The 55,625-nt window shown below is 40.0% G+C and carries 51 protein-coding genes and 1 riboswitch (1 of these 52 only partly in view); of the genes, 18 read left to right on the plus strand and 33 right to left on the minus strand.

Annotated features, from left to right (window positions below):
• Positions 1 to 386: the end of an SDR family oxidoreductase gene (locus WAA15_RS22060; RefSeq protein ID WP_337045012.1), read on the plus strand. The gene continues 421 nt to the left of window position 1, outside the view; only the last 386 of its 807 coding nucleotides appear in the window; its start codon lies off the left edge, out of view; the stop codon is at positions 384 to 386.
• A gap of 84 nt (positions 387 to 470) precedes the next feature.
• Entirely contained in the window at positions 471 to 3,122 is a 2,652-nt protein-coding gene (locus tag WAA15_RS22065; RefSeq protein WP_337045013.1) for an MGH1-like glycoside hydrolase domain-containing protein, read from the plus strand.
• 56 nt (positions 3,123 to 3,178) lie between these two features.
• Here the strand turns inward: WAA15_RS22065 and WAA15_RS22070 are convergent, their stop codons facing one another.
• The 3 genes from WAA15_RS22070 to rplU form a co-directional block, all read right to left on the minus strand.
• Positions 3,179 to 3,775 carry a NifU family protein gene (locus WAA15_RS22070; RefSeq protein ID WP_337045014.1) on the minus strand — a complete coding sequence of 199 codons (597 nt, stop codon included), beginning with the start codon at positions 3,773 to 3,775 and terminating at the stop codon, positions 3,179 to 3,181.
• Positions 3,776 to 3,897: 122 nt separating this feature from the next.
• Positions 3,898 to 4,155, minus strand: a complete 258-nt coding sequence (gene rpmA, locus WAA15_RS22075) for a 50S ribosomal protein L27 (RefSeq protein ID WP_337045015.1) — start codon at positions 4,153 to 4,155, stop codon at positions 3,898 to 3,900.
• A gap of 67 nt (positions 4,156 to 4,222) precedes the next feature.
• Complete coding sequence (gene rplU / locus WAA15_RS22080) at positions 4,223 to 4,534, minus strand: 50S ribosomal protein L21 (protein ID WP_337045016.1); 312 nt, start codon at positions 4,532 to 4,534, stop codon at positions 4,223 to 4,225.
• Positions 4,535 to 4,712: 178 nt separating this feature from the next.
• Here rplU and WAA15_RS22085 point away from each other — a divergent pair, with 178 nt between their 5' ends.
• Complete coding sequence (locus WAA15_RS22085; RefSeq protein ID WP_337045017.1) at positions 4,713 to 5,150, plus strand: CBS domain-containing protein; 438 nt, start codon at positions 4,713 to 4,715, stop codon at positions 5,148 to 5,150.
• A 71-nt stretch (positions 5,151 to 5,221) separates the two neighbouring features.
• Entirely contained in the window at positions 5,222 to 5,671 is a 450-nt protein-coding gene (locus WAA15_RS22090) for a DUF2721 domain-containing protein (RefSeq protein WP_337045018.1), read from the plus strand.
• Positions 5,672 to 5,710: 39 nt separating this feature from the next.
• On the opposite strand, the gene WAA15_RS22095 is transcribed toward WAA15_RS22090, so the two are convergent.
• From WAA15_RS22095 to WAA15_RS22110, 4 genes are read right to left on the minus strand one after another with little or no spacing between them, the layout of a single operon-like run.
• Positions 5,711 to 6,367, minus strand: a complete 657-nt coding sequence (locus WAA15_RS22095) for a lysoplasmalogenase (protein ID WP_337045019.1) — start codon at positions 6,365 to 6,367, stop codon at positions 5,711 to 5,713.
• 11 nt (positions 6,368 to 6,378) lie between these two features.
• Positions 6,379 to 7,524, minus strand: coding sequence for a M28 family metallopeptidase (locus WAA15_RS22100; RefSeq protein ID WP_337045020.1), 1,146 nt, complete (start codon positions 7,522 to 7,524; stop codon positions 6,379 to 6,381).
• A 29-nt stretch (positions 7,525 to 7,553) separates the two neighbouring features.
• Positions 7,554 to 8,420, minus strand: coding sequence for a hypothetical protein (locus WAA15_RS22105; RefSeq protein WP_337045021.1), 867 nt, complete (start codon positions 8,418 to 8,420; stop codon positions 7,554 to 7,556).
• A 26-nt stretch (positions 8,421 to 8,446) separates the two neighbouring features.
• A complete protein-coding gene (locus tag WAA15_RS22110) occupies positions 8,447 to 8,986 on the minus strand; it encodes a 5' nucleotidase, NT5C type (protein WP_337045022.1) in 540 nt (179 codons plus the stop codon).
• A 144-nt stretch (positions 8,987 to 9,130) separates the two neighbouring features.
• Positions 9,131 to 9,328: riboswitch (cobalamin riboswitch) on the plus strand.
• 87 nt (positions 9,329 to 9,415) lie between these two features.
• Between WAA15_RS22110 and WAA15_RS22115 the strand changes: the two genes are divergently transcribed.
• Both WAA15_RS22115 and WAA15_RS22120 read left to right on the plus strand, forming a co-directional pair.
• Entirely contained in the window at positions 9,416 to 11,317 is a 1,902-nt protein-coding gene (locus WAA15_RS22115; protein WP_337045023.1) for a TonB-dependent receptor plug domain-containing protein, read from the plus strand.
• Between the two features lie 4 nt (positions 11,318 to 11,321).
• Positions 11,322 to 12,404 (plus strand): DUF5074 domain-containing protein, encoded by a 1,083-nt coding sequence (locus tag WAA15_RS22120; RefSeq protein WP_337045024.1) that lies wholly within the window; start codon positions 11,322 to 11,324, stop codon positions 12,402 to 12,404.
• Between the two features lie 44 nt (positions 12,405 to 12,448).
• Here WAA15_RS22120 and WAA15_RS22125 read toward each other — a convergent pair whose 3' ends face one another.
• On the minus strand, positions 12,449 to 12,922 hold the full coding sequence (locus WAA15_RS22125) for a DUF3299 domain-containing protein (protein ID WP_337045025.1): 474 nt from the start codon (positions 12,920 to 12,922) through the stop codon (positions 12,449 to 12,451).
• 137 nt (positions 12,923 to 13,059) lie between these two features.
• On the opposite strand from WAA15_RS22125, the gene WAA15_RS22130 reads away from it, so the two are divergent.
• Both WAA15_RS22130 and WAA15_RS22135 read left to right on the plus strand, forming a co-directional pair.
• Positions 13,060 to 13,410 (plus strand): hypothetical protein, encoded by a 351-nt coding sequence (locus WAA15_RS22130; RefSeq protein WP_337045026.1) that lies wholly within the window; start codon positions 13,060 to 13,062, stop codon positions 13,408 to 13,410.
• 1 nt (position 13,411) lies between these two features.
• The gene (locus WAA15_RS22135) at positions 13,412 to 13,864 is read left to right on the plus strand and encodes a hypothetical protein (protein ID WP_337045027.1); all 453 of its coding nucleotides are present in this window, start codon (positions 13,412 to 13,414) and stop codon (positions 13,862 to 13,864) included.
• A 10-nt stretch (positions 13,865 to 13,874) separates the two neighbouring features.
• Here WAA15_RS22135 and WAA15_RS22140 read toward each other — a convergent pair whose 3' ends face one another.
• The 16 genes from WAA15_RS22140 to WAA15_RS22215 all read right to left on the minus strand — a co-directional run bounded on the left by WAA15_RS22140 (position 13,875) and on the right by WAA15_RS22215 (position 35,488).
• Positions 13,875 to 15,470: a hypothetical protein gene (locus tag WAA15_RS22140; protein ID WP_337045028.1), complete on the minus strand. Its 1,596-nt coding sequence runs from the start codon at positions 15,468 to 15,470 to the stop codon at positions 13,875 to 13,877.
• 114 nt (positions 15,471 to 15,584) lie between these two features.
• A complete protein-coding gene (locus tag WAA15_RS22145) occupies positions 15,585 to 17,813 on the minus strand; it encodes a Got1/Sft2-like family vesicle transport protein (RefSeq protein WP_337045029.1) in 2,229 nt (742 codons plus the stop codon).
• Entirely contained in the window at positions 17,810 to 19,033 is a 1,224-nt protein-coding gene (locus WAA15_RS22150; RefSeq protein WP_337045030.1) for a BatA domain-containing protein, read from the minus strand. Before WAA15_RS22150 ends, WAA15_RS22145 begins: the two co-directional genes overlap by 4 nt.
• Positions 19,034 to 19,035: 2 nt before the next feature.
• Complete coding sequence (locus WAA15_RS22155; protein WP_337045031.1) at positions 19,036 to 19,896, minus strand: DUF58 domain-containing protein; 861 nt, start codon at positions 19,894 to 19,896, stop codon at positions 19,036 to 19,038.
• A gap of 5 nt (positions 19,897 to 19,901) precedes the next feature.
• Positions 19,902 to 20,879 carry an AAA family ATPase gene (locus WAA15_RS22160; protein WP_337045032.1) on the minus strand — a complete coding sequence of 326 codons (978 nt, stop codon included), beginning with the start codon at positions 20,877 to 20,879 and terminating at the stop codon, positions 19,902 to 19,904.
• A 3-nt stretch (positions 20,880 to 20,882) separates the two neighbouring features.
• The gene (locus WAA15_RS22165) at positions 20,883 to 21,497 is read right to left on the minus strand and encodes a DUF4159 domain-containing protein (protein ID WP_337045033.1); all 615 of its coding nucleotides are present in this window, start codon (positions 21,495 to 21,497) and stop codon (positions 20,883 to 20,885) included.
• A gap of 99 nt (positions 21,498 to 21,596) precedes the next feature.
• Positions 21,597 to 22,934 (minus strand): TldD/PmbA family protein, encoded by a 1,338-nt coding sequence (locus WAA15_RS22170; RefSeq protein WP_337045034.1) that lies wholly within the window; start codon positions 22,932 to 22,934, stop codon positions 21,597 to 21,599.
• 106 nt (positions 22,935 to 23,040) lie between these two features.
• On the minus strand, positions 23,041 to 24,681 hold the full coding sequence (locus WAA15_RS22175) for a TldD/PmbA family protein (protein WP_337045035.1): 1,641 nt from the start codon (positions 24,679 to 24,681) through the stop codon (positions 23,041 to 23,043).
• A 270-nt stretch (positions 24,682 to 24,951) separates the two neighbouring features.
• The gene (locus WAA15_RS22180; protein WP_337045036.1) at positions 24,952 to 26,268 is read right to left on the minus strand and encodes a TldD/PmbA family protein; all 1,317 of its coding nucleotides are present in this window, start codon (positions 26,266 to 26,268) and stop codon (positions 24,952 to 24,954) included.
• A 27-nt stretch (positions 26,269 to 26,295) separates the two neighbouring features.
• The gene (locus WAA15_RS22185) at positions 26,296 to 27,942 is read right to left on the minus strand and encodes a TldD/PmbA family protein (RefSeq protein WP_337045037.1); all 1,647 of its coding nucleotides are present in this window, start codon (positions 27,940 to 27,942) and stop codon (positions 26,296 to 26,298) included.
• 474 nt (positions 27,943 to 28,416) lie between these two features.
• Positions 28,417 to 29,022, minus strand: coding sequence for a DpnII family type II restriction endonuclease (locus tag WAA15_RS22190; RefSeq protein WP_337045064.1), 606 nt, complete (start codon positions 29,020 to 29,022; stop codon positions 28,417 to 28,419).
• A complete protein-coding gene (locus tag WAA15_RS22195) occupies positions 29,019 to 29,342 on the minus strand; it encodes a DpnII family type II restriction endonuclease (protein WP_337045038.1) in 324 nt (107 codons plus the stop codon). The genes WAA15_RS22190 and WAA15_RS22195 overlap by 4 nt, the downstream gene beginning before the upstream one ends.
• Positions 29,320 to 30,252, minus strand: a complete 933-nt coding sequence (locus tag WAA15_RS22200; RefSeq protein WP_337045039.1) for a DNA adenine methylase — start codon at positions 30,250 to 30,252, stop codon at positions 29,320 to 29,322. Before WAA15_RS22200 ends, WAA15_RS22195 begins: the two co-directional genes overlap by 23 nt.
• 198 nt (positions 30,253 to 30,450) lie before the next feature.
• Entirely contained in the window at positions 30,451 to 33,324 is a 2,874-nt protein-coding gene (gene gcvP, locus WAA15_RS22205) for an aminomethyl-transferring glycine dehydrogenase (RefSeq protein ID WP_337045040.1), read from the minus strand.
• A 281-nt stretch (positions 33,325 to 33,605) separates the two neighbouring features.
• Positions 33,606 to 34,460, minus strand: coding sequence for a sugar phosphate isomerase/epimerase family protein (locus WAA15_RS22210; protein ID WP_337045041.1), 855 nt, complete (start codon positions 34,458 to 34,460; stop codon positions 33,606 to 33,608).
• 122 nt (positions 34,461 to 34,582) lie between these two features.
• Positions 34,583 to 35,488: a sugar phosphate isomerase/epimerase family protein gene (locus WAA15_RS22215; protein WP_337045042.1), complete on the minus strand. Its 906-nt coding sequence runs from the start codon at positions 35,486 to 35,488 to the stop codon at positions 34,583 to 34,585.
• A 449-nt stretch (positions 35,489 to 35,937) separates the two neighbouring features.
• Between WAA15_RS22215 and WAA15_RS22220 the strand changes: the two genes are divergently transcribed.
• The 4 genes from WAA15_RS22220 (at position 35,938) to WAA15_RS22235 (ending at position 39,017) form a co-directional block, all read left to right on the plus strand.
• Positions 35,938 to 36,843 carry an NAD(P)/FAD-dependent oxidoreductase gene (locus WAA15_RS22220; protein WP_337045043.1) on the plus strand — a complete coding sequence of 302 codons (906 nt, stop codon included), beginning with the start codon at positions 35,938 to 35,940 and terminating at the stop codon, positions 36,841 to 36,843.
• 173 nt (positions 36,844 to 37,016) lie between these two features.
• A complete protein-coding gene (locus WAA15_RS22225) occupies positions 37,017 to 37,631 on the plus strand; it encodes an NAD(P)H-dependent oxidoreductase (protein ID WP_337045044.1) in 615 nt (204 codons plus the stop codon).
• Positions 37,628 to 38,395, plus strand: coding sequence for a type 1 glutamine amidotransferase domain-containing protein (locus tag WAA15_RS22230; RefSeq protein ID WP_337045045.1), 768 nt, complete (start codon positions 37,628 to 37,630; stop codon positions 38,393 to 38,395). Before WAA15_RS22225 ends, WAA15_RS22230 begins: the two co-directional genes overlap by 4 nt.
• A 52-nt stretch (positions 38,396 to 38,447) precedes the next feature.
• Complete coding sequence (locus tag WAA15_RS22235) at positions 38,448 to 39,017, plus strand: Crp/Fnr family transcriptional regulator (protein WP_337045046.1); 570 nt, start codon at positions 38,448 to 38,450, stop codon at positions 39,015 to 39,017.
• A 1,002-nt stretch (positions 39,018 to 40,019) separates the two neighbouring features.
• On the opposite strand, the gene WAA15_RS22240 is transcribed toward WAA15_RS22235, so the two are convergent.
• Entirely contained in the window at positions 40,020 to 40,931 is a 912-nt protein-coding gene (locus WAA15_RS22240; RefSeq protein WP_337045047.1) for a lytic transglycosylase domain-containing protein, read from the minus strand.
• A 339-nt stretch (positions 40,932 to 41,270) separates the two neighbouring features.
• On the opposite strand from WAA15_RS22240, the gene WAA15_RS22245 reads away from it, so the two are divergent.
• Complete coding sequence (locus WAA15_RS22245) at positions 41,271 to 41,885, plus strand: hypothetical protein (protein ID WP_337045048.1); 615 nt, start codon at positions 41,271 to 41,273, stop codon at positions 41,883 to 41,885.
• Positions 41,886 to 41,984: 99 nt separating this feature from the next.
• Here WAA15_RS22245 and WAA15_RS22250 read toward each other — a convergent pair whose 3' ends face one another.
• On the minus strand, positions 41,985 to 42,119 hold the full coding sequence (locus WAA15_RS22250) for a hypothetical protein (RefSeq protein ID WP_337045049.1): 135 nt from the start codon (positions 42,117 to 42,119) through the stop codon (positions 41,985 to 41,987).
• A gap of 11 nt (positions 42,120 to 42,130) precedes the next feature.
• Here WAA15_RS22250 and WAA15_RS22255 point away from each other — a divergent pair, with 11 nt between their 5' ends.
• Positions 42,131 to 43,369: a BamA/TamA family outer membrane protein gene (locus WAA15_RS22255; RefSeq protein ID WP_337045050.1), complete on the plus strand. Its 1,239-nt coding sequence runs from the start codon at positions 42,131 to 42,133 to the stop codon at positions 43,367 to 43,369.
• A gap of 17 nt (positions 43,370 to 43,386) precedes the next feature.
• Here the strand turns inward: WAA15_RS22255 and WAA15_RS22260 are convergent, their stop codons facing one another.
• The 3 genes from WAA15_RS22260 to WAA15_RS22270 are packed head-to-tail and all read right to left on the minus strand — an operon-like array spanning position 43,387 to position 45,823.
• Positions 43,387 to 44,535: an FAD-dependent oxidoreductase gene (locus WAA15_RS22260; RefSeq protein ID WP_337045051.1), complete on the minus strand. Its 1,149-nt coding sequence runs from the start codon at positions 44,533 to 44,535 to the stop codon at positions 43,387 to 43,389.
• Positions 44,536 to 44,562: 27 nt separating this feature from the next.
• Complete coding sequence (locus WAA15_RS22265) at positions 44,563 to 45,312, minus strand: helix-turn-helix domain-containing protein (protein ID WP_337045052.1); 750 nt, start codon at positions 45,310 to 45,312, stop codon at positions 44,563 to 44,565.
• A 46-nt stretch (positions 45,313 to 45,358) separates the two neighbouring features.
• Positions 45,359 to 45,823, minus strand: a complete 465-nt coding sequence (locus tag WAA15_RS22270; protein WP_337045053.1) for a hypothetical protein — start codon at positions 45,821 to 45,823, stop codon at positions 45,359 to 45,361.
• Positions 45,824 to 46,037: 214 nt separating this feature from the next.
• Here WAA15_RS22270 and WAA15_RS22275 point away from each other — a divergent pair, with 214 nt between their 5' ends.
• Together WAA15_RS22275 and WAA15_RS22280 are read left to right on the plus strand one after the other, a co-directional pair.
• Positions 46,038 to 46,850, plus strand: coding sequence for a hypothetical protein (locus tag WAA15_RS22275; protein ID WP_337045054.1), 813 nt, complete (start codon positions 46,038 to 46,040; stop codon positions 46,848 to 46,850).
• Between the two features lie 236 nt (positions 46,851 to 47,086).
• A complete protein-coding gene (locus WAA15_RS22280; RefSeq protein ID WP_337045055.1) occupies positions 47,087 to 47,707 on the plus strand; it encodes a hypothetical protein in 621 nt (206 codons plus the stop codon).
• 75 nt (positions 47,708 to 47,782) lie between these two features.
• Here the strand turns inward: WAA15_RS22280 and WAA15_RS22285 are convergent, their stop codons facing one another.
• Together WAA15_RS22285 and WAA15_RS24605 are read right to left on the minus strand one after the other, a co-directional pair.
• Positions 47,783 to 49,537: a patatin-like phospholipase family protein gene (locus tag WAA15_RS22285; RefSeq protein ID WP_337045056.1), complete on the minus strand. Its 1,755-nt coding sequence runs from the start codon at positions 49,535 to 49,537 to the stop codon at positions 47,783 to 47,785.
• A gap of 145 nt (positions 49,538 to 49,682) precedes the next feature.
• On the minus strand, positions 49,683 to 49,925 hold the full coding sequence (locus WAA15_RS24605) for a helix-turn-helix domain-containing protein (RefSeq protein WP_442892823.1): 243 nt from the start codon (positions 49,923 to 49,925) through the stop codon (positions 49,683 to 49,685).
• Positions 49,926 to 50,094: 169 nt separating this feature from the next.
• On the opposite strand from WAA15_RS24605, the gene WAA15_RS22290 reads away from it, so the two are divergent.
• The gene (locus WAA15_RS22290) at positions 50,095 to 50,379 is read left to right on the plus strand and encodes a hypothetical protein (protein WP_337045057.1); all 285 of its coding nucleotides are present in this window, start codon (positions 50,095 to 50,097) and stop codon (positions 50,377 to 50,379) included.
• A gap of 642 nt (positions 50,380 to 51,021) precedes the next feature.
• Entirely contained in the window at positions 51,022 to 52,233 is a 1,212-nt protein-coding gene (locus WAA15_RS22295) for a site-specific integrase (RefSeq protein WP_337045058.1), read from the plus strand.
• A 78-nt stretch (positions 52,234 to 52,311) separates the two neighbouring features.
• Here WAA15_RS22295 and WAA15_RS22300 read toward each other — a convergent pair whose 3' ends face one another.
• Together WAA15_RS22300 and WAA15_RS22305 are read right to left on the minus strand one after the other, a co-directional pair.
• Positions 52,312 to 53,190, minus strand: a complete 879-nt coding sequence (locus WAA15_RS22300; RefSeq protein ID WP_337045059.1) for a hypothetical protein — start codon at positions 53,188 to 53,190, stop codon at positions 52,312 to 52,314.
• Between the two features lie 4 nt (positions 53,191 to 53,194).
• Positions 53,195 to 55,300: a hypothetical protein gene (locus WAA15_RS22305; RefSeq protein ID WP_337045060.1), complete on the minus strand. Its 2,106-nt coding sequence runs from the start codon at positions 55,298 to 55,300 to the stop codon at positions 53,195 to 53,197.
• Positions 55,301 to 55,625: the final 325 nt, after the last annotated feature.

A 55,625-nucleotide genomic window follows, 5' to 3' on the forward strand; every position in this document is an offset into this window, starting at 1 on the left:
GTTCGCTTGCAACGGGTAAAATTATTTGCATGAGTTCTGTACATGAGCTTATTCCGTGGGCTGGCCATGTTAACTATGCTTCTTCTAAAGGAGCCATTAAAATGTTGATGCAAAGTCTGGCACAGGAATATGGCGACAGAAAAATCCGTGTCAATAGTATATGTCCGGGGGCTATTCAGACCCCAATTAACCGAGCCGCTTGGGAAACTCCTCAGGCACTTAACAGCCTTATGACTCTGATTCCATATAATCGTATCGGACAACCCAGCGATATTGGTAAACTGGCTGTATTTCTGGCCTCTGATGACTCGGATTACATTACCGGAACAAGTATTTTTATTGATGGAGGTATGACCGTCTTTGAAGGCTTTGCCACTGGTGGGTAATCATTAAGGGTTTCTATAAATCAGGCTACTAAATCCACGTTATATTACATCCGTCTGGCCACCTGTTGGTGCTGCAACTATACTATGAACGCTGAACAAGAAAGGTTAAATAACAATGCGCTTAAGGCTGTTCCGCTCGAAAAATGGGGCCCTTATCTGTCAGAAAGGCAATGGGCTACTGTCAGAGAAGATTACAGTATTAACGGTGACGCGTGGGCGTATTTCCCACATGACCACGCTCGTTCGAGGGCTTATCGATGGGGAGAAGATGGGTTGGGAGGTATTTCTGACTCACGGCAAAACCTCTGTTTTGCACTGGCCCTCTGGAATGGCAAAGACCGTATACTGAAAGAACGGCTTTTTGGGCTAACCAATAGCGAGGGCAATCATGGCGAGGACGTAAAAGAACTATACTATTACCTCGATAATGTGCCTACGCATTCTTACATGAAGTTTCTTTATAAATATCCGATTGAAGCGTTTCCGTATGAAAAACTAATTGAAGAAAACCATAACAGAACCAGACAAGAACCCGAGTACGAAGTACTTGACACGGGTGTTTTTGATGATGACCGCTACTTTGATGTCTGGGTTGAATATGCCAAAAATAACTCAGAAGATATTTGTATTCAGATTGAGGTTTATAACAGAAGTAACCAGAATGCAACTATTTGGATTTTACCAACGTTATGGTTCCATAATAGCTGGGCCTATGGTGGGGTGTCTGAAAAACCTTCCATAAAAATCCATGCTAGTGGCTGTGTAAGGGCTAGCCATGAGTTACTCGGGGAGTATTTTTTATATTTTCAGCAGGCGAAAGACACACTCTTTACTGAGAATGAAACAAATGTAGCAAGGATTTTTGGCGATGAAAACGCCAGCCCTTTCGTAAAAGATGCCTTTCATGAGGCTATTTGTGAGGGTAATGAAGCATTGTATGATTTAATAAAAAATACGCAACAGGGAACCAAATTTGCCCCTCTTTATGAATTAAATATCCAGAGCAAATCGTCAGAAAAGATTCAGCTCCGGTTGACAAACACACAAAATGCTGACCCTTTTAGTGATAGCTTTACTCAGGTATTTTCAGATAGATACCACGAAGCTGAAGAGTTTTATCAGCGGTTTATGCCGTCAGAAAGTACAAACTCAGAAAATGTCAGAGCAAACGATTTAAAGAACATTCAAAGACAGGCTTTAGCCGGATTACTCTGGAGCAAGCAGTATTATCATTATGATATTGAACGCTGGCTTGAGGGAGACCCTAACCAGATTGCTCCGCCTGTTGAGCGTTTTCTGGGCAGAAATGCCGACTGGACCCATTTAAAAAATCAGGATGTTATTTCAATGCCCGATAAATGGGAATACCCGTGGTATGCCGCTTGGGACCTTGCCTTTCATTGTGTGCCAATGGCCATGCTCGACCCCGCATTTGCCAAAAACCAACTGATTTTAATTACAAGAGAATGGTATATGAGCCCAAATGGGCAGATACCTGCCTACGAATGGAATTTCTCGGACGTAAACCCGCCTGTGCACGCGTGGTCGGCTTTATCTATTTATCGGATAGAGAAAACCTTACATGGCAAAGAGGATGTGGGTTTTCTGAAAAGAATTTTTCAGAAGCTGCTCATTAATTTTACATGGTGGGCTAATCGCGAAGACGAAAACGGGAATAATATCTTTAGTGGTGGTTTTCTTGGGCTTGATAATATTGCCGTTATTGACCGCGACAACCTGCCATTTGATTCGCATCTGGAACAGGTAGACGCTACTGCATGGATGGCTATGTATGCGCTAAACATGATGGATATTGCACTGGAAATTGCCCAGCATGACCCAAGTTTTGAAGATGTAGCCACTAAATTCTATGAGCATTTTGTGTTGATAGCCGAGTCGCTCAATGAAGGGCTGTGGGATACCGACGATAATTTCTTTTATGACCTGCTCTACACGAAAAGCGGGAAAATTACCCCTATGAAAGTGCGCTCTATTGTTGGGCTGAGTGCTTTATTCGCGGTTTCGATTATAGACCAGAAAAAAATACAAAACCTGCCTGATTTTAAAAAGCGAATTACCTACATAAGAGACTACCGCAAGAAAGCTGGCAAATTTTTGCCAAGCGAACAAATGGCCGAAGATGGCAATATATTGTTGTCGTTAGTGAACCGGAATATGCTGACTAAACTCTTACACGTAATGCTTGATGAAACCGAGTTTTTGTCGGTAGGTGGTATCAGGGCTTTATCAAAGTATTATGAGCAACATCCGTATTCGGTTAATATTCATGAGGTAGACTATACCATACATTACGTATCAGGCGATTCGGATTCGGCTATGTTTGGGGGTAATTCTAACTGGCGTGGCCCTGTCTGGATGCCAATTAACTACTTAATCATTAAGTCTTTAAAAAAATACCATCAGTTCTATGGCGATAGCTTCAAGGTAGAGTTTCCGACAGGCTCAGGAATGTTCATGAATCTGGATGAAATCTCTGGTTCTCTGGCAAATCGGGTGGTGAGCATTTTCCAACAAGATGCTGCGGGTGGAAGATTAGTACATGGAGCCTATCAAGATTTTTATAAAAAGCCTGAAAATCAGCATCTGTTGCTTTTCTATGAATATTTTGATGGTGATTCGGCGCGTGGAGTAGGGGCGTCGCATCAAACCGGCTGGACAGCCGTTATCGCTGAGTTAATCAATCAGGCTGTTTGGGAGAAAGAAACTACAAAATAAAACTGCTATAAACAAAGCATTGGTTTGTTTATAGCAGTAGTAAATTTTTTAAAATCTTATATGCCTTCTGCTACTACCTCTTTTACTTCTGGCACCATTGTAGTTAGCAAACGCTGGATACCGTCACGAAGAGTAACTGTTGAAGAAGGGCATCCGCTGCAAGAGCCTTGCAGATACACTTTTACTTGTCCGGTTGTATCATCGAAAGAAGCAAAATTAATAGCTCCACCGTCAGATTCCACCGCTGGGCGAACGTACTGGTCAAGTGTAGATTTAATTTTAGCTACCACTGCCGAGTCGTTGGCATCTACAATCAGGGTATTTTTATCGATTGTTTTTTTTGCAAAAACCGGATGGTTCTGTTCAAAATATATCTTCAAGAATTTCTTTACATCATACACTACATCTTCCCATTCTGTTTCTTCTTCTTTTGTCAGCGTAATGAAGTTAGCTGCAATAAAAATTCTTCTGACAAACGGAAACTGAAATAAATCGGCAGCCAGAGGCGATGCCTTGCCTTCTTCGGCAGTAGCGGCGATTGTCGGGTAGTCGAACGATAGCCCATCAGGAACCAATTCAAAATTCAATACAAATTTCATTGAATTGGGATTCGGGCTAAGCTCGGTATAAATCATTGTTGGGCGTTGAAGCATGACAATTGTAGAATAGAAAAATAAATAATAACAGTTTTAGAACACCAATCTTCCGAAATAAGTTTGGTAGGGGCATAAAAAAACCTGCCTTATGGGGCAGGTTTAAAAATCTTTACAGAAAATTATGCTTCTGCAATAACGCTTACGAAAGATTTTCCGTCACGTCCTTTTTTAAATTCTACTTTGCCATCAGCAAGTGCAAAAAGTGTATGGTCTCTTCCGATACCAACATTTACACCTGGATTGTGTTTAGTGCCACGTTGACGAACGATGATATTGCCCGCAATCGCAGTTTGACCACCAAACAATTTAACGCCTAAGCGTTTGCTTTCTGATTCACGACCGTTTTTCGATGAACCTACGCCTTTTTTGTGTGCCATGACCTTATTCTCTTTTAATTAGTGAATTGCAATGAATAATTTGCGGTTGAGTTGCCAACCAAATGTTTTACGCTGCGATTTCGTCAATGCGGATTTTAGTAAGATACTGACGGTGACCGTTTTTCTTAACGTATCCTTTACGACGTTTTTTCTTGAAAACGATTACTTTTTCGCCTTTTAAGTGTTCAAGAATGGTTGCTTTTACAGAAGCACCTTCTACGGTCGGAGTTCCTACTGAGATAGTTCCGCCGTTGTCAACAAGGAGAACCTTGTCAATTACAAGTTCAGCGTTCGCTTCGCCTTCCAATCTGTTGGTGTAAAGCGTACGACCCTTTTCAACTTTAAATTGCTGACCTGCGATTTCTACGATTGCGTACATTTTTTTGATAATAAATTAACAATGAATAATGTTTCTAGCCTGATTACTAGGCTATCAGCCGACAGACCTACTAATTAGGGGTGCAAAGTTAATAATTTAATTTTGTTTTTCAAACAGTTGCATTGTTTGATTTTTTTTATAAAATTGTATTGTTTTATCATTCAAACTCACAGGACCTATGAAAATTCGTCAGATATTACAGAAGAAAAAAATCAACGCCCTTTTCTCGGTTTCTTCCGATTCAACGGTATACCATGCCTTAGAGGTAATGGCAGAGAAAAATATCGGGGCTGTTTTAGTCATAGATAACGGAAAACTTTCGGGTATTTTCTCGGAGCGTGACTACGCCCGCAAGATTGTGCTGAAAGGTTTGCATTCAGATGAAACACAAGTGAAAGACGTAATGACCTCGCGGGTGATTACCATTGACCTTGAGCATAAACTCGAAGATGCCATGCAGATTATGTCGGATAAACATATCAGACACTTACCTGTTATGGACGGAGACGCACTGGTAGGTATTATTTCAATCAACGATTTGGTAACTACGCTTATAAACGAGCAAAAAGCCCAAATTGCTTCTCTTGAAAGCTATATTTCGGGTAGCTATGCTTAATGTTGTAAATAATTAAATTTGATATTTATCAGGAAACAGCGAAGCCCACAGGCTTCGCTTATTTATCTATAATGGAACTTACTATCGGTACTCCGGCACTACTTTTTTCTACGGTTTCGTTGCTGATGATTGCTTTTACTAACCGGTTTCTGGCACTGGCAAGCCTCATTCGGGACTTGCACGTGAAGTACAAAACCGAAGAAGAAAAAGAAAACATAGTGGCCCAGATTATAGGGCTACAACGCCGTATCAGGATTGTAAGGAATATCCAGATAATTGCCATTTCGAGCTTGTTACTTAGTGCTGTATGTATGCTTCTGATATTTGTTGGCCGCGAACTAGCCGCCAAATGGTTTTTCGGGGGGGCATTAATGCTCCAGATTGCTGCCCTGACTTTATCAGTACGTGAAATAACGCTTTCGATGAATGCACTAAAACTCGAACTGAGCGACATGGCCGAGTTGATTTCGCCTGTTACTCATAAAAAGCGCAAAAAACACGATACTCACGCAAGCTCCTGAGTTTTGGGGCATTACTGAAAAACACTCAAGCTGTTTAGTTTATATCTTCACCGAACCTCTTGCCAATAATAAACCTTGTATAATTAAATACTGGGCTACTACATAGGTACTCATGACCCCAAGGCCCGATAGGGGTATGTCTATCACAAACTTATTGAGGGCAATGAGCGAGTCAGAAATGATAAACAAAATGGCTCCTATCAGCACATACTGATAACTTTTATCGTTTACCTGCCTTTCGCTGGCTCTGATACCCATTATGGTAATAACCACCGCGTATAGAATGACCGGAATTTTGAAGTCGCCCGGAATTTTATTCAATAGAAAGAAAAGTAACAAACAGGCATAAGAAATAAACGGAAGCCAGCGGAAATGTCGTGATTTTCCCTCTTGTTGAAAAAGAAAAATATAACATACATGGCCCAATAAAAATGCACCTAAGCCAAGCAGGAAAAAGTTAGGGTTAAACTTCTGAAACATCAGAAAGGTATCGCCCAGACAGCAAAAAAACAAAGCTATCAGCACAAGGCGGTCACGTTTATTAAAATTTGATTGGGTAAGCCGGAAATAAAAAAATCCTAATGTAATCATCAGGAGGGGTTTGGTAATATAGCCGAGCCATTCGTTATCAATAAACCCTGCAATAATATTAAGGCAGGATAAGCCAAAGAAGATGGAAGTCTGGGTTCGATTCATAGTAAGGAAGGTTAAGTGTTATTCAGATGTTCTCCGATTTTCTCTGCTAATATAATAGCCTTTTCCATAGGTAAAAAATCTACATTTGAGAGAATATCAGTAGGACGGTGAATATTGGGCATACGGCCATTGGTATCGAGGGCTGCCAGCGTAAGAGAAGGAATACCCGCCCGCTGAAACCACACCGAGTCGAAATCGGCTGTGTGCCATGCACCTGTGCTTACATTTTTTAAAGCTGGTACCTCTGTAACAGCCTGTTTGGCAATCTGTATCAGGTCGTTATCATAAACAATGTTCGACCAGCTACCAGTCTGGGTTATAATTTTCAGATTTCCGTTTCCTAAGGTATCGAAATTGAGCAAATAAGTACCTTTATGAAACTCGGTATAATGTTTTTTCATGTAGGCTCTGGCTCCAATCATGCCCACTTCTTCTGCACCTGTCAACACTAATTCTACTTCAAGGTTTTCCAGATTTTTGTTCCATAGTTTTTCGGCTGTAGCAATGGCTGCGGCTACGCCCGTAGCGTTGTCAGAAGCCCCGTTCGAGTACCCTAAACGAAAATAATCGATAGTGCCGATTACCCCTTGTAACAAAAAATAAAAAGCCAGAATATTGCCTATAAGCATCACAAAGTTGCTCGGAGTAAGAAACTGTAAAATGGCTATAAACTGCGCGGCAATCATTAAAAACAGGCTTATTTTTAATGATTGCCTGAAATTGCCGACCATTTCAGGACGATACAATACAGAAATTGGGGCAGTGTCCCAGTGTGCCATTAAAATCAGTTTTTTAGGTTTTGAAGTATGGTTGTTTTCTGTTTTGACAACAAGATTATAAGATTTAACCAGCGGAGGAAAACCCGTAACAGGCGAAGCATACCAATTGAAATATAGCATGGCCATAGTTACAAAAACAAGGGTTAAAAACAGCCCTGCCACTGGTAAAAAGTTAAGGGTAAGTAAACCTGTAACTAGCCCGCCAATGAGCCACCAGACAACAGAAATGTAGGTTTTGGGTGTCTTGAATGATTCTCGTGCTACTTGCCGCCCAGTAAATAGGCCTGTGAGAAATTCAAGCACAGGAATATCATGGGAAGTTGCTACACCTCTGTTCGGGAAAGATGCCAGTTTTTCTACAATTTGCCTTGGGGTCATGGCTGAGTTATCAATTAATGGTTATTGGGTTAATCAAGAATTGTGTAATTGGTTATATTAAAAGTTGTGGTTGAAAACAAACGTATGTGCTGTATAAACTTATCGTTCATGAGCCAGTCATAATCGCTTTTTAAAATACTGATTTTAATAGTTTTACCTTTATTTACGAGTGTCTCATTGCCATTATTATAATTATAACTCTTGAAAAAAGCTTTATCTCGTGTATGAAAAATCAGGTTTTGGTACTCTTCCAGCTTTAAATCGGCTGTACGTTTGCTAAAATGGATACTCGTGATTTGGCCTATGAAAAACATTGTCTCATCCGAATCCGACTTGGTTCTGATAATGAGCCAGTAAGAAGCCAAGATTACAAAACATGAAACGGCAAATGTTAAAATAACATTTTTTTCAAAAGGCGTATGTAGTTCTTTTCTATAAACTTTACTGTCAGCGGTTGTCAGGCTTTTATTAGTTGGTAAATTCAACTGTTTTAAGTGGTCAACAAAAGAAAAGTAATTTTTATAATCTTCTTTTTCAATGACAAGTGTTTGAGAAAGACTTTCAATTATCAGAAAGGTTGTAGTTTTATTCTTTCTGTGTGTTGTATATTCATTCCAAGCAGTAATTTCTGATGCTTTTATTTGGGTAATATATTGCTGGCTTGGTGTCTGAACAATGATGGAGTCAGGATAGAAAATATAATTTTTTTTATACTCCTTCAGCACAGAATGTGCTATCAAGAAAACAAAAATCAATGAAATTACAGGCAAGAACCATAAAACCTCCAGAATAGCATTATAAATTAGGAACAAAAAGAATAATAAGCATAAAGTACACTCAAATACCGTTTTCCAGTAATTATGTTTCGGTTCGGCTATGGTTATGTTATTATTCATGATGCTTGTTTTAAAGGAGATATTATTTATACTTCACCTTCAAAAAATGTTTCTATATCTTTCCATGATTTGAACCTTTGGTAGCCTGTTACTTTCTGGTTATGAATAGCACTGAACATCAGGGTTTTACCTTTAAATGTTTTTAGGTTTTTTTCGTGGTCATCAATCATATAATCGGCAGCAACAATACTTTTATCGCCACAAAGTACAATATTCCGCCATGAAATAAACGGGAAGTGTTCTTCCAGCCAATCCATTTTGTCTTTTAAAGAATTCGGGAACTCGGTGGCTGCCGATACAATGAATACGTCGAAGTTTTCATGTAGTTTTTTTACAACTTCAATAGCATCTGGCATTACTTCAACATCTCTGAAAAACCCGGGTTTGAAAATCTCCTCCCTGATTTTGTGATAGTTTTTTTCGTCGAATATTTCAAAGTAGGCTTTGTTTTCAAAGTGTTGTTCGGTAAAAGCCGTGCCAATGATATGATTATAAGTTTTCAGGATTTTTTTTCCGGTGGCGGCCATTACATCGTCCATATCAATGGCAATTCTTTTCTTGGTCATAAAATTTTGGTTTTGTTTCTGCGAATATAAACATAGATTTCACAACATACGCCATAGGCTCATATCTGTTTTTGTAATTCATAACAAAGCAAGAAAAAACAGTAATTTTTGTCAGGATTGTTATTCTTTATAAAAAATCGTTTTACCTTTGCAACAGTTTTAGGTGCCTTATATGATTTCCAATAATCATCTAAAGGCTTAAAAGGGAATCCCGTTAAAATCGGGAACTGTCCCCGCAACTGTAAGTTTCATTCGTACATTTCTTCTACTTGGCCACTGTTATACGGGAAGGCTTGAAATGTTGAAACAAGTCAGGAGACCTGCCCAGAGCTATCCTTGTTTGTGCTTTACGGCGGATGAAGGCAAATGAGCGAAAGAATATCATTCATTTTTATCATGTAGCAGGTTTTGGGCATTTCATTTAAATGCTTGTTTTCCAAGAGCTTCTTCTGGGCTTTGGCGTGGTTTGTACTCGCGTCGGTGTTTGCATTGGCTCAGACCGATTCAACCAGAATGCTTGATGAGGTTTCGGTCAGGAGTTTTGCTCCGACACGTTTCATGGCAGGCTTGAAGATTCAACGTATCGATTCCGTTTCGTTACAACAGGCCCAATTCCAGACCCTTGCAGAGTTTCTGAACTTTCAGGCTCCTGTGCATTTCCGTTCTTATGGAAATGGGCAAGTAACTAGTATTGGTCTGAGAGGAACCTCAAGTAACCATACGGCAGTAGTATGGAACGGAATTAATATTAATTCGCCAAGTACCGGGCAAAGCGATTTCTCAACCTTACCTGTGGCTGGTTTTGACTTGCTTGCTATTCAGTATGGGTCTTCGTCGTGCGTGATAGGCTCTGACGCCGTCGGAGGGAGTATATTACTCGATTCGAAACCCGTTTGGAGTAAAAACGTGCAAGTGAGTTTTGGGCAGAAACTGGCAAGTTTTGATAACTGGCAAAGTCAGGGGAGTGTTCGTTTATCCAATAATAGGCTCTCGTCTAAAACGGTTTTTTATAAAGGCGTATTAAACAATAATTATCCTTACACAGAGCGGCAGTATTATCCTGTTGAACGCTCAAGTACTAGTTCAAAAGGATTTATTCAAGATTTGTTTTATCTGACCAGAAATAAGCACCAGATTTCGCTCAATGTGTGGTTATCGGATAATAACGTTGAGATTTCGCCGCAATCAATCAATACCCGAGAAATCTTGCAGACGCAAGCTGTAAGAGTATTAAACACCTATCAGGTTAAAGACCTGACTGTCAGGGCTGGCTATGTGCAAGACATTACGAACTATGGAAAAGGTAATTTTATAAAACCAAGCCGCACAGCCATTGACCGCTTTTTAATACGTACTGAATATGAATGGAAATTCTGGAAACTTACTACGCATATTGGTGGCGAAGGCGCACATGTAATAGCCCATGTAGACGATTATAATAATGGCAGAATAGCCGAAAACAGGCTTGATGTTTTTGCATGGTTGAGGTATCAGGTTACAAAGCAACTGCTTGCAACGCTCAATGTAAGGCAGGCCTTTATTAAGAGTTTTGACCCTCCGCTGGCTCCGGCTTTAGGTATTGAGTATCAGCTTGGCAGGTCGGTTAAATTAACAGGTAACCTTTCCCGCAGTTACCGGATTCCCACAATGAACGAACGTTACTGGTCTGAATTAGGCGACCCTAATCTGAAACCTGAAGATGGTTTTAATAAAGAAATAGGTGTTAGCTGGAGCCAGACCAGACGTGCTTTCAGTTTTAATTCAAGTTTGAATTTGTACCATAACCTGATAGATAACTGGGTTTACTGGAATCCTGAGACCGGCTATCGGGTGCAGAATCTGCAACAGGTATTAGCTAAAGGGCTTGAATGGGCCTATAAAACAGCATATCAGCATAATAAACTCGCTTTGGGTTTAAATACACAATATACCTATACCAGTTCTTCGCAACAGAAAGCCTATGATAATTTTTCGGCTGATGTAATAGGGAAGCAACTCATTTATATTCCCAAGCATAATTTTACGGCTAGTTTATACTTCCAGCATTCGGGTAGCTCTGGTTTTCTGGAACAACACGGAATGCCATTCCGTGCTACGTTTCAATGGCAAGCCAATAGCCGCAGGTATTATACCTTTGACAATTCGAAATGGTTAAATGGCCAGCAGATTGTTAATATAATAATAGAAAGCGGCCTGAGAGGAAAACACATCGATGGAAAGATTTTCCTGCAAGCCAATAATATTTTCGATGAGCTTTACCTTAACTCCAAGCGCAACGCCATGCCCGGCAGAAACTACGCAATCAACTTAGTATTTAACATAAAAAAATAGTACAATGAATTTTAAAAAATTATCACTGATTGGTTTTGTTTCCATTGCCCTTTTTTCATGCGAGAAAACCGAAACCGAACCCACACAACCCTATGATTCAGGCGTGATTGTAGTAAATGCCGGTAACTTTTTTGATAATAACGGAACCCTTTCGCTGGTAGACAGAAATTCCAGAACGGCCTCGTTAGATATATTTCAGAAAGAAAATAGCCGCCCCATCACAGGCGGAATATCAGACTATGCTGAAGTTGACGGAAAAGGCATAATTCTGGTAGACAACGCCACCACAGGACAAGACAAAATTGAGATTGTAAATGCACGCACCTTAAAGTCAGTAGCCACGATTCCGTCGAGTGAAATAGAAAACCCGCGTCAGGTTGTTAAAGCAGGCACCGACAAAGCCTATATCACCGCATGGGCAGCCACAGGAGCGTATACTGATTTTTATACCAATAAAGGCTATGTAGCAGTATTAGATTTAAAAACCAACAAGATAACCAAGAAAATTACGGTTCAGAAAGGAGCCGAGAGTATCGTAATAGTAGGCAATGAAGCCTTTGTTGGAGATGTAAACGACGGCGTTGTACAAGTGATAGATACCCAGACTGACACCTTTAAGCAAGAAATAAAAGGCGTAGGTAGTGTGAGCAGCCTTCAAGCCGATGCCAATGGTAAATTATGGGGCTTTGTGTATCAGGATGCCATCAGGATTAACCCTCAAACCAAGCAGGTAGAAGCGAAAATCAGAGTAGGTAACCACCCTGATAAAACCCCCGGTAGCCTTGCTTTTAGTGCCGACAAAAAAACTATCTATTTTGCCTACACATTTTATGACCCAGCCGATAATTACCTGCAAAAAGGCGAAGTATACAGCTTTAATATCAACGATACCACAATTCCGGCTACAACGCCTGTGTCGAAAAAAGTTGTGTCTGGCTTAGGATTCGATGCCACTTCAAACCTGTTATATGCAGGTGTTACACCAAGTTACAAACAAGCAGGCTTTGTGTATCGTTATCAGCCCAACGGAACACTAGTCGATTCAGTAAAAGTAGAAATTGCTCCTGCAAAGTTTATCTTTAAATAATATCTGACAAAGCCTCATGCCTGAATATGGGTTTGAGGCTTTGCTTAACCTCCCTTCTTCACAGTTTCAGTATTCTGTAAAATATAGTTTAGTTCTTCAATATTATCAGCATTCAACTTTAGGGTCCCTTTGACAGTCCAGACCTCGTCCGTAATAAACTTGCGTGGATTTTTCAGTTTTAACTGGATAATAGATTCAGGACCCGAACCTCCACAGAAAAAACACGCTGCCATAGGATTAGCCGATAACACAAAAATATTAGCCGAAGGGTCAACCGGAATCATGTAGCCTCTGATTTGTATCTCTTTGCCCTCAAGAGCTTTTATTTTGGAGCCAAATTCAGGATACAGAAAAAACATATTTTCCTGCTTGTTAAATCTCTTTCTGAACTTTACATCCTTTAAATCGGCCCATGTAATATTGTGCGGATTATCCTGCCAGACAAAACCCAAACATAAGCAACTGCAAGCGAGAATAATGCTGATTCTCGGAAAATGAAAATAAATGAGACTTTTCATAGTTAAAAAAAGTTTATGCAATATTGTTGCAAATATACTGCATGGATTTTATTTTTGCATCATTGTTGCATAAATTTCATCTGTTTTGTTTCAGTAACTCGGTTGCTTATTATCTGCCTGCAATAAACCTCATGAATATGACCAGAATATTGTTAGGATTTCAATTAGTTACTACTTCTTTTATTCATCTGATTTGCTGTGGATTCCCTTTGTTGATAAGCCTTAGCGGAGGATTGAGCGTTTTTATGACTTTACAGAGAATTACGCCAATGTTAGGGCTTGTGCAGTTGTTGGTGTTCGGATTTACATTATATCAGTTATATAAATCAGGGAGTAGGGCAACCAAAAGGCAACGTATACTTTTTTGGACTTTTTCGCTCGTAGCATTAGTGTTTTTTATTTATCCACCCATTCACTGGTTCAAGTCAGACGAAGCCAAGTTAAAACAGGCTCAAATGGAGCGTTTTTTTAAAATAAATCATAAATAGAATGAAGCATACAATTTTATTGCTAGCAGTATTGGCAGTAATGTCATGTTCGGGCAAATCAGCTAAAGATAATCCGATGCTTGTAGAAGCCAATGAGGTACATCTGGCAGCTGAAGCCATACAGGAAGAAATAGAGCCGCAGATAGAAAAGCTAGATAGCTTGCGTAACCTGCTTACGATGCGGAAAACCCCACAAGCCGATTCAGTGATAGCAGATTTAGCAACATTAAAAACCGATTTTGAGGCTTGGGAAAAAGACTTTTTTCCTGTGCCGGGCTTTGAACACGCACACGCAGGCAAGCATGAGCATCATCATCATCACGACCACGCGCCTGCACCGGAATTACCAGCCGATAAAATGCTGGAGGTACAGAAAGAAATTAAAAAAAATATTGAAGGTATCCAGAACAGGCTTAGTGAGACTCTAACAAAAACGCGGAAAATCCTGCAATAGTAGTTTCGTGCTAAAAACTGAGTTTAGGCTCGAGCCATAAAGCCGCCAAGCCTAGTATAATAAGCACATACCAGAGCCAGTCGGGTAGGGTAGTTGTTAAAACCTGAGCCGAAGCAACGCTACTGTTGTTCTCAAATTTTTGGTGTGCCAGTAGCATTTGCTGTATTTGTTTACTTTGTTGAAGCCCACCCGAAGCCTCGTCAACGAAGATATTCAGCGAATCTTGTAAGGTTTGCCAGCCACTCTGCCTAAAAATATAATCGGTCGAAAAACTTAAAGGATTCACAGCCGACTGGCTTAATTGGGTTGTATCGCCAGCAAGAGTAATTTTATTGGTTGTTACAGAAGGGTTGTTAATTGTAACAGACGTTTGAGTATTGACGAAAACAGGGGCCTGTATCAGTACGTTGTCCGACTGGGCAGGGCTAAGCTGTTGTAGTACACTTGCCCAGATTTTGTTATATGTGAGGCTATCGCCACTTAGTTTTAATGGGAAGGTCTCGTTCAGTAAACTCAGCCCTATTTTACCCACTTTCTTTTGTATGGCTATCGGGTAGGTACCTACCGATTGCTGATTAAGGCTGGTTTCAAGGGTATAAGGAAGGGCCGAAAGGTTATCGGCGATATTAACCGATTGTTCGTTTGATGTCCTTTTGATACGCCAGTTAGTTCCTAAAGCCTGATTAATAACTTTGGTGTCCTGCTCGGGAGCCATAGCATTAATAAACAAGACACTTTTTCCTTCATTAACGGCTTTTTTTACAAGTGCATGAGTGGCATTGGTGGGGTCGGTTATTACAACATCGGCGTTAAAAGTTTTAGACTGAGAAGCTTTATTAATACTGACTTTACTTTGAGCATCTTTAGCAATAGTAGTAATGATTTCTACCCGATGGTTATTTTTACCCAGCCACTCAGAAAGGTTCTTGCTTTCAAAGTCTGGGTTTTGCAAAATAAATAACACATTGAATGGCTGTGGTGTGTGGCTATAAAAATGAATATGTTGTAATGGCTCATTATCAAGTGTCAGTGTAGTTTCTGTACGACCAATAGTAAAAGCCGGAAAACTAAAATGAAAAGCATTCAACCCTTTTTCTAAAACCAGACTATCCAGTACTTTATTGGCATATTTCAAACGAAGGATATGAGTATCACCAACGGCTATTTTACCATTCACTTCCTGTATATCTCCTTTTTTTACAATACCGTTCCAGTGTAAATCCTGTAATTGTTCGGCACTAAAATAGGGCAGCCAAGTCAGGTTTTTCTGGCTTAACCTACCAAGTGTTTCCGAACTGAAATTTTGGCCTAACAAAAATATATGACCAAGCTGGTCGATAAAATGCGGATTTTTACCAATCAGGCGGATAAATTCAGCATTGCTTAATACCTCACCTGCCCGAACGCTATCTTTCACCTTCTGTACATACGTTTTAGGTACATTACTATCGGTTAATATCACCTTATTGGTCTGACTAGTGTATGTCAGTTCAGGTTGAAAAACAAACAGAAAAACCACTAACCATACCAATACATTAAGGCATACGCGTATCCAGAGACGTTTTTTTGTAAGGTTGGCAGACCGTAATAATAGCCATAGTTGCATAAGTAATACTATGCCTAAACATAAGTAAAGCAACCACTTAGACTGCAAAACGGATAATATAAGTACTGTAAATGTCATTGTTCGGGTATGTGCTGTTTGTCTGATAGAGTTGTCTTACTGAATATTTTTCCAGAATGCCTTTTCGAGCTTTTTATTGCCTTCATAAGATGTATTCAGTGAGCCTTTAGGTACACTCATACCTGTAAGTTGGTAAAGCCTTGTTTTTAAAGTTGCTTTTTCGTCGGCTGATAAATCCTTGTCGTTTATTAATTTCTGCAACAAACTCAACACCGACCAGTCGGTTAGCTTGCTGTTCATGACTTTGCTACTCATATAGGAGCCTAGCATCAGTACCTTTTGTTTTTGTATACCATTTAGCTTTTGTGCGTCAACTTTGGTGTCTACAATTCCTAGCACCTCTGCCACCAGTCGCTCAACCTGTTGTTGTGAAAAACTTTTTTCGTAGCTGAATGCCTCATTAAACTTATTGAGTTCGCCTGTCATGCGTTTTTCTTTTTCTTTAATAGGCGGAGGGTCAAAACTTGTTTTCTTGACAAACGTTCGCGCTTTCTGCTGAGCCGATTTCAGAAACTCCAATGCTTTTTTCTCGAAAGGCAGGGCTTTTTCAGGCTCATACAGGCGTAGGTGTAATTCTGACTGCCACATTTGTTCAAGTGCCATTTTTAATAAACTACGTGTCGATTGTTCATAAAATGTATTGGCTTCGCCGTCGTCATGCGAATGAACATAATCTTTCAGGATAGCCGCTAGTGGGTCTTCATTATCGGGGTTGCCTTTAGGTGCAGAGCCGTGGTCATGGTCATGTCCTTGCGGTTTAGCACCATCCTCGTGGTCGTGTTCGCCTTCGTCGTGTGCATGTACAAAACCTTTCAGCAAATCGCTACCCATATTTGAGCCACCTGTTGCTTCTTCAGGCAATGGGTTTCCGCCTCCTATCGAGTTTTCAAATTCTTCACCCAGATACTGCCCGTAGCGTAAGCGTAGAGCTTTCTGGTCGAAACCTATTTCGTTTGAAGTACTGTTAAATTCTTTCTGGGTAATTTTTTTACTTTTAGCAATCAGTTTTTCGGTATCGATAATAATCTGGCGTTGGCTTCTGAAATATTCTGGCAGAATATTCATGGCCATTGTGGCCATTTCAGCCTCTTCTGTTTTTGAAGTATCTTTATAAACAATAAAATAAGTATCAGATTTGGTATAATTAGGTTCGGGCTTTTTGTTATCGAATGCCCCCCAATAATAGTATAGTTCATCGCCTGGGGCAAAGTTCAAGGCTTTTAAGTCGATACTTTTGGTAACTGTGGTTTCTTTGAAATTGGCCTGACTGATTGGGAGTTTTATTTCTCTAAATTTTACGTTTTCGCCCGAACCCCGCGCCACTGTGGCTATAATAAAAGCTTGTGTTACCAGAAAATCGTCTGAAATACGCGCCGAAACCTGAATTGTTTTGGGGTCTTTCAGAAAATGAAACTTGTATAATTCTTTTGAAGCAGGGTCAATTTTTGGTGCAAGGTCAGGGATGGCTTCAAGTCGGTAATAATCTGACTGGTAAACCAGCGAATCTCGCCAGTAGGCTTTTATGGCATATAGGCCTGTACTTTGTAGTATGTCGGTATATTCAAATGTTTCAGCCGTTTTCTTAAATGTTAGTTCCTCACCTCTGTTATTGCTGAGTTTTAAGGCTAAATCGTTTGTATGATTAAATTCTACCTGCCATTTCAGGGTTGAACCACTGATGGCAGAAGCATTCAAATCTTCTCCTGACTTCACAGGAAGGCCAGTATAAGCAGGGGGAGTAATAGTTAACTTAGCTGAACTGAAAACAGGTGGCTTGGCTAGTTCTTCCGGTGAAAGATTATTGGTAGTAGAACCAACGGCAGGGTTAGCCGACTGATTTTGACGGATAAGCGGATACCCGAAATAAATACCCAAAGATAGCGCAAGGGCAATGACAGGAATCCAGAGGCGTGAATTAATAACCGCTGGGGTTTTCTGATTGCTTAGTTTAGCAGCTAATCGTTCTAACTGTAATTGTTCGGCAATATTTGGCTCGTTTACCGTCAGTAGTTGAAGGCTATATTCAGTATCGTCAATTTTTTCATGAATCAGTCTGATGGCATCGTTTTGTTTATCTGTAAAAAGTCTTGTATAATACGCACTAATACCAAAGGCTATTATACTACCTATAATAACCAAAGGGAGTGAGTGAATAAAAACGGATAGTAATAAAAAAACGGATAGTGCAGTCAGGCTACATGCCAGCAAAGCTGTGGCATATAACTGATAGCGTACTCCTGAAATAATATGTTTGACCTGATTCATGCGTTTTTACGGATAGCTATGAAACGTTCGATACCTAAAATGACAATAAATACCAATAGTAAAATCTTTGAAAATTCACTTTCATGAGAAGCCTTCTTATAGCCTGTATAGCTGAATAACGCCTTTAACTGTTGTTGGCTTAGTGCTGGCTCAGAAGGATTTAGTCCATAATGTTTTATCAGTACTTCGGCTAGCCATTCGGGTAGTTCGCCATTAAAAACACGTGCTGATAACTGAGGGCTAAAACTATTGGGTACGTTAATAATATTTTGCTGATAACCCAAGCGGCTGGCAGGTGTGGTGTTAGTATTTGAGATTATATAAAGCGTTGTCGGTAGAAATCCGTTCGATTGCGTCGGTATAGTTTTATTACTGAAAACCCATTGATAGGTTTTATCGTTAGCAAGCTCAGTATCAATAGAAACAGGTAGCTGATAGACTTCTGCCAGTGCTTTTAAAGAAGCTGTAATGGCTTGTATCTCTGCTTTGTCCTGATTGAGTATGAGCGCATTTATGGGGCTATTCAATACAGGTTTTGGCTGATATTGGGTATTTTTATCAAGTTCGGGCTGGCTGATTAGCTCATTTCGGGCATTGACAAAAACTTTGGTATTAGCAAAAACCAGATACGGTTTAGGCTCTTTTGTGAGAGAGTCAACAACCGTATGTAAAGAAAACCTAAAAGGAACAAAAATATTATCTACCTCTGCCAACTTTGCCGTATTAATGAAGTAAAGGTGTAATTGAGCTTCATTTACTACGGGGGCAATTTTATTAAGGCAAGATTGTAAAATGAGCGGATTGAAATCGGTAGTGGTGGGTTGCTGGCTTATGTTTTCAAGAAGCGTTGGGGTATTCTGAATCCAGTATATTTTTTCGCCTTTTTTCAGGGCTTCTTCCAGTTCAAATTTAAAATTATTAATAATTAAGCTATTGGGCTGAACCAGATGAATTTTTTGCGCTGCCGGCTCAGCACCTGCCCATTTGAGTAATGGCTTGCTCAGGAAAAAACAAAATAATACGATAAGCAGACAGCGGAGTAAGAGCAACAGCAGGTTATCTAACCGAATTCCCCTTGATTGTTGAAGGTTTTTTTCGATTAGCCATTGTGTAGCTGCCCATTCTATTACTTTTCCTTTTTTCTGATGCCAGAAATGGAGGATAACCGGTATGGCAATAGCTATACTTCCCCAAAGCATCAAAGGATTTAACAATTCCATACTTATAATTTCCTTTTCTTTAATGACTCGGTTATAACCCTTGCAATGGGGTCGTTGAGTGTTATTCTGATTAAACTTACGTTGGGAATCAGTAAGGCAACTTCGAGTTTTTGCAGATAGTCCGCCATTGCCGTTTTAAATTCTTCTTTGATAGCTTCTGCCTGCAATTCAATCTCTTGTTGTGTTTCTAAATCTTTAAAACGGTAAAAGCCTTTTATGTTAAATGCTGTTTCTTCTTGCCCCAGTACCTGAAAAATCACTATGTCGCGTCTTGGATTAGCAATATTTTTTATCAGTTGTACCCACTCGTTGCCTGCTTGTAAAAAATCTGACGCAATTACAATTAATTCTTTTTGTTTCTGCTGAAACTCCATGAATTTAGGGTTGGTGTTCTTCCATTCTCCGTGTGCTTCGGCTTTTTCAAGCGAATACAAAATTCGCTGAAAAGATTGCTTACCCGCCGGAACAAGTGTTTGTAAGTTTCCGTCCTGTAAGGTGTAGAGGCTCATCTGGTCGCTTTGGCGATACCCTAAGTAAGCCAGAGAAGCCAGTAAAATTTTGCAATATTTTAAACGGCTAACGGCTTTTTCTTGATAATTCATGGAGCCGGAGAGGTCGAGAACAAATCTTATATGCAAATTACTTTCAGTAGCCGACTCCCTGACGAGGTGTTTTTGCGTACGGGCAAAAAGTTTCCAGTCTATGCGTTTTGGGTCGTCGCCGGGTTCGTAGTGCCTGTATTGCTCAAATTCTGTTCCTATACCCGAACGCTTGCTCCCGTGGATTCCCAGCATAACCTCTTCACTAACCAACCTACCAGCCAGTTGCAGATTATTCAATTTAATAAGTTCAGTCGTGAGCATCGGCTTTATTTTTTCAACAATTCCTCAATCACATTATCTGTCGTGATGTTTTCGGCCTCGGCACGGAAATTCAAGGCAATTCTATGGCGCAATACTGGATAAGCCAGTACTGCAATATCGTCAGGAATGACCGAAAAACGTTCGTTCAATACAGCCCTTGCTTTGGCACACAAAATCAGGGCCTGCCCTGCGCGTGGGCCTGCACCCCAATCGCACCACTGTTTAACAAAATCAGAGTTAGTATTGGCCGGACGTGTATTTCTCACCAAATGATTAACTCGTATAATTAATTCGTCGCTGATGTGTACTTGTCTGGTTAATTTCTGCAAGTCAATAATTTCGTTGTCGGTCAGTACCGTCTGTAACGATTGCTTACCAATACCTGTCGTATTTTTCAGTACGTTTAGTTCTTCCTGTTCAGACGGATACCCCAGCTTTATATATAATAAAAAACGGTCGAGTTGTGCTTCGGGTAGGGGGTATGTACCTGCCTGTTCGATGGGGTTCTGGGTGGCTATAATCAGAAATGGCAGCGGTAGGTCATAGTTTGTACCTGCATAAGTAACTTTGTATTCTTGCATGGCTTCGAGCAATGCTGCCTGAGTTTTTGGAGGCGTACGGTTAATTTCATCGGCCAGAACTATGTTGGCAAAAATAGGCCCACGATTAAACTTGAAAAATTTCTTGCCTGTTTCGTGGTCTTCTTCCAGAATTTCGGTTCCGATAATATCACCCGGCATCAGGTCGGGGGTAAACTGTACACGCTTGAATTTCATGTCGAGTGCTTCTGACATGGTTTTTACCATCAGGGTTTTAGCTAGCCCGGGTACACCTTCAAGTAAACAATGCCCGCCTGCCAGTAAACTAATCAGTATTTCATTGATGGCTTCTTCCTGACCCACAATAACCTTGCTGATTTCTTTTTTCAGTTGGGGTAGCTTTGATACCAGTGATTTATAATGGTTAAGTGTTTGTGCTTCCAATGTTTAAACAGTTAATGCATAATTAATGATATTGACTCCGAATTTGGTGTTGTCTTCGGCCAGCCAGCGTTTATTTCTGAAATCGTAGTCCCATTCGCAGCCATAATCTTTATTGCTGTAAAGAACCCCGATTCGGCCATTTATCTGAATTGCTTTCAGGTAGTCATGCACGAGGTCATCGCCCCAGCCGTTTAGTTCAAAACTGGTAGTGGGCGGGCCATCAAAATGAAAGAAAGAATGATAAATAGGGTGTGTATTGGGGATTTTCTGGAGTGCTTTAGCTCCGAAGGTACGTGCCATTTCCTGTTCAAAAGATTTAGCAAATAGCCCGTCGATGTCATGATTACAATCATCTACAAAAACAAACCCGCCGTTTTCGACATACTTACGGAAATGGTCTCGTTCCTGACTCGAAAATTCTACTAATTTATGACCGCTAAGGTAGCAAAACGGACTTTTAAATATATCGTTACTACTCAATAACACCACCTTTTCTTTTTCATCAATAGGTATGGTTGTATACTCTACCAGCGAGTTCAGGATATTGGTAGGCATGCGCTGGTCAGTATCCCAATCCCCCGAAGCATATTGAATCCGAGTGAAAACGAAAGGTTTCAAGTGTAATGAAGTGTTAATTTTCTGTAATCTTTTCTTTGGAAATACCGATAGCAGCAACAAGAAACTGAATTCTGGCTGCTGCTATCGGTTTTAAACCGATTATACCGCGTCAGAAAGTGAAGAGAACGTAAATTCTCTGATTTTCATGGGTGGTACAATATAATTCTGATTTGACTCCGTACTTACAACCCGCTCAGGTTTACCTAATGTTTCAAGGTTGTTGAGCATGATAATCGGGCTTTCGTTAAAACGGAAATTCTTTATCGGATGTTTTATTTTACCATCTTCAATATAGAAAGTCCCGTCGCGGGTAAGCCCTGTTTGTAGGAGAGTCTGAGGGTCAACCGACCTGATATACCATAATTTGGTTACCAGAATGCCTCTTTTGGTACTTTTAATCATATCTTCGAGTGAAGCCGTTCCGCCTTCCATAATCATGTTATTTGGGAATGGTACGGCAGGGACGCCTTTTTTCTGTGCCCAGTATCTTGAGTAAGACAGGTTTTTAACGACACCTTTTTCGACCCAGAAAGTTTTTTTCTGTGGGCGACCATCGCCCGACCAAGCTGCTGCAGGTAGCTCAGGATGCTGTGGGTCTGAGTAGAATGTGACGCGTTCGTCAACTATTTTTTCGCCCAGTTTGGTTTTTCCGCCAGCTTTACTCATTGACGAACGCCCTTCGTCAGCACTGCGGGCATCCATATCAAAATAAAGGTTTTCTAATAGAACTACTGCTGCAGTAGGCTCCAGAATAACAGTATATTTGCCCGGCTCGAGAGCTTTGGCTCCTACCGAACCTAGTGATTTCTGAATCGCAACTCGGGTAGCCGCTGCGGTGTCGAGCTTGTTAAGGTCATTGTAGCCTCTGGCAACATAGCCCGAACCTGTGCCATCCTGTGTACGGACAGTCAACGAGAAGTTAACGTTTGTGTCAAGATAATAAGCAAAAAGCCCTTTCGAGTTCATCATAGCGTTGTAACCTTTGCGGTCTTCCAGAAAACCCGCTGCCACGAGGTTCTGTGTTCTGGCTAGCTGGAGGCTTTTGTCTACGGCATCGGCACGGGTTGATGGTGCAATATTTGCAGTAGAATCATAATATCCATTCGACTTGATGTATTCCTGTGGCCCTAACAAGCCCACGTACTCGGGGTTTTCGGGGGCTAAACGTGCTAATTCTTCTGCCCGACGTACCACTTTTTCGATAGAGGCATCGTCGAATTCATCGATAGTGGCGATTCCGACTTTTTTTCCGAAAGCCGATTGCACTTGTAAATTTTGATTGATTAACGAACCACTGGTTGATACCTCATTACGGGCGTATCGTATATTACCACGTGTTTCGCCTAGCAGATTTACTTCACATTCATCTGCTTTAGAGTAGCTTAAAACCTTTTTTAATAAGGCTTTAGCTTCTGCTTCGGTTAGTATAACAGACATTTGATTTTTCAGATTTTAAGGTTAATGAAAAGCCCGGCAAAAGATGAGCAGTAGTAATAACTGCTTTTGTGTTTCCTTCTGACCGATGCGCCATTTTGCTAAAAGATTAAATTTTACGGGCTGTATTAATGACGTTAACTCCGTTAAAACGAGTAGTTGAGCTACCGTGTGACACCGCACTTGATTGCGAAGGTTGCCCCTTGCCATCAAAGAACGAACCTCCCAGACGATAATCTCTTTCGTCACAAATCTGCACACAAGAGTTCCAGAATTCCTGCGTGTTTGATTGATACGCCACATCTTTCAGCATACCTTCAATCTTTCCATCTTTGATTTCATAAAACAATTGCCCACCAAACTGGAAGTTATAGCGTTGTTGGTCAATCGAGAATGAGCCATCTCCGATAATATATATGCCTTTTTTAACATCTTTTATCATTTCATCGACCGAAAGCGGTTTTTTACCCGGTGCTAGCGAAACATTGGCCATGCGTTGGAACTGTACCGACGACCAGCTGTCGGCATAACAACAGCCATGCGATTCTTTTTCACCAATAATATGTGCTTGGTCTCTGATAGCCTGATAGTTAACCAGAATACCATCTTTAACGAGGTCCCAACGTTTGGTTTGCACGCCTTCGTCGTCCCAGCCTACGGCACCTAACGACCCCACCTGTGTTTTATCGGCAAAAAGGTTTACTTCCTTGCTGCCATAATTAAAGTTTTTACTTTGCCATTTATCGAGTGTTGCAAACGATGTACCTGCAAAGTTGGCTTCATAGCCCAGTACACGGTCTAGTTCCAGCGGATGCCCCACCGACTCATGTATGGTAAGCCAAAGGTGCGATGGGTCCAGAATTAAATCATATTTACCTGCTTCAACCGACTTGGCTGTAAGTTTTTCTTTTGCCTGACGGGCAGCTGCGGTTACGTCTTCCAGCATATCGTAACCTTTATTATAACGGGTTGTTACACCCGGTAGTTTGTCTGACGGGTTTGCCTGAAGGTATTCATAGCCCATACCAACTGGCGCACTTAGTGCTTGGCGTGTTTCAAATTTGCCTGATTTGGGGTCAATGGCTGTTACGGCTGCTATTGGCCAGATACGGTGAATGTCCTGATCAATATAAGAGCCATCTGACGATGCAAAATATTTTTGCTCATTTACCATAAACAACACAGAGTTAACATAGTTGGCTCCGTTTTTCAGGGCAGCGTCGTTTACACTCAAGAGTAAATCGACCTTTTCTTTAATAGGTACCTCAAAGGCGTTTTTGATGATAGGGGCTTTCCAGCTTACTTCGCCGTAGCCTTTTTGCGGGGCCAGTTGCACAGGCTCTTTTAGTAATTTGGCATTGGCTTTGGCAATAGCTACTGCTTCTTCGGCTGCTCTGGCGGTGTCGGCTTCACTTTTGGCATCTACTACTGCGGCAAAACCCCAGCAGCCATTAGCAATTACACGTACTCCCACGCCATAAGATTCTGTGTTAACAATGTTCTGAACTTTGTCTTCGCGTGTTACAACAAACTGGTTAAGGTAACGGCCAATACGAACATCGGTGTAGGTAGCACCTTTGGCTTTTGCGGCATTGAGGGCAGCGTCGGCCAGACGCTTTTTAACGGCTACATCAATACCTTTATCTATGAGGGCTTCTTGCGACACAGCATTGCCCACAATCGGAATATTTGGCAACATCATGGCGCCAAATCCCATACCAGATAATTGGATAAAGTCTCTTCTTTTCAAAGCTTTTTCAGTTTTTAATTTTGTTAGTGAAAGATTTTGTATACTGGAACTATAAAAGTAAGAATTTAAATGAACTTAATACTAACCCAGTAAGGGGGATTTTGATAAATGGACAAATAAATGGGCAAAAGGCTCGTTAAAAAACGTTAAATACGGATAAAACCCAAGTGATAAAGAGAGAATCTGATATTTTTACCAATAGGCTTAGCTACGAAAAAAACTTCGGTTTCCCTCTTTACCATTGGTTTGAACCCTATGGGGAGTTATATTTTATACCGCGTCAGAAAGAGACGAGAAGGTAAAGTCTCTGATTTTCATTGGCGGAATCATGTTTCCGTTTACGCGCACAGGCGCACCCATTGCTTCAAGGTTGTTGAGCATAATTACAGGGCTTTCGTTGAAACGGAAGTTTTTTACAGGAAACTTGATTTGTCCTTTTTCGATATAAAAAGTTCCGTCACGTGTAAGACCCGTGTAGAGTAATGTCTGAGGGTCAACGGCACGAATGTACCAGAAACGTGTTACCAGAATACCTTTTTCGGTTCCTTTAATGAGGTCGGCTAGCGATTGCGTGCCTCCTTGCATCAGAAAACCTGATGGTGGCGGAACGGCCTTCACACCCTTTTTATCGGCCCAGAATCTGGAGTAAGTAAGGTTTTTTACGACACCATTTTCAATCCATGTGATTTTTTCCTGCGGGCGGCCATCGCCTGAAAAACCAGCATTAGGCACGTCGGCATTTGTGGGGTCTGAGTAGATGGTTACTCTTTCGTCGAAAAGCTTTTCGCCTAAGCGGGTTCCGCCTCCTTTTTTACTTAAAAAGCTTCTTCCTTCATCGGCATTACGGGCATCAAAGCTGCGCATCATGTTTTGCAGCAATTCGGCCGAAGCCACGGGTTCCAGAATAACGGTGTATTTGCCCGGCTCTAGTGCCTGCGCTGAAACCGATGCCATTGCTTTCTGAATAGCTACTTCGGTTGCCGACTTTGTGTTGAGTTTTGAAACATCGTTAAAGTCTTTAATGGCATAGCCTGAACCCATGCCGTCGGCGGTGCGTACAGTTACCGAGAAATCGACCGAAGTTGACTTATTATAACCGAATAAACCTTTACTGTTGCCGATAGCAAAAAAGCCGGTGGTGTCTTCCAGATACCCCGCTGCTACGAGGTTCTTTTTAGAACAAGGGTCGATACTATCAAAAGCGGCTTTGGCTCTGAATGTAGGGTCAATGTCGGCCGTACTTTGGGCAAAACTATTCGACTCTACATATTGTTGTGGCCCTAACATGGGCATATATTCAGGGTTTTCAGGAGCTAATCGAGCAATTTCTTCGGCTCTGCGAACAGTTTTTTCTAAAGATTTGTCGTCAAACTCATTAATGGTTGAGGTACCCGAACGTTTACCGTATACGGCTGTTACTGCCAAAGATAAATCGTTTGATTCACCACTGGTTGATACTGTGTTGCGGGCATAACGAATGTTTCCGGTGCGGCGGCCTGTAATGCCTACGCTCATTTCGTCAGCTTTTGAAAAGGCTAAAACCTTGTCTATGATTTTCTTAGCTTCTTCTTTTGATAATATAGCCATTGTTAAAATTCTGTTGATGATGTTAGGTTAACCAATTTTTCTGCCTGTATTAATGACATTTACACCATTAAAACGAGTAGTTGAACTACCATGTGACACGGCACTTACCTGCGAAGGTTGCCCTTTGCCATCGAAGAATGAACCAAACGTGCGGTAATCATCCTTGTCGCAAATCTGCGTACATGAGTTCCAGAACTCCTGTGTGTTTGACTGGTAAGCCACGTCGTCGAGCATTCCGGCTAGTTCACCGTTTTTGATTTCATAAAATAGCTGCCCGCCAAATTGGAAGTTATAACGCTGCTGGTCAATAGAATAAGAACCACGGCCAATAATATAGATACCTTTCTCAACGCCTTTAATCATATCCATCACATTCAGTTTTTCTTTGCCCGGGCGAAGCGATACATTTGGCATACGCTGGAATTGCACAGAGTTCCAGTTATCGGCATAACAACAACCGTGTGATTCTTTCTCTCCGAGAATATTTACTTGGTCTCGGATAGCCTGATAATTTACCAGAATACCATCTTTAATTAAATCCCATTCCTTGCAAGGTACGCCTTCGTCGTCATAACCAACGGTACCTAAGGTATAAGGCTGGGTTTTGTCGGCTACGATATTTACCAGTTTGCTACCATAATTGAAGTTTTTCGACTTCCATTTATCAAGCGTGGCAAAGCTGGTTCCGGCGTAGTTGGCTTCATAGCCCAACACACGGTCAAGCTCGGTTGGGTGGCCTACCGACTCATGAATGGTTAAGCCCAGATGGTTAGGGTCAAGTACGAGGTCATATTTACCCGGTTGAACCGATTTCGCCGTGAGTTTTTCTTTGGCTTGTTTAGCTGCATTAATGGCATCTTCTACCATATCGTAAGAGTTACGATACCCCACCAGCCCGTTTGGTCCGGCAATTTTTTCGCTTGCAAGGCCATCAAGATACTCATAACCCATACCCATCGGTGAACTGATAGCATCACGGGTTTTGAATTTTCCGGCTTGTTTGTCAACGGCTGTAACCGTAAAATTAGGCCAGATACGGTGTACATCCTGATCGATATAAGAGCCGTCAGAAGAAGCAAAATACTTTTGTTCGTTTACAAAAAACAGGTTTGAGGTTACAAAGCCTGCTCCGTTTTTCATGGCTTCGCTGTTGACTTTCATCAGCAAGTCGATTTTCTCCTGAACCGGAATTTCAAAGGCATTTTTCTTGATAGGTGTTTTCCAGCTTACTTCGCCTACGCCTTTCTGAGGAGCAAGCACTACTGGTTCGGTCTGAATTTTTGCATTGGCTTTAGCAATGGCCACGGCTGTTTCGGCACATTTGGCTATGCCTGCATTGCTTACGTCGCTGGTAGCAGAGAAGCCCCAAGTGCCATTGGCAATTACCCGAATACCCACCCCGTAAGACTCTGCATTGACAATGTTCTGCACTTTGTTTTCGCGGGTGAAAAGGAATTGTTGCAGATACCGCCCGATGCGTACGTCGGTGTAGGTTGCGCCTTTGGCTTTAGCTGCGTTTAGAGCTATGTCGGCCATTTTCTTTTTCATAGCGGCATCAGCCACGGGTTCGAGTAGTTGCTCAACTGGTACTATATTGCCCAAGACAGGTATCGACGAACCCATCATTGCCCCTAAGCCCATACCCGACAATTGGATAAAATCCCGTCTTTTCATAATTGGGTGAGTGATTGAAGTTTGAAAGATGAAATACTATTATTTGTAAAAATGAAAAAAAACTCCATACTAACCAATAATTCTGCTAAAATTCCCCCAATATGGGTGAACAAGCATACTTGATTGATATAAAGTCCTTTATCGTTAAGGTCGCATCTGAGTGAAATACTGGCTTGTTTCAGGCAGCCTGTACTTTGCACCTCTAAAAATAATGAAAAAATAATATACCCGTTCTTGGCTACGACAAAAGAATGTTTTTTTGCGACTTACCAAGACCAGCAACACTGTTGTATCGAAATCGGGGTGAGTGAAATTTATTTTTGCAACAATGTTGCATTTTTTGGGTAAAGATAATATCTTTGCTAGTATAAAACCAACAGGTAGGTTTTAATCAGTAGAGATACTGTTTATAGATGTTTTTTATGTAGAAATCCGGTGGTCGTCTGGCTGCCGGATTTTTTTGTAGGGGAAGATTCAGGCTAGTATATGCTCCAGCACTCCGTCTTTTAATAGTTTCAAATTTAATAAGTATACCGACTTATCGTAATATTCACGAAGAGGCTTTAAGGTTGAACTCCAGCCCATACCGTCGGTAATCCAGATAAAATTAATTTTTTGTTCTGACCAGTAATGAAACATTTCTGCATACTCGGTGGCTGTGGCTTTTAATTTTGAGCCTCCGCTTCCATAGAAATTAACTTCGATAAAAAATAATTCATCTCCTTTTTTTATGACAAAATCAATGATTCTTGACGATTTGTCGATGATTATTTTTATTCCCCATTTCTTGAAAATTTTATTGGCATTAGCTTGTGAGAGGTACTGAAGCCCTAATTTATCGCATACAGTTTTGATGTATACCTCTACAATGTTTTCCATCAATAAACCGCCTCTATTTTTACGCCCGTTACTATCAAGCCCTACTTCAACCCCCATTACATAATCGACAAGGTTTTTAATTTTTCTATCTTTTAAAAGGCTGGCAATACCCGAATGATGCAAAAATTCTATCAGGTCATCAATCTGCGAATCGCTGAGGCTTTGATTGGTGAAACTATATTTTTTATAGAGAAACGCTATTTTTTATAGAGAAACGCTGAAGTATCAATGAGTACATCAATTGAAGCATCTCTGAGCGCAATAAGTGAAGGAAAACAAGTAATAATTTCAGGATACCTATGTAGTAATTCGCGAGCTTTGTTATCAAAATCGTCTTCTCCGATTAAAGAGTTAAGCATATTAAGCTGTAATTTTATAGGCTCTACATGATGAAATACTTTTTGCCAATTAACAAAATATTCCCACGTGGTTATTTTATCCGTAAACGATTGCACAATGAAATTAAATAATTCATCTTCGTTATTGGTCTTAGTCAGGCTATAAAGCAGGCTTCTGGGCATAATTATAAATTAGTAGTTCGGCTATTTCTCCTCTTTTACTTGGGTCTGAATTAATGCTGCGTTTGGCTTTTACTCTGTCAACCTGTATTGATTCGTCGGCGTATAAATCATCAAAAAAATTATCGTCTGGATTAGTATTTCTAGGGTCTGAGTTACTTAAAAGCCATTGATAGTTTTTTGAAGATAATACATCACAAAATTGTTTTAATCTTGTTTGTTCTTTGTCATCGAAAACATCCGTTGTATAAGAATTAAAAGATGATGTATTGTTAAGGGGCCGGTACGGTGGGTCGAAATAAAAAAAAGAATCAGTTCCGGCGTAGTTTAAAGTTACTTCAAAATCGGCATTGAGAATGGTTACTCTTTGAAGCAAATGGCTGTCGGCCATAATTGTTTCAGGATCACAGATTCTGGGTTTTTCATACCTGCCAAAAGGCACATTGAATAGATTTTTACTATTTACTCTGTAAAGACCGTTAAAACAGGTTCTGTTCAAGAAAATAAGAAGCACTGTGTGGCTGAGTGTATCGGCGTTTCTGAGGTTAAAAATTTCACGTTTTTCCAGAAAGAAATTTTTGCGTTCTTCTTCTGAGATTAGCTTGTAATATTTTGTTTGTAATTCCTGAAGTGCTCGAATAAGAGCAAGTGGTTGCTCTTTTATGGTAGTATAAGCCTGTGTGAGGTCATGATTGATATCACTTATAACAGCTTTACGAATACTTGGGTATTTCTGTAAAATCCAGAATAACACAGCCCCACTCCCAATGAATGGTTCTATGTAGGTCAGTTCTCTTCTTTGTTTCAGGTCATGGGGTAATCGTTTTTCGATAGCAGGTATTAACTGCCCTTTACCTCCTGCCCATTTCAAGAAGGGTTTTGCCTGTAGTACTTCTGGAAATAAAACATTCATATAATAAATTATTCTGGATATTGCTTTAAGCAAAATAAGGATTTATTGGCTGAAATAGCAAATTAAGAAGCAGATTGCTTTTACAAAGCAATAGGAGATAAGGCTACTGGTTAGTGAGACCATACCCCCTCAAAAAACAAATCGGTACCGTTTTAAAGTACCGATTTGAATTCAAGTATTATACTGACTGATAAATGCTTAGCCTTCGTAAGATTCTGTTGGTGGGCAGGCACATACCAGATTTCTGTCGCCATAGGCCGAATCAACACGGCTAACACTTGCCCAAAACTTGTTGGCTTTAACATAAGGTAACGGAAACGCCGCCTGTTCTCTGTTGTAAGGTCTGTCCCAGTTGGTGTTCATCACAACTGCTGCTGTATGAGGGGCGTGTTTCAGTACGTTGCTAGCTTTGTCGGCTTTACCTGTTTCTATTTCGCTGATTTCTTCACGAATACTAAGTAGTGCATCGCAGAAACGGTCAAGTTCAGCTTTTGATTCTGACTCCGTTGGCTCAATCATGAGGGTTCCGGCTACCGGAAACGACAACGTAGGCGCATGGAAGTTGTAATCCATTAAGCGTTTGGCTACGTCTTCGGCTTCGATACCTGCCGATGCTTTGAACGGACGTAAATCGACAATCATCTCATGGGCGCAACGACCATTGCTACCTGTATACAAAATCTGGTAGCTGTCTTGCAGGCGTGCTTTAATATAATTGGCATTCAGGATGGCGTGTTTAGTGGCATTGGTTAAGCCTGTGGCTCCCATCATGGCAATATATGCGTAAGAGATAGTCAGGATACTGGCACTGCCATAAGGAGCCGCCGAAATAGCGTGTACACCTTCATAACCTGCAACTGCTACTACCTTGTGGTTAGGCAGGAACGGCACCAGATGCTGTGCTACGCCGATTGGTCCCATACCCGGGCCACCACCACCATGTGGAATACAGAACGTTTTGTGGAGGTTCAGATGGCACACGTCGGCTCCGATACTTGCAGGAGACGTTAAGCCTACCTGTGCATTCATATTGGCACCATCCATATAAACCTGACCGCCATTCTGGTGAATAATTTCACAGATTTCTTTGATAGATTCTTCAAAAACGCCGTGTGTTGATGGGTACGTAACCATTAAGCACGCCAGATTTGAGGCATATTGCTCGGCTTTAGCCTTTAGGTCATCAACATCGATATTGCCTCTGTCGTCACATTTAGTTACTACTACCTGCATACCTGCCATCACGGCTGATGCTGGGTTAGTTCCGTGTGCCGACGATGGAATGAGGGCTATATTGCGGTGACCTTCTTCGCGGCTTTCGTGGTATGCCCTGATAACCATCAGGCCGGCATATTCGCCTTGTGCGCCTGAGTTAGGTTGCAGCGACATCCGCGCGAAGCCTGTAATGGCACAAAGCCAGTCGTTTAGTTCTTCAAATAATTGCTGATACCCCTGTGCCTGTTCTTGTGGAGCAAACGGGTGAATTTTGCCAAACTCAGGCCATGTAACCGGAATCATCTCGGCCGTGGCGTTGAGTTTCATGGTACAGCTTCCAAGCGAAATCATTGAGTGTACCAGAGATAAATCTTTGTTCTCAAGTGATTTCAGGTAACGTAGCATTTCATGCTCGGTATGGTAGCTGCTAAAAACCGGATGCGTCATGTAAGCCGATGTACGGTTCAGACGTGGCGCAAAAACAATGTCTATTTCCGATTTTAGGCTGATTTTTATTGTTTTGCCGCTGGCTTCTGCAAAAATATAAAGTAGTTGTTCTACATCGGCAAGGGTTTTGGTTTCGTCGAACGAAATACTTACGTTGCCTTGGTCGAGGTATCTGAAGTTTACGCCTTCCCGTTCGGCAATAGCACGAAGGTTTGCGCTGTCTTCGGTATGAAGTGTAACGGTATCGAAATAATTACGGGTAAGCAACTGATAGTCAAGTCCTTGAACCGACTCGGCAAAGATTTTGGTTAGTCCGTGTACTTTAGCTGCTATATTTTTTAAGCCTTCTGGCCCATGATAAATGCCGTAAGCGGCTGCCATAACCGACAACAACACCTGTGCTGTACAGATATTTGAAGTGGCTTTTTCGCGGCGGATGTGCTGCTCGCGGGTTTGTAGAGCCATACGTAATGCCGGATTCCCCTGTGCATCAACAGATAAACCAATGATACGCCCGGGTATATGGCGTTTGAATGCTTCTTTGGTAGCAAAGAAAGCAGCATGAGGCCCACCATAGCCCATCGGAACACCCATGCGTTGTGCCGAACCTACTACAACATCGGCTCCCATTTCGCCCGGAGGGGTCAGTAAGGTAAGCGAGAGGAGGTCGGCGGCTACGGCTACCGAAACATTAAGCTCGTGTGCCGAAGCAATAAGGTCTGTATAATCATACACTTCGCCATTGGTAGCAGGGTATTGCAGCAATACAGCGTATATATCTTCCTGTGTCAGGTCAAAGGTTTCGTGGTTGCCTACCACTACTGTAATGCCTAGTGGTTTGGCACGGCCAAGCACTACATCGATAGTTTGCGGATGGCAAAGCTCCGAAATGAAAAAAGTATTGGCGTTTTTCTTGGCCGCGGGGCGCAGGCTGTGTAGCATGGTCATGGCTTCGGCAGCGGCGGTGGCTTCGTCGAGCAACGAGGCATTGGCAATTTCCATACCCGTAAGGTCGATAACCATCGTCTGGAAGTTTAACAACATTTCAAGTCGCCCTTGTGCAATCTCGGCCTGATACGGCGTGTAAGCCGTGTACCAAGCTGGGTTTTCAAGAATATTTCTTAAAATAACGTTAGGCACGATGGTGTCATAATACCCTGTGCCGATATATGACTTGAAGATTTTATTCTTTTGTGCCAGCGCTTTGAAATCGGCCAGAAATTCGGCTTCTGACTTGGCAGGCGGTAAGTTTAAGGGTGCTTGCAGACGTATCTGCGATGGAACAGTTTCATTGATGAGTGTTTCAAGCGAATCAGCACCGATGGTTTTCAACATGGCCTGAAGGTCTTTTTCGCTTTTGCCTTGGTGACGGCTTTCAAAGGATTCTTGAGTATTGAGATTGATTTTCATCGGGATTTGAGATGAGTGATTAAACTACCCCGCCACGGCGGAGAATGAACATTTCTCTGATAGAACAATATTCCAAGAGTGATTCATTCAAAATTGTTCTGCAAATATAACAAATTTAAAAATCAGTTGTTAAGACAATCTATTATAAACACAGATAAATTTTATCGTAATGAAATCTTTAATAGTTGGTTTAACCTTTAGCTATTAGCTTTTTAGATAAAATATCTAGTAAATTGCTAGACTTCTAGATAAAACCCCATCTCATGTATGCTGTCTTTGTGTTACTGCATTAGCTTCCTGACAAATGTGTTGTTCTGTAAATAGCTTTCATACATGCTTTTGCCTTCAGGTACTGCGCCCTCAATCTGGATATTGCCCGTATAACCTATTTCATCGATACAACGCCTTATCCGTGCGAAATCGACTTTACCTTGCCCTAATAAAAAACCGTTTTCCTTGAAATGAAACTCACATATCTGATTCTGTTTGCCCAGCCACACAATCTCCTGATAAATATCATAACCCATTTTTTCGGAGTTAGCTACATCATAATAACACTTTACGGCCTTTGAACCTACGGCTTCGATGATACGCAGATGCTCGGCTGCACTCAACCATGACTCTATGCCTAGTATTACGCCTAGTTTTTCGGCTTTTGGAGCTACTTCTTTTAGTTTCCTGATAACTACGGCCTGCCCCTGTGGGTCGTTTTTTAAATCGTTATTGTAGAAGAAAGCCAGCAGTACTACCCGTATGCCCAGTGCGTGGGCAACGTCGATGCTGTCTGATACCCATTGGTCGGTGCGGTCGTCTGATTTATAAGGTATGTTGTTTAGTTCGCCAATACCTAACCCCGTGAAACCCACCTGAAAAATATCGGCCAGAGCTTTGTAGGCTTGTTGCACTTCTGGCTGGCGCAGGTGCATATTGTTTTCTACCGACCCCAGACTTAGCTGAACACCATCAAGCCCGATTCGTTTGGCCATTTCCATTGCTCCGAGGTTTCCGGTGTTGTTAATCGACCAGTCGCAGGCTCCGATACGGAAAGGTCCGCCTGTAAATGCAGAGGCTTGGTGCCAGAAGAACGAAGATAGCACCCCTCCACCAATTTGTTTAATGAGTTTCCGGCGATTCATAGAAAGATTGAAGAAGTATTTTTCTGAAAAACCCTACCTTTCGCCTACGCTTTACGATGTTACGCAGACGAAAAGTAGGGCTTTTACCAACTTGCCCTTGAGTAGGGCAGAGGCGGAGTTTATTATTTATAACCCCATTTGTTAAGTATCTGGATATCCTCTTTGATGGTATCGATTGGAGCTTTGCCCTGATACGATTCTTGCTCTACAATAAAATGTGTAGTACCGCCCATTTTACGGCCGAGGTCAAGCACTTCCTTAACACCAATAATACCGGTGCCAAGAATGGTACTTTCGTATTTTTCGTTACCACCAGCTACGGCAATTTCATCTTTTACGTGCATCGACTCGAAACGACCCGGATACTGTTTCAATAACTCAACGGCTCTTCCGCCACCACCATACATATTACCTATGTCTAGTTGTTGAATAACCAGTTTAGGGTCAGTATTTTGCAGAATAATGTCATAAACTTTTACACTGCTAAGTTTCAGGCTAAACTCGAAATCGTGGTTATGGTAGCCAAATTTCATGCCCGATTTCTGACATAGTTCACCCGATTTATTGAATACTTCCATGAAGCGTTTCAGGCTGTCAAGGTCTTTACGCAGACTTACATCGAGCCACGGACTGATAACATATTTCTGCCCGCAAATAGCAGCATCTTCAACGGTTTGTTTCCAGAGGTCGGTAAACTCTCCTTTAGCTTCATCCCAATGTTGTTTGCCCATTACGGTGTGGCCACTAGGCATTTTCAGGCCGAGGTCGTCAAGTATTTTCTTGAACTCAGTAGCCGAATACCCATAAAACTTGCGGTTAATGTAATTGGCGTGTTCTACGTTTTTGTAGCCCATTTCGGCTACTTTTTTCAAGGTTCCGAGGGGGTCTTTCTTCATGTCTTCACGTACTGAGTAAAGCTGAACCCCTACGATTTCTCCTTTCTTTTTGCTGGCAAATAAATCGCTCGACAGAGCCGTAGTAGCAGCAAGTGCCATGGCTCCCTTTTGCAAGAAGTCTCTTCGTTTCATAAGTTACTGATAGGTTTTTTTATAGATGCCGGTTATTAGCCCTCCGGCTGGTTGAATTTCTAAAATTACGACATTGTGTAGGATATGCTAGCAAAAACAGAAAAAATTTTTGCAACCCTGCCAACAAGTCTGTTTTCTATATGTGTACGGCAAGCCGCAAGTTATATTTTATAAGTATTGTAAAGAAGGCTGGTGGGTGCGAATGGTAATTGGCTTGATATGTAAAGAGAATAGGGTTTGATTAACTCAAGAAATCAGGTGATAGGCTTGTTGGGTAAACCAAATATGTTTCATTCATTATTTGTGGGTATTGCAGTTTCTGATGTTATATCTTTTTTCTTGGCAAAAGTAGGTCTCACTATGCTTGAATTATTTTATTTAATTTATGCAACAATGTTGCATATTTATTTTTTTAGCTATACTTTTGCCTTGTTAAAAGTAAGTTTCAAATGGCAGATAATAATTTTGAGGTACTCGTTATAGGCGGAAGCTACGCAGGGCTATCGGCAGCAATGAGTTTGGGGAGGTCGCTAAGGCGTGTTTTATTGATTGACAGCGGGCAGCCGTGCAACAGACAAACGCCCCATTCGCATAATTTTCTTACACAAGATGGCCAGAAACCTGCTACTATTGCCGCTACGGCTCTGGCACAGGTAAAGCAATATGCAAGCGTAACGTTCTATGAAGGGAAAGCCATTAACTGTGTAAGAACAGAAAAAGGTTTTGAGCTTATTACTGAAAAGGGCGACCTTTTTCGGGGCCAGAAAATTATATTTGCCACAGGTATTAAAGACTTGATGCCTGATATAACAGGTTTTGCCGAATGCTGGGGTATTTCGGTTATTCATTGCCCTTATTGCCACGGTTACGAGGTAAGAAACCAGCAGACGGGTATACTGGCTAATGGTGATATGGCTTTTCATTATGCACAATTAATTCATAACTGGACCCAGCAACTTGTTATTTTTACCAACGGGCCATCTACATTAAGCCCTGAGCAGCAGACAAAACTCAAACAACGCCGTATTGAAATAATTGAAACTCCGATTGCGCACTTCGACCAAACCAACGGGCAGCTAAATGCTGTGGTTTTTCAGGATGAGTCAACCTTTCATCTGAAGGCCATCTATGCAAGACCAGCTTTTGTGCAGTCGACCAATATACCTTTGGCTTTGGGTTGCGAATTAACCGAACAGGGATTAATAAAAGTAGATGCGTTTCAGAAAACCACGGTAGCAGGTGTTTTTGCCTGTGGCGATGCCACCAACCCTATGCGCTCGGTAGCTCTAGCGGTTGCTACTGGTTCGGCTACGGGTGCTTTTGTTAACCATGAGTTAATAGGAGAAACATTTTAAATAAGTACAACAAAGTAAGCCTTTGCCCAATACTAGAGCCATACAGAGGCACTTAGCCTTTGTCAGACCAACAAGCATAACTTCATTAAAGAGGTATCAGCAAAACTTGTGACTTAGCTCACAGGTTACGTTCGTGCAGATTACGGAACTTTGTATCATCAAAAAAACGAGATATGAAAAAAGTATTCGTAATTAACGCAGGGCAACGATTTGCCCATTCTGGCGGTGCTTTTAATAAAACATTAACCGCATGGACAACCGACTACCTCACCTCGAATGGTTTTGAGGTGAGAATGACAGACATTAATAATGATTTTGTTCCAGATAATGAAGTAGAAAATTTTAAATGGGCCGATGTCATTATCTACAACACACCTATCTGGTGGTTTCAGGTTCCTAATCGCTTCAAAAAATACATCGACGAAGTTTTTACAGCTGGGCATAACAACGGTATGTACCGAAGCGACGGACGCTCCAGAAGTAATCCGGCTATTAATTATGGTACAGGCGGACTGATGCACGGTAAACAATACATGATTAATACTACATGGAATGCCCCCGACACCGCTTTTACACTACCCGGTGAGTTTTTCAATGAAACGTCGGTAGATGATGGGGTACTGTTTGGTTTTCATCGCATGAATGCATTTACAGGCATGGAGAAAATTCAGGGTTTTCATTTTCACGACCTCGAAAAAAATGCTACCCCTGAGCGTATTGCCAGCTACCACGAGCAATATCTGGCGCATTTAAACAGCATTTTAATTGATGAAACCATTTGTGTATGAGAGTTTTTTTCAGAGGCATAGAATTATTAGCTATTATATGGGTTTTGGCTGCTTGCCACCCACATCAACAATTAACACAAACAACAGACATGAAACCGAAAATATTATTTGTGGTAACAAGCCACGATACCAAAGGAAACACTGGTCAGAAAACAGGCTATTATCTTGGAGAGGTGTCTCATCCGTGGGAAGTATTAACAGAAGCAGGGTTTGAAATTGATTTTGTGAGCCCCAAAGGTGGAAATCCTCCGGTTGATGGGTTCGATTTACAAGATGCTGCCAATAAAAAATTCTGGGAAGACAACTACTATCAGCAAAAAATTTCTCACTCCATGAAACCTGATGAAGTGAATCCGGCAGACTATAAAGCCATTTTTTATGCTGGCGGACACGGAGCCGTTTGGGACTTACCTCATGAGGAGAAAATAGCCAGCATTGCAGCACAAATTTATGAAAACAACGGAGTAGTAGCAGCGGTTTGTCATGGCCCGGCTGGGTTAACTGGTATTAAACTAAGTAGCGGCAAGTTTCTGGTAGAAGGTAAAAAAGTTAATGGCTTTACCAACGAGGAGGAAGAAATAGTAAAACTAACCCATGTAGTGCCTTTTCTACTCGAAGACAAGCTGAAAGAACTTGGCGGAATTTATGAGAAGTCGGCCCCGTGGCAGGTTCATGTAACAGTCGATGGCAGATTAATTACAGGCCAGAACCCGCAGTCTGCCAAAGGGGTAGGCGAAGCAATAAAAGATGCTTTAAGCAGGTAATCTTGTTGGTAGTAAAATAAAAATGGCGTATTCTTTTTTGTATTTTTGCAAAATGGAATACGCTTCTTTTTTAAGGAAACACATTGAAGAAATTATTCCTCTGAGCGATGAGGAATTCGATGTTGTGTTGGCTCATTTTTCATACAAAACTATCAACAGAAAAGATTTTTTAATCAAGGAGGGGCAAACCGTAAAGGCCGAATTTTTTGTAGTTAAAGGTCTGTTGAAAGCGTTTATGTATGACGATGCCGGCAAGGAATTTATTGTCCAGTTTGCGATGGAAAACTGGTGGATATCAGATTACCCAGCCTATAAAATTCAGGGAAAAGGAGACTTGTGTGTGCAAGCATTAGAAGACTGCATAGTGCTTGAGCTGACAATGGATAATAAAGATAAAATGTGTAAACTACTGCCCAAAATGTATGAATTTCATGGACGAAAAGCCTTTAGTGGATTTGTAGCCTTACAAAAGCGTGTACTTTCTTTAATGAAAAACTCTGCCAAAGAAAAATATGAATTATTGTTGGAACAATATCCGGTATTGTTCCAAAGGGTTTCTAAAACAACCATAGCGCATTATCTGGGTGTATCCAGAGAAACCTTGAGCCGTCTGGAAAAATAAGTAGCTTATTTGATGCCTTGCCCTTGATTATATAAAACCACATTCCGATTATTCTTACAGGCCAATACAACTTCTCAAATATTTTTTTGCATTGCGTAAATGGCAAGCTGTATGTAAGCACTTGCTTTTTATCCTGAATATGGCATTTCTAGCTACTGATTTTTTTTAGACTTTGTTTTTTTTCAGGTATTTATACGCTGTTATTATTAAAATCTATGTTCAGATTTACCCCAAAACGTAAATTATTATCAAATAACACGACAAAGTGTTGTTTTTTCAAAATAAAACTACAAAATTTGTCGACATATAGGACAATTGACATTTATAATTTTCTCAGATAACTTTTGCACCCTTAACTAAACCAAGAATTTTGTTTTTAGCCTTTTTATAATCGGAACTGCCGAAACAACTGATGCCAAAGTCCTTTTTACTGACGGATTTTGGCATTTGCTTTTTCGTCCCGTATGATAAAAAAGCAAGGGTCTATAAAAAGAAAAATCGTAAGATAAAATCTTACGACTTTCTAAAACAACTTTTGCTGTAATCAGTCTATAGGACAGACTGACTACAAATTTTATTTTATTTTTTTGTATTTCCCAAAGAAAATGTCACATAATTGCAAAAAATTACTAATCGTTCCGACGAATAAATAATTTTGCAAATGAAATACTATTCTCATACGAAAAAAAAATATAAAATACAATTTTTTCACCGTAAATTCTAGGAAATACAATAATACAAGGTAAAAAATGGTACTTTTTATAATATAGGGTTATATCCAAAAGTATATAAAAAAGGGTTAAATCTGCCTCTTATCGCTCCTAAAACCGAATAAATAATAGTATTTTTTTGAGATAGCCCATTAGCTAAAAACACCTGTTTGTTTTTTATAATAGTATGAGTGCTACCTTTTAATCATAAATCTAATAGCTGTGGCAGTTTACTTCGTTAGTGGCAAGTACCAGAAAAACAATAGTTCTTTAATGTGTATTTTCGGTCAGCTTATGGTTTGGTAGGTATCACAAACTGATAGCTTTTACCTTCTTTTACTTCAAACATGATATTCATAAATTTATTCTCTTCATAGTATTTGTCGGTTTTAACCGAACCTGGGTTATACACAAGCCACGGATTATAATATTTAAGAGTTTTATAGGTAATGTTGTATTTACGGGCAAAGTCGATGAGGTTAATATCTTCGCTTACTGATACATTTATGGTCGGAACAGTAGCCTCTGGTTTCTCTACAATAAAACCATACGCAGCCGGATTCTCACAAATCAGTTTCAGAGCCAGTATCCTGAAAATATAATCGTTGGTTTCGAGCGTCAGATGAAGGTCGTAGTACGATTCTACTCCTTGCGCTTTTAGGGTGTTCATGATAGCCGTACGACCTGAATTATAGGCCGCTGCGGTGAGTGTCCAGTTTTTAAAAGTTTTGTTCATCGAGTTCAGAAAATTACAGGCCGCCTGTGTTGATAACTCTAGGTCACGGCGTTGGTCGACAAACTTTGTAACCTCCAGTTTATATTCTTTGGCAGTGGTATCTCTGAACTGCCAGAAGCCTGCCGCTTTGCCAGAGTTGGCATAAGGCCACAGCTCACTTTCAATAACTGCCAGATAAAAGAAATCAGCAGGAACTTTATTCTTGGTCAGAATCCCCACTATTTTATCCCGATACCGAGCTACTCTGTTCAGTATAAATAAAGTTGAAGAGTGTTTATAAACATTTTTAACGAGTTCCTGTTGTAGTTGTTCGTACACGATAGGGTCTTGGAGGGGTACTTTTTCACCAGCAAACTCCAGCGTTGCAGGAATAGGCGGCATGGAGATTTTCTGTGTTACTGGCTGGGCATAGGCACTACCTACGCAAATACCTAACAAAAGCAGGTAAAAAGAGAATGTTTGTTTCATGTGTTTTAGCTTGGCTTTAAAACTTTCTGTTAAATTCTCTAAAAAGATTCTTTCTTACAAGTAATGGGCCTAAATCATAGGTATAATTTTTTGTTTAAATACACGCTATTGGAGTTAAAGTATCATACTAAAGGCTTAGTAAGTACATTCTGTTTTAACGGAGCTTTAATATAAATTTTAAATAGATTTTAGACCGATGTTCTTACTTTGTTGCATCAAAAACAACAAAGCCACAATGAATTTTTTTTACGCAAAACCAAACCAATGAAACCGTTGCCTATATGTAGCAGCGCATTCATTTGAATTAAATCGTCACATCAATTTTAAATGACCAGAACAATGAAAAAGAACATCGTAATGGTAGGCATCTTAGCCTTGCCGCTATTCTCAAACGCGCAAACAAACTTTACTACTACGCTTGCTAGTAACAACACCACAGTAGCTTCGTTGACAGATGATATTCCACAAAATGGAATTTTTCTGAATGCTTCCGAATTTGAAAACGGAATACCCGAAAAAGGCTTCGATAAAAAATCAAAAACCTTCCATATCCGTGAATTTAATAACAAGGTTATCCTGACCGAAAACGCCGAAAAAACTAAATATCCTAAATCTGAAATCTGGGGTTTCCGCAAAAATAATGTCGATTACCGCACCTACAATAATCAGGATTATACCATAGCTTATGCACCCAAAGGCTTGTCGGTTATTTTTTATTCGCTTGGTGAAAAAATAGGCGAAGGCAATATTAAAGATGATTTTCAGAATACATACTATTTTAGCCGAAACAGCCAGAGTGCTATTTATCCTCTAACTGCTACGAATGTGAAAGAAGTTTTTTCAGACCAGCTTGGTTTTGTAGAAGCCCTCAACAAAGTTAATTTATCTGACGCCATGCCTATTCATGAAATAGATAAGGTTTTGTCTGAATACGTAAAAAACAATGTAAACTAAGCCATAAACAGGCAGGACGGAACGCGAAGTTAGACTCCCTGAGCAATACAGCACAAAAGTAACTCTTAACTATGGTAGCAGAATTGGCTCCGTTGGTAATTATACGTATTGCTTCATGTGCCCTGCCTGTGATAGAATAATTACCGACCTCATGAGCTTGAATTTGGGCTGCCATAGTTTTTGCTGAACATTCCCGTAAAAATCTTTGTTAATAGAAAGGTGGTTTTGTGCCACCTTTTTTAATTTTGCTTCGTCTAGATATTAATACCACATTTACTTACTTCTGGCTTTTTGTTGATGGGATGAACCGACAAGCATTTATTATTTTTATTATAATCTTTAGCCCGACTTTACTACTGGCGCAGGTTCCCTATTCGCAGCAGAAAGATGCTATTGATTTGCTGAGGACGGCTTTTGATATTTCAAAACCCCGAAAAACCGACTCTACCTCGCTGAAAGAAGGCGGCAAGGTGGTTGCTTTTTTGCCTAATGTGGGGTATGCGCCACAAAGCCGCTTTCTGGTTCAGTTTGTGACTAATGTGGCCCTGAAAAACACCAACGCTAATGTTTCTATTTTTAATATACTGGCTACTTACACCCAGAACCGGCAGTCTATTCTGCAAGGAACAAGCAGTTATTTCTCTAAAAACAATAAATATTTCTTCTCGACCGACTGGCGTTTAATGAATTACCCGCAGTCTACTTATGGTTTAGGCATGAATACCTCGCTCGATAAAGGTATCGATATGAATTTCAGGTATCTGAAACTTTATCAGACCCTCATGCGGAGCGTTGCATCTGGGTTATATGTAGGTATTGGCTACCAGTTTGATTACCATTGGAAAATACAAAGCCTGACCGAAGATGACATCGTTACCGAAATATCCGGTTATAGCCTCGGTACTTCGGGTGCTTCGGTATCTTCAGGGCCTACCGTTGCCTTACTGTTTGACAATCGCACCAATGCCATGAGCCCCTCAAGAGGCTTTTATGCCAATATGGTACTGAAACAAACCCTCAAAAGCCTCGGCAGTAATACCAACTACCAGTCGTTGCTGCTCGATGCACGTAAATACTTTAATCTTTCGGGTAATGGTAATCATGTACTTGCCCTTTGGTCTTATAACTTTTTTACGCACGGCCATGTGCCTTATCTGGATATGCCCAGTACTGGCTGGGATACCAACGTAAACACAGGCAGAGGGTTTATTCAGGGGCGTTACAGGGGGCAAAACCTGATGTATCTGGAAACAGAATACAGGTTTACTCTGACCCGAAACCAGTTATTTGGTGGGGTTGTGTTTTCAAATCTGCAAACTGTCAGTGAACCTGATACCCGGCGGTTCAATAAAATAATGCCCGCTATTGGGGCTGGCCTCAGGATTCGGGTAAATAAGTTTTCGAGAGCCAACCTTGCCATTGACTACGGCATTGGCGGTGATGGCTCTCGAAATTTATATTTCAATTTCGGAGAAGTTTTCTGATAGAAATTTCCGCTGACTTATTTTACTCCCTGAAACGCCTGTAACATTTGCTCAATAGCATTGCCGGAATGAAGCATCTCTGTTGATTCGAGCGTTAACTGGGTTACAGTTGAAGCCCGCTGACGCATCTGGTTTTCATAAGCTGTGAGGGCCTCCTGTACCGACTGAAAAGCTGGATTCAGCAAGCATTCGGCTAGTTCGAGGGCATCCTGCATAGCCATATTTACGCCTTCGCCGGCATAGGGTGGCATTCGATGAGCCGCATCACCGAGCAATGTCAGGTTAGGGAGGGTTTCCCAATACTGATCGAGCGGAAAATGATATTGTGGTCGAGGTACAAAGCTAAGTTCGTTACTGGCAAATAATTCCAGCCATATACTATTCCAAGAGCCAAAAGCACTTTTAAACCAGTTTTCTACCTGTGTTTTATCCGAAAAATCGATGTTACTTTCGCTGAGCCAGTTTTCGACCACCTTACAACCCGTGTAGAACGATAAACAACCATCACCTTTAGCACTCAGAATGAGCGATTGTTCATCACCAAAAGCAAATATCTTTCCGCCATTTACCAGTTTCCACAAAGCAGGAGCATTGCTGGCAGCATTGTACAGGTTTCCCTCTATGATTGTAATACCTGAATAAACGGCTTTAATCGGATTGCAGTATGACCTGATTTTTGAGTTAGCTCCATCGGCTGCAATTACTACATCGGCATAGGCGGTGGTGTGGTTTCTGAACTGCAACAACCAGCCTTCGTTTTGTGGTTGCATTGAAACAAACTGGCTGTCCCAGACAACTGTATCTGGTTTTAACGATGCCAGCAAGATATTTCTTAAGGGTCCTCTGTCAATTTCGGGCCGTTGCTCGCCAAAATCTTCTGCTGTGTGGTCGTCCAGATGCACTATTCCAGCTTTATCAAGAATCTTTAATTTTCCTGCTTGTGGTCTATAATTCGCATAAAAAGCTTCTATTAAACCTGCTTTCCGAAGAGCTTCCAGCCCCGAATCTTCGTGTAGGTCAAGGGTAGCACCCTGTACCCTTACATCTTTGTTTATATCACGTTCATATACTTTTACGTTAGCACCATTTTGCTCTAAAAGTCTGGCAAGGGTTAAGCCTCCGGGGCCACCGCCTACAATTGCTATTTGTTTGTTGTGTATTGGCATACCATTAATAGTTTTAATGGTGCAAAGTTATTTTTCAGGCAGGGTCGATAATTGGATAAATCGGTCGTTTTTATTCCTTAATAATTCTTTGGGAGCAAAACCTGATAGTTTTTTTATCTCTCGGATAAAATGCGACTGGTCGGCAAAATTCTGTTCAGGAAAGAGCTTACCTTCTTTGATGTGTTTAAACGATGCCCTGAAACGTAGGATATTACAATAGGCTTTCAGCGAAAGCCCATATTGTTGGGTAAAATAACGATTTATCTGTCGGCTGCTCCAGTATACATTAGCCGATAGGTCTTTTACGCTCATTGAGCCACCGGAGCCATAAATCAGTCCGAAGAGTTTACGCTTGCGTTCGTCGATAGGGTTAGTCAGGCGGGCTTTTATCAGGATGGTGGCTTTCTGGCAAAAGTGCTCAAAATCTTTTAAATCGGCAGGTTCAAAACCCCAAAAATCAGGCTGAACTAACTGGGCATTGTTGAGCAGGTGGGCCACTGGCTCGTGCAGTACATATTCGGTGGCTAGAGGTTTAAAACTGACAGCAAACATTCGTATACCTGCCGCAACGCTTGTATGTGAGGCACCGGTTTCAAGCCCTAACAGTGTAATATGGAAAGGCTCGGTAGCTGATTCGGATACAAATAAATCGATGCGGCCATCGGGCAGAATAATCGCTTCTTTGGCTTCGGCCGATGTATTATGCAACAGCCAGAAGCTCTCTACGAAGTCGGCAATGGATGCTTCAGGTTTTACGATTTTTATCTGAACTGACATGTTTTTTGCTGATAAAATTCCATTAACTAGCGCAACTATGAGCCACCTAGATAAGTAAAAAAGCAATGCCTGCTAACACAAGTAAGAGTACGATGACTTTAACCCAGACCGGAATTGTATTAATAAAGCCCTTGCCTGTTACCTCTGGGTTGGTGTCGGTCTCGTCGGTCCAGTCTTCGGCAAAAGCCTTAGGCTGATTTTTATGTTCGAGGTATTGCAGGTAATCAAGGTATGAATGAAACTCACCGTACCATTCTACTACTTCCGGTCTAAGGCTTATAGGCTTGGTAAAGGCTTCGGCTAGCGTAGGTGCATGGGGAGTAATAAGCCTTTTGCTCACAAGCATGTATAAAAGGTTCTGGTAGTGTTTTTCTGGGAGCAGGTTTGTTTGGTCAAACAGGTTTTTACACAGTGTTTCGTAGGTTGGTAGCGTTTCAGGGGGTAGCTTCTGCATTACCTGATAGTCGTAAAGGGTTGCTAGTATACGGTCAATCTGCTGGTTGGTTGTCATTGATTCAACTATTTAATACCATTTTCAAAGATAAACATTTCTGTCTGAATGCCACATATAACCCCCATGCTTACCATATAATAAATAAATGCCTATTTTGGAACCGTAAAATAAAATTATATTGGCTTGTACGGTGTAATTAACTACTATTACTTTACTGATTTTTGCAGAATTTCTGCTGTGATATTCAAATTTTAAACCCTTTCTTTTACTTATGGAAGAACTAGATATTAGTAACAATGATGGTGTTTTTCTGGCTTTTAAAAACAAGGAACGTATTACATGGTATAAAGTTAGCGGAGATGCCAAAGTAAAAATAGACCCCGATAAAGTGGCTCTTGAATTTATCGCGCAGGCAAAAACGCAATTTCAGGGCTTTACAGTGGCACAGCCTTTTACACAAGACCCCTTTATTGGTGGCTTTAAGTCAGAAGAGCACACACAGGGAGGTATGCTACGCACGACGGCTTCGGCTTTGAGCGTGCTGCCTTGTACCAGCCAGTTTGCAGAGGTACTGCTCTGTGACCCATCTATCTCGACCCAAAAAGAGAACACCGTTGAATTTCAGTTGTTACTGTTCTCGTTAACTTATGTTGAACGATTCAAAACCGCAAATACGTTAGCTAAATGTGAATATACTATTACAGACTCGGCAGGTAAAGAATGGGTACGAATGACCCAGCATACAGGTGCTTTAAGTGGTGACTTAGGTGGTAGCTGTGGCAATAACCACCCAAGAAGGGCTGATATACACGATTTAAATGGCCCCGACTGTTGTGTGTATCTGCCCAAAGAAACTTACGTGGTCAGGATGACAAACACTGGCCCTGTGAATATTCAGGCTTGGGTGCATCATCCACATATTGATACGGCCATTGATGGTGACAATCAACGTAATATTTATAAAGGAACTTTAAGCCCGGGCGCTACTGTCGAAATAACGATTCCTGCTTCTGAATTTACACAGGCTTTCCACCGCAATTCTATCAAAATCAACGGTAATGCCGTATATGAAGTGAACCCGTAAACTCCTTTGAATATACCTGAAATTCCCGCTTTAGTTGTCTCTCGGGTAGGGGGCTTCTTCTGGCGGGATTTCTTTTTGTACTTGCCTTTGGCACTATTTTGCCGTATTTTTTAAATATATGTGTTTCTTCTTTGCGGCTGTTGTTTCTCTAATCCTAAATTTTACTATATTGGCTGATATTAAACCAAAGCAATTATGTTTCATGGCATTACCCATGAAACCAAAATTTACTTTACATGAATATAATTCTTCAACGAAGTATCGTTTGTGGCCTGATGGCCTTCGGGTTTGTGGCCTGCCAGTCGATTAACAGAAAAGTGGCTTATACTACCAGCGAGATAACGCTTACCAATGGTACAGTACTAAAAGGGAGTACATCGCCCATTGCCGACAATAGCTTTTCTTTTAAAGATGCCCGCACCAGCAAGAAATCGACTATTGAGAGCAAAAATGTGCAGTCGGTTATAAAGCATTTTCCTGACGGAACGCGCGAGTATCTACAATTTGAGGTACTTGGTAAAAATGATAAACCCCAGCGTATACTGGCAGCCTATGCCATAAAGGGCGACCTTAACTTACTGGCTTATGAGGTAAGTAAACATAGCCGTAAGGCCCAGACTGTTAATAACCGCCAGACTTTTGTTGAGGAAACCATTCTGGTAAAAGAGTTTTATCTGAAAAAAAATGATACGGCTGGCGTACGGGTTCCTGACAAAAACGATGACTTTTATGAAGTAGCCAGTCTTTTTTTAGCTGATACCCCCCACTTACTTCAACGTATTGGTGCTGAGGGTTATCAGGTGCAGGATATCCAGAAGATTGTGGAAGAATACAACGCCTTGAAACGGAAGAAATAAAAAAAAATGGCTCCTAAAGCAGAGCCATTTTTAAATACTAATCCTTAAAGATAACCCTATAAAGGGAAACTGGTTTTATACCAAAAACTCAGGTTTTTTCAAAAACTCTTTCCAGTCGGCTAGTAACTGTTTTTTAAGGTTACTTAGCTCAGTAGTAACAAGCGCGGGGGCTTCTACTTCGAGTTTAATGAGATACATAATAAGGTTATAACACATCGTGAACTGCCCTGTGGCTATGAGGGCTTCCATTACTTTGTCTTTTACATTATGCTCGTCGAACCACAGTGTTGTACCCATTTCGCTTGCTTTCTGGGCTATTTTCTGCATCGCTTCACTAGGTTTGAGGCCATCCTGCTCAACGAGTGCCTTTATCTGCTGTACTTTTCTGTCTTTCCCGTTGAGACGCGCCTCTGTAACGGGGTAGTGTTTGGTGCTAAGTTCGTATACAAGTACCGACATTCGGCGGTTTTCATATTTATTGTTGGTATAGAGTTGGTCGTACCACATCCGGCGTATCTGTTTCAGGAAAACATCGCTTACCATAATAACCGTTGAGTCAATTCTTGCTTGAAGCATCTGCCAGAAAGACCCTACCGGAATTGTAAAGAAATAACCAATGTATTTTTTTATCATTTTCACCCAACTGTTGTTAGCATTCTTACCTGACAGTTTAGAAAATATCCAGATTCCTATAAATATCGGAATAGATGCCATTATGCCCGCTATGGTATAGAGTACAGGGCTTTTGTAGTAACACCCTAGAAGCCCTATTAAAATAGTCAAAGCAAAATATAATATCCCCCATTTGGTTAACGAGAACTGAGCCAAGAAGTTCTTGCTTACTTTGGGTAGTTGGTAGGCATCCATGAATGGGCTGGCTACGTCACAGACAATGAGTGTACCAAAATTCCCACCGTTACGGCGTTCGTCGGCAAGCATCAGACTCTGAATAGCCTGATTATCGGTTATGCCGCCATCCATCAAACCGAATGGCTTATGGCTTTGTGTAGGTTTTTCATTAAGAGTGGTGTTCCTGCTGTTTTCGAGTCCTTCTACTTGTTGGGTAAGTTGAAACTCCAATCCAGAGCCGTGTTTCTCGACCGAGGGTGATAAAGAAGCTGCCTGATTAGCGGCATCGTGCGTATCGAGTATATCAAACAGTGCACTTTTACTGAGTGTTATCTGACTGGTATGGTAAGTAAAATCTTCGGGAAACATAATTGGCTCAAACCCCATCGGAAAGCACGACGAGGCCGCCGTTATATCGCCCAGACGAAGTTTTCTGAGGGTTTCAAACGGAGCGGCTTCTCGCAGAAACAACAGGTAATTGCCTGTGATACCTGTGCTGGTAACACCATTGGCATTCTGGAAACGAAACGAGATACCGTTCTTGAACTCGGTTGAGTTGGCGCATATCTGTTTAACATGTTTTTCGCCTGTGGTGTCGAAGAGCTTGCTCCAAGTGGCCCCGTTAAAGAGGTCCTGATTATAAGCTTTGGCGAAGGCGTTTATGAGATTACGGCCTTTGTCGGGAGTATCATCCCATGCTTTGCTGCTGTTCAGTATATCGAAAGCTGTTTTAAGTGCCGTTTCACCATCGAGGAATTTTTTCAGGTGGGCATAAAAGGCTTCGAAAGTAGCTCCTTCATAAAGCATGTGGGTGTAGCTCAGATTAGCAATAGTACCCCCTGAGGTTGAGGCAATAAATGATACCTCTTCGAGTTTTTTACAGTGTTCCAGATAACTAAGGCAACCTAAACTAAATGAGGCTGCCCTAAAGCCACCGCCCGAAAACGCCAGGGCTATGTGCTTGAGTGGTTGATTAGTCATAAGCAATGATTAATGTTGAATGTGCTAAGAAAGGTGTGGTAATATCCGCAGAAAATCTTGATTATGCGCCATAAAAGTCCATGTTTTTATTATGTGGTACCTATGCTGATAAGAAAGGGAATAAACTTGTAGCTTGTTGCCTTTTTTAAGATAAATAGTCTGGTTGTTGAGCGTTACTTGTTGTTTTCTCACTCAAATGGAGTTTGGTTTTATCACCATTTTTATAACGATTATTCCAATCAAGCATTTTCTTCAATGTCTCCAGACTAATACTCGTCAAGTCTTTTTCAACTTCGCTAATATATGGCTGTTTAAGGTCTAATGCGTGTGCAAATTCCTTTTTGATGCACAGGGTTTGGCACACTACCAATATTTTATTGCTGACCATTTAGGAAACACAAGAGTCATTTTTGAGAAGCTAAACGATTCTGTTTATCTTGCACAAGAGAACCATTACGGTCTTTGGGGAGAAGTTTTACAGGGGATTGGTACAGCAGGTGACTGGAAATTCTTGTTTCAAGGCAAAGAGTATATTGATGCTTTTGGATTGAATGAGTATGATTCCCATGCAAGGGGCAATTGGCGAGCATTATATAGCCATTTGGAGCTTAGATGATATTGTTGAAGTAAACAGGCAATACGAAAATGATTCAGTATTTGGCAAGTATTATATTTTTGGATCAAGTGGCGGAACCTTTCACTATGCTTTTAATAAAGAAACAGGAAAAATCTATGAAATTGATTTGTATGATGATGAATATAATAAATATGTAGGAGATTCCTTAATGGAATTTATCGAAAACTATTTCTTCTTTCTCTTCCATAAAAAAAACTGTGTTTAAAGTAAAATTAACATTTTAAGTAAATTTTACCTTGACACAGTTTAATTTACAGTCTCAAAGTCCTGAAAGGTTATCTCATCAAAAAATCCTTGGGCCGCGTAGGCTTAGATTCCAGCTTCTGATTCTCAAACTCTTTAGGTATCTGATTAATCTCTTGTAGGTATAAGTGCATTACTTCTGATGTGGTCTTATAGGAAGTAAGTTCAAAATTCTCAATAATGATAGTTGGTAACAATAACTTTAATAATTCTCTGTAATTCCCTTGCATCTGTTTTCTCTTAATAGGCAAAGGCCGAAATTATTTTACCGCCCCCCAACTTTGAGGATTGATCCATTCATTTTTGTATCAAGTATCAGTTGTGGTGTATCAAAACACGAAAAGCCCTGATTATCAGGGCTTTCATGTACTTGTACCGGGGACGGGAATCGAACCCGTACGAGCGTTTAGGCTCACAGGATTTTAAGTCCTGCGGGATTTGTATTATATTGTATTCTAATGATTTATAAAATACTTATAATGAATTGTTTGTGAAATTTAAGGTTCAGTAAAATTTATAAAAAAACATGATTTGTTGTACCTATGTTGTACCAATTCTTTGTATATTTGTATAAGGAATATCTACAAATCTAAAGTTTTAATTTATGGCTACTTCTCTTAAAGTTGTCTTGCGCAAAAAGGGTAATCAGGATGGTACTTATCCATTAGCAATCAGGGTTACTGTAGAAAGAAAATCATCATATCTCTATTTAGGCCATCGTATTCGAGAAGTAGATTGGGACGGGGTGAAAGAACAAGTGAAAAAATCACATCCTAACTCTGTTAGATTGAACAATCTCATTCTTAAAAAGAAAGTAGAAGCCAATGATAAAATGTTAGAAATGGCTGCCCTTAATAAGGATGTATCGTCTAAAGCAGTTCGTAAACAGATTAAACCACAAGAAGGTTTATCTTTCTTTGGACAAGCGAAGTTATATTGTGACCAATTGGAAGCTACCGGAAAATACAATCAAAAATCAGCAGATTCTCCGAGGGTTGAGCAATTTAGAAAGTTTTTAGGTGGTTCAGATATAAACTTTGCAGAAATTGATACCAGCTTACTGAAAAAGTTCAGAGCGTATCTAATAGGTACTCGTAATGTTTCGGAAAGAACTGTAATGAATTATTTTGTAGTCATACGAAATATTTTCAATAGAGCAATAGCCGCAGGATTAGTGGATTCTAAGTATTACCCGTTCGGAAAAGGAAAAGTTTCTATTAAATTTCCTGATAGCATGAAAATAGGTTTAAGTATTGAGGAAGTAAGGGCATTAGAAAATGCTGAATTACCCAAAGGTGAAAATCATGCACGGAATCTGTGGTTGATTTCTTTTTATTTTGCTGGAATGCGTATATCAGATTTATTACGTTTAAAATGGTCTGACTTTCAAAATGATCGATTGTATTATTCGATGGGAAAAAACCTTAAAGCAGGTTCTCTTAAAGTGCCAGAAAAGGTGCTAGAGATATTAGAACAATATCCGCGCGGAATAAATGCTCATGATTTAGTTTTTCATGACTTGGCAAGTCTGCCCGATCTTTCAAAAGTCTATGATGTGCAAATCCGTATTAAGACCAGAGTTAAAAGCTGTGATGAATACTTAGAAAAAGTAGCAAAAATTATTGAACTGGATAAACCGTTAACGATGCATATTTCTAGGCATACTTTTGCGCAATTGTCAGCGGATCGTATCCCAGCTAATATTTTGCAACAATTATACAGGCATTCAGATATTAAAACAACAATGGGTTATCAAAATAACTTTATAAATAAAACAACTGATGATGCTTTAGATAGTGTATTAAATATGGTCTGATAATTGGGGAAACATCTCAAATCTAGCCGTATTACTTTTAATACCAATAGCGAGAAGTTAAAAATCTCTTTAAGAACTTTAAACTTCTTTCAAACTAACTTGTTCGAAAGTACTTCGCATTACATTTGGTATTAAATCGCGAATTAAATTGTTATTGAGATAGCGAGCATTTAAAAAATAAATGATGTTATTTATTGTCAAAGGAAAAACTGCTTGGTTATCTAATAAATCATTTAAGAGAGTATTACGATTGAATTTAAAGACCTTTTTTACTAAATCATGTTCTTTTTGAAATAAATTTGTAATTTCTGATGAGAGTGGAACACTACTATCTATACGCATACGAAGCTTTGTTCGTAACATAGCATCCCAATTCTTGGCCTTATAATGTCTATGGGATAACGTATCAAATAAAGCTAGCATTGACCAGTCATTTGTTTCTAGTGAAGCTAAAATACCATTTAATATTCTCCCAAGATCGTCATGACTTTCCCAGTGGTTTTTATGTTTATATCTAAGATCATGTTCTACTTCATGCCATCCCTCTGAAAGAACCGTTCTTAATTGAAGTTCAAAAGTATCATCAATGCGATTATCTTTAACAGACTCTTTAAATTCAACTTTAAATGCTTCAGGAATTTGAAAAACATAATTTATTCTAGTAGGCTTAAATTCTGTTTGACTTTTTTTGTCAATAGCTTCGTCTATTTTTTTATATCGGGAAAGCATTTTATTGCTTACTATCTGAAGATCGTCTACGAAATATAAGTTTATCCGTAAGCCAATTAAATCACGAAGATATGTTGTATGTCCATCGTACTGCTTATTTTCTATTTTCAATTTAATTGAGCTTTCTGATTTACATCGATGAAATATTCTATGCATTATTCCTGCTTTACTTATTTCTGTACTGATTTCTTCAACTAAATGTTTGGCAATTCTTTCTAAATTAATCATTTATTTATTGAACTAATTTTCTTATATCATCAATTTTATTCATTTGAAACTGAACTTCACTACCTTTTATTTTGATTAACCCTCTACTTTCAAGTGATTGTAGTGCAATACTTACTCTTCTATAACTTGCATTATGTACCTTTCGAATAATTGCACTTATATAATGCTTTCTATGCATTTGAAACTCCCAAAGTAAATCTAAGATATCTCTTTCTAATTCATCAATCAAGGTTTGGCTTTCCTGAAGATAATTATCTTCATCTTTTAAAATTAAACAATCATATTGAGAACATTGAATTACAACAATCTCTGGATGGTTATTAAATTGATCTTCTTGTGGAATACATTTGCATCTGTGGAATTGACAACTGATAAAACTTATTCCCTGAAGCTTTGTAAGGTCGAAATAGCAATTCTTAAAAGTACAATTAATAAAGACAGATTCTTTGATTACATTATGAGAAAAATCTGTAGCAATAAAACTTATTTCTTTTATCGTAAGTCCTGTATAATTTGATTTAGTTTGATTAAGTAGAACAACATCGAAAATAAAGAGAGAATAATCACTAAATCTTGTATAAACTTGATTAATTCTTTGCCATAGTAATAGCCTTTTTTCTTCACTTTGAACTTTATATGCGGTAACTGCTAGTTCAATCATGTAAGCGGAATATGAAGTATGAGTTAAACTTGAATCTATATCATTTATAATTTCTCCAATAAATACACCTAATACAAAATCATTAATGAAGCCTATTTTATTTCCGTCACTTCCTTTGCGATCTAATAATGCATGATTAGCTAGAATATCGACTAAATTGTCAATCGTTGGCTTTTCTGGATATAATAGACGGGTACTTTCTAGGAGTTTTATATTTTGATCTTTAATAATTTCTTTGAAAAATTCTTTCTTTTCTGAAGTGCTATCCAACTCTAATAATAACCTTACTACATTTTTGAATATAATTAATTGTGTTTCAGGAGTTGCTAAGAGATTCTGACGATCTTTCTCTCTTTCCAACATTCTTTGAAAATATTGGTCAACCAAATTTTGTCCATTTGAAATTACAGAATTATAATCTTCGAAATTTAAGCTTTTTAAATAAGCTAACATGACCGGATTAGCTAAGTGATGCAGCGCCATATTATGATTTTCTAAGATTTGAAACCTTTCTTGTCCTAACCAATCCTTTATACTAGGTTCTTTTATAGCTATTCTTATTATTTCAAATTTATTTCCCCATTTGTTAATCCATTGCTCAAATTCATAATCATTAAAAATTGCTGTCTTTCTTGTTGTTAAAACAATTTTGGCTTTATCAATAAGCAATTCTCCAATAGTATTAAGCATAGGTTCTATTTCTTCAATGGAAGATATGTCTGCTTCAAGATTAACTTTATCTAGTAGCTCATCAAATCCATCAATTATTAGAGGTACCCTGCCTTTTTGTATTTCTTTAATGACTAATTCTGAATTTAAAGTAGGGAATTCCTTATCAATTACATCAAGCAAAATATAACGAAATATATTTGCTCCGCGATTACGAGCAAGCTCTGTAAGAATAGGGCTTAAAATAGAATCACTCTGAATTAAAGAATCAAGTATTTCATATGCGGTACTTGTTTTGCCGTAACCTGCTGCTGCTTCAATTATAATTAAATGAGCTTTGTCTTCCTTAATTATAACATCGGTTACTAATTCTATAAGTCTGCCTTCTCTTTCAGTATTATATATTTCAAAAGGGGATGTGATATATTTATATCTGCTGCCTAGTAAATTATTTGTTTGTTTTTTAACAAACTCTTGGTATTTACGATTTAATCTTGCGATAGTTGAATCAAAAGAAAAAAAGCTTCTAAACAATTCTATTTCTGCCTCTTCTTCATCCTTTATATATCTAATAGTTGTTGCAAAGCCACTATCTGAATATTCTGTTTTAAGACGATTTATCTCTTTTAAAATTTGCTCATTTGAAATTAGTGGAACGATATCCACACCAAAATAACGTCCTTGCTTATATGAAAAAACTGCTATCTCGCTGGTTGAATGTTCTTCTACTTCAAATCCATAAGATTTATAAATTTTAATTAAGTTATTTACATTAATCATTATAGTTATTTAAAAGAAATTAGTTTAAAGATTACACAACAATTGTATTTTTACGAGGTCGTAAGTATATATTATTGTTGATTAAAACCTTTCTGAATTTTAGATTAATCTCTACAAAGAAACTTATAAACTTTATCTACGGTGATCTATATAATTTCCTTTTTATATCGACAATTTGTTAAAATTATCATTTTTGTTTTACAAAATGATACATTAAATTTATAAATTTATTATTGGGTATATGCTGAACAATTTAAAAATAATGTGAATAATGGGTTAAAACATCCAAAAAAGTAAAGCAGTAGCAATAGAACCCCAGATATGA

The organism is Emticicia sp. 17c (assembly GCF_037153985.1).
GTDB lineage: Bacteria > Bacteroidota > Bacteroidia > Cytophagales > Spirosomataceae > Emticicia.

Bases quoted from the DNA above. Each gene is read 5' to 3' on its own strand.
- WAA15_RS22065 (WP_337045013.1), top strand. From the start codon at position 471: ATGAACGCTGAACAAGAAAGGTTAAATAACAATGCGCTTAAGGCTGTT.
- WAA15_RS22070 (WP_337045014.1), bottom strand. From the start codon at position 3,775: ATGCTTCAACGCCCAACAATGATTTATACCGAGCTTAGCCCGAATCCC.
- rpmA (WP_337045015.1), bottom strand. From the start codon at position 4,155: ATGGCACACAAAAAAGGCGTAGGTTCATCGAAAAACGGTCGTGAATCA.
- rplU (WP_337045016.1), bottom strand. From the start codon at position 4,534: ATGTACGCAATCGTAGAAATCGCAGGTCAGCAATTTAAAGTTGAAAAG.
- WAA15_RS22085 (WP_337045017.1), top strand. From the start codon at position 4,713: ATGAAAATTCGTCAGATATTACAGAAGAAAAAAATCAACGCCCTTTTC.
- WAA15_RS22090 (WP_337045018.1), top strand. From the start codon at position 5,222: ATGGAACTTACTATCGGTACTCCGGCACTACTTTTTTCTACGGTTTCG.
- WAA15_RS22095 (WP_337045019.1), bottom strand. From the start codon at position 6,367: ATGAATCGAACCCAGACTTCCATCTTCTTTGGCTTATCCTGCCTTAAT.
- WAA15_RS22100 (WP_337045020.1), bottom strand. From the start codon at position 7,524: ATGACCCCAAGGCAAATTGTAGAAAAACTGGCATCTTTCCCGAACAGA.
- WAA15_RS22105 (WP_337045021.1), bottom strand. From the start codon at position 8,420: ATGAATAATAACATAACCATAGCCGAACCGAAACATAATTACTGGAAA.
- WAA15_RS22110 (WP_337045022.1), bottom strand. From the start codon at position 8,986: ATGACCAAGAAAAGAATTGCCATTGATATGGACGATGTAATGGCCGCC.
- WAA15_RS22120 (WP_337045024.1), top strand. From the start codon at position 11,322: ATGAATTTTAAAAAATTATCACTGATTGGTTTTGTTTCCATTGCCCTT.
- WAA15_RS22125 (WP_337045025.1), bottom strand. From the start codon at position 12,922: ATGAAAAGTCTCATTTATTTTCATTTTCCGAGAATCAGCATTATTCTC.
- WAA15_RS22130 (WP_337045026.1), top strand. From the start codon at position 13,060: ATGACCAGAATATTGTTAGGATTTCAATTAGTTACTACTTCTTTTATT.
- WAA15_RS22135 (WP_337045027.1), top strand. From the start codon at position 13,412: ATGAAGCATACAATTTTATTGCTAGCAGTATTGGCAGTAATGTCATGT.
- WAA15_RS22140 (WP_337045028.1), bottom strand. From the start codon at position 15,470: ATGCAACTATGGCTATTATTACGGTCTGCCAACCTTACAAAAAAACGT.
- WAA15_RS22145 (WP_337045029.1), bottom strand. From the start codon at position 17,813: ATGAATCAGGTCAAACATATTATTTCAGGAGTACGCTATCAGTTATAT.
- WAA15_RS22150 (WP_337045030.1), bottom strand. From the start codon at position 19,033: ATGGAATTGTTAAATCCTTTGATGCTTTGGGGAAGTATAGCTATTGCC.
- WAA15_RS22155 (WP_337045031.1), bottom strand. From the start codon at position 19,896: ATGCTCACGACTGAACTTATTAAATTGAATAATCTGCAACTGGCTGGT.
- WAA15_RS22170 (WP_337045034.1), bottom strand. From the start codon at position 22,934: ATGTCTGTTATACTAACCGAAGCAGAAGCTAAAGCCTTATTAAAAAAG.
- WAA15_RS22180 (WP_337045036.1), bottom strand. From the start codon at position 26,268: ATGGCTATATTATCAAAAGAAGAAGCTAAGAAAATCATAGACAAGGTT.
- WAA15_RS22185 (WP_337045037.1), bottom strand. From the start codon at position 27,942: ATGAAAAGACGGGATTTTATCCAATTGTCGGGTATGGGCTTAGGGGCA.
- WAA15_RS22195 (WP_337045038.1), bottom strand. From the start codon at position 29,342: ATGCCCAGAAGCCTGCTTTATAGCCTGACTAAGACCAATAACGAAGAT.
- WAA15_RS22200 (WP_337045039.1), bottom strand. From the start codon at position 30,252: ATGAATGTTTTATTTCCAGAAGTACTACAGGCAAAACCCTTCTTGAAA.
- gcvP (WP_337045040.1), bottom strand. From the start codon at position 33,324: ATGAAAATCAATCTCAATACTCAAGAATCCTTTGAAAGCCGTCACCAA.
- WAA15_RS22210 (WP_337045041.1), bottom strand. From the start codon at position 34,460: ATGAATCGCCGGAAACTCATTAAACAAATTGGTGGAGGGGTGCTATCT.
- WAA15_RS22215 (WP_337045042.1), bottom strand. From the start codon at position 35,488: ATGAAACGAAGAGACTTCTTGCAAAAGGGAGCCATGGCACTTGCTGCT.
- WAA15_RS22220 (WP_337045043.1), top strand. From the start codon at position 35,938: ATGGCAGATAATAATTTTGAGGTACTCGTTATAGGCGGAAGCTACGCA.
- WAA15_RS22225 (WP_337045044.1), top strand. From the start codon at position 37,017: ATGAAAAAAGTATTCGTAATTAACGCAGGGCAACGATTTGCCCATTCT.
- WAA15_RS22230 (WP_337045045.1), top strand. From the start codon at position 37,628: ATGAGAGTTTTTTTCAGAGGCATAGAATTATTAGCTATTATATGGGTT.
- WAA15_RS22235 (WP_337045046.1), top strand. From the start codon at position 38,448: ATGGAATACGCTTCTTTTTTAAGGAAACACATTGAAGAAATTATTCCT.
- WAA15_RS22240 (WP_337045047.1), bottom strand. From the start codon at position 40,931: ATGAAACAAACATTCTCTTTTTACCTGCTTTTGTTAGGTATTTGCGTA.
- WAA15_RS22245 (WP_337045048.1), top strand. From the start codon at position 41,271: ATGAAAAAGAACATCGTAATGGTAGGCATCTTAGCCTTGCCGCTATTC.
- WAA15_RS22260 (WP_337045051.1), bottom strand. From the start codon at position 44,535: ATGCCAATACACAACAAACAAATAGCAATTGTAGGCGGTGGCCCCGGA.
- WAA15_RS22265 (WP_337045052.1), bottom strand. From the start codon at position 45,312: ATGTCAGTTCAGATAAAAATCGTAAAACCTGAAGCATCCATTGCCGAC.
- WAA15_RS22270 (WP_337045053.1), bottom strand. From the start codon at position 45,823: ATGACAACCAACCAGCAGATTGACCGTATACTAGCAACCCTTTACGAC.
- WAA15_RS22275 (WP_337045054.1), top strand. From the start codon at position 46,038: ATGGAAGAACTAGATATTAGTAACAATGATGGTGTTTTTCTGGCTTTT.
- WAA15_RS22280 (WP_337045055.1), top strand. From the start codon at position 47,087: ATGAATATAATTCTTCAACGAAGTATCGTTTGTGGCCTGATGGCCTTC.
- WAA15_RS22285 (WP_337045056.1), bottom strand. From the start codon at position 49,537: ATGACTAATCAACCACTCAAGCACATAGCCCTGGCGTTTTCGGGCGGT.
- WAA15_RS24605 (WP_442892823.1), bottom strand. From the start codon at position 49,925: ATGGTCAGCAATAAAATATTGGTAGTGTGCCAAACCCTGTGCATCAAA.
- WAA15_RS22290 (WP_337045057.1), top strand. From the start codon at position 50,095: ATGATTCCCATGCAAGGGGCAATTGGCGAGCATTATATAGCCATTTGG.
- WAA15_RS22295 (WP_337045058.1), top strand. From the start codon at position 51,022: ATGGCTACTTCTCTTAAAGTTGTCTTGCGCAAAAAGGGTAATCAGGAT.
- WAA15_RS22300 (WP_337045059.1), bottom strand. From the start codon at position 53,190: ATGATTAATTTAGAAAGAATTGCCAAACATTTAGTTGAAGAAATCAGT.
- WAA15_RS22305 (WP_337045060.1), bottom strand. From the start codon at position 55,300: ATGATTAATGTAAATAACTTAATTAAAATTTATAAATCTTATGGATTT.